42 protein-coding genes and 1 pseudogene (1 of these 43 running past the window's edge) are annotated in these 57,671 nt (G+C 72.2%); 35 read left to right on the top strand and 8 right to left on the bottom strand.

The window, feature by feature from the left end; all coding sequences use genetic code 11:
• The 7 genes from M1O15_RS21620 to M1O15_RS21590 all read left to right on the top strand — a co-directional run.
• Positions 1–201, top strand: the 3' portion of a protein-coding gene (locus M1O15_RS21620) for a GNAT family N-acetyltransferase (protein WP_248635762.1). It extends 369 nt beyond the left edge of the window; only the last 201 of its 570 coding nucleotides appear in the window; its start codon lies off the left edge, out of view; its stop codon occupies positions 199–201.
• Positions 202–206: 5 nt separating this feature from the next.
• Entirely contained in the window at positions 207–1,385 is a 1,179-nt protein-coding gene (locus M1O15_RS21615; protein WP_248635761.1) for an MFS transporter, read from the top strand.
• Between the two features lie 140 nt (positions 1,386–1,525).
• On the top strand, positions 1,526–3,595 hold the full coding sequence (locus M1O15_RS21610) for a thioredoxin domain-containing protein (RefSeq protein WP_248635760.1): 2,070 nt from the start codon (positions 1,526–1,528) through the stop codon (positions 3,593–3,595).
• Positions 3,596–4,004: 409 nt separating this feature from the next.
• Positions 4,005–5,261, top strand: a complete 1,257-nt coding sequence (locus tag M1O15_RS21605) for a glycosyltransferase (protein ID WP_248635759.1) — start codon at positions 4,005–4,007, stop codon at positions 5,259–5,261.
• Complete coding sequence (locus M1O15_RS21600) at positions 5,258–6,958, top strand: phospholipid carrier-dependent glycosyltransferase (protein WP_248635758.1); 1,701 nt, start codon at positions 5,258–5,260, stop codon at positions 6,956–6,958. The genes M1O15_RS21605 and M1O15_RS21600 overlap by 4 nt, the downstream gene beginning before the upstream one ends.
• A gap of 29 nt (positions 6,959–6,987) precedes the next feature.
• Entirely contained in the window at positions 6,988–8,181 is a 1,194-nt protein-coding gene (locus tag M1O15_RS21595) for a glycosyltransferase (RefSeq protein WP_248635812.1), read from the top strand.
• 59 nt (positions 8,182–8,240) lie between these two features.
• A complete protein-coding gene (locus M1O15_RS21590) occupies positions 8,241–10,652 on the top strand; it encodes a galactose oxidase early set domain-containing protein (RefSeq protein ID WP_248635811.1) in 2,412 nt (803 codons plus the stop codon).
• Between the two features lie 58 nt (positions 10,653–10,710).
• Here the strand turns inward: M1O15_RS21590 and trhA are convergent, their stop codons facing one another.
• Positions 10,711–11,406, bottom strand: a complete 696-nt coding sequence (trhA, locus tag M1O15_RS21585; protein WP_248635757.1) for a PAQR family membrane homeostasis protein TrhA — start codon at positions 11,404–11,406, stop codon at positions 10,711–10,713.
• Between the two features lie 337 nt (positions 11,407–11,743).
• On the opposite strand from trhA, the gene M1O15_RS21580 reads away from it, so the two are divergent.
• Positions 11,744–13,567 carry a phosphoenolpyruvate carboxykinase (GTP) gene (locus M1O15_RS21580; RefSeq protein WP_248635756.1) on the top strand — a complete coding sequence of 608 codons (1,824 nt, stop codon included), beginning with the start codon at positions 11,744–11,746 and terminating at the stop codon, positions 13,565–13,567.
• A gap of 196 nt (positions 13,568–13,763) precedes the next feature.
• Here the strand turns inward: M1O15_RS21580 and M1O15_RS21575 are convergent, their stop codons facing one another.
• Both M1O15_RS21575 and M1O15_RS21570 read right to left on the bottom strand, forming a co-directional pair.
• The gene (locus M1O15_RS21575; RefSeq protein WP_248635755.1) at positions 13,764–14,168 is read right to left on the bottom strand and encodes an SCO4983 family protein; all 405 of its coding nucleotides are present in this window, start codon (positions 14,166–14,168) and stop codon (positions 13,764–13,766) included.
• Positions 14,169–14,287: 119 nt separating this feature from the next.
• Positions 14,288–15,499, bottom strand: a complete 1,212-nt coding sequence (locus tag M1O15_RS21570) for a pyridoxal phosphate-dependent aminotransferase (protein ID WP_248635754.1) — start codon at positions 15,497–15,499, stop codon at positions 14,288–14,290.
• A 176-nt stretch (positions 15,500–15,675) separates the two neighbouring features.
• Here M1O15_RS21570 and M1O15_RS21565 point away from each other — a divergent pair, with 176 nt between their 5' ends.
• From M1O15_RS21565 to M1O15_RS21555, 3 genes are all read left to right on the top strand, one after another.
• Positions 15,676–16,518: an SDR family NAD(P)-dependent oxidoreductase gene (locus M1O15_RS21565; protein ID WP_248635753.1), complete on the top strand. Its 843-nt coding sequence runs from the start codon at positions 15,676–15,678 to the stop codon at positions 16,516–16,518.
• A gap of 46 nt (positions 16,519–16,564) precedes the next feature.
• Complete coding sequence (gene mptB, locus M1O15_RS21560) at positions 16,565–18,070, top strand: polyprenol phosphomannose-dependent alpha 1,6 mannosyltransferase MptB (protein ID WP_248635752.1); 1,506 nt, start codon at positions 16,565–16,567, stop codon at positions 18,068–18,070.
• Positions 18,071–18,176: 106 nt separating this feature from the next.
• Complete coding sequence (locus tag M1O15_RS21555) at positions 18,177–19,946, top strand: WG repeat-containing protein (protein WP_248635751.1); 1,770 nt, start codon at positions 18,177–18,179, stop codon at positions 19,944–19,946.
• Positions 19,947–20,044: 98 nt separating this feature from the next.
• On the opposite strand, the gene M1O15_RS21550 is transcribed toward M1O15_RS21555, so the two are convergent.
• Both M1O15_RS21550 and M1O15_RS21545 read right to left on the bottom strand, forming a co-directional pair.
• Positions 20,045–21,655 carry an N-acyl-D-amino-acid deacylase family protein gene (locus tag M1O15_RS21550; RefSeq protein ID WP_248635750.1) on the bottom strand — a complete coding sequence of 537 codons (1,611 nt, stop codon included), beginning with the start codon at positions 21,653–21,655 and terminating at the stop codon, positions 20,045–20,047.
• Positions 21,656–21,677: 22 nt separating this feature from the next.
• On the bottom strand, positions 21,678–23,000 hold the full coding sequence (locus M1O15_RS21545; protein ID WP_282577061.1) for an alanine racemase: 1,323 nt from the start codon (positions 22,998–23,000) through the stop codon (positions 21,678–21,680).
• Positions 23,001–23,161: 161 nt separating this feature from the next.
• Here M1O15_RS21545 and M1O15_RS21540 point away from each other — a divergent pair, with 161 nt between their 5' ends.
• The 7 genes from M1O15_RS21540 (at position 23,162) to M1O15_RS31905 (ending at position 38,586) form a co-directional block, all read left to right on the top strand.
• Positions 23,162–24,310 (top strand): sugar kinase, encoded by a 1,149-nt coding sequence (locus M1O15_RS21540; RefSeq protein ID WP_372499533.1) that lies wholly within the window; start codon positions 23,162–23,164, stop codon positions 24,308–24,310.
• The gene (locus M1O15_RS21535; protein WP_248635748.1) at positions 24,307–25,092 is read left to right on the top strand and encodes an IclR family transcriptional regulator; all 786 of its coding nucleotides are present in this window, start codon (positions 24,307–24,309) and stop codon (positions 25,090–25,092) included. The genes M1O15_RS21540 and M1O15_RS21535 overlap by 4 nt, the downstream gene beginning before the upstream one ends.
• Entirely contained in the window at positions 25,089–25,526 is a 438-nt protein-coding gene (locus M1O15_RS21530; protein ID WP_248635747.1) for a RidA family protein, read from the top strand. Before M1O15_RS21535 ends, M1O15_RS21530 begins: the two co-directional genes overlap by 4 nt.
• 117 nt (positions 25,527–25,643) lie before the next feature.
• Positions 25,644–27,107 carry a GntP family permease gene (locus tag M1O15_RS21525; RefSeq protein ID WP_248635746.1) on the top strand — a complete coding sequence of 488 codons (1,464 nt, stop codon included), beginning with the start codon at positions 25,644–25,646 and terminating at the stop codon, positions 27,105–27,107.
• 296 nt (positions 27,108–27,403) lie between these two features.
• Positions 27,404–31,102, top strand: coding sequence for a laminin G domain-containing protein (locus tag M1O15_RS21520; RefSeq protein WP_248635745.1), 3,699 nt, complete (start codon positions 27,404–27,406; stop codon positions 31,100–31,102).
• Between the two features lie 118 nt (positions 31,103–31,220).
• Complete coding sequence (locus M1O15_RS21515) at positions 31,221–38,195, top strand: polymorphic toxin-type HINT domain-containing protein (protein WP_248635744.1); 6,975 nt, start codon at positions 31,221–31,223, stop codon at positions 38,193–38,195.
• Positions 38,077–38,586, top strand: a complete 510-nt coding sequence (locus M1O15_RS31905) for a DUF5958 family protein (protein WP_372499530.1) — start codon at positions 38,077–38,079, stop codon at positions 38,584–38,586. Before M1O15_RS21515 ends, M1O15_RS31905 begins: the two co-directional genes overlap by 119 nt.
• A gap of 350 nt (positions 38,587–38,936) precedes the next feature.
• On the opposite strand, the gene M1O15_RS21510 is transcribed toward M1O15_RS31905, so the two are convergent.
• The gene (locus M1O15_RS21510; protein WP_248635743.1) at positions 38,937–40,340 is read right to left on the bottom strand and encodes a M14 family metallopeptidase; all 1,404 of its coding nucleotides are present in this window, start codon (positions 40,338–40,340) and stop codon (positions 38,937–38,939) included.
• 281 nt (positions 40,341–40,621) lie between these two features.
• Between M1O15_RS21510 and M1O15_RS21505 the strand changes: the two genes are divergently transcribed.
• Positions 40,622–41,881 carry an Nramp family divalent metal transporter gene (locus M1O15_RS21505; RefSeq protein WP_248635809.1) on the top strand — a complete coding sequence of 420 codons (1,260 nt, stop codon included), beginning with the start codon at positions 40,622–40,624 and terminating at the stop codon, positions 41,879–41,881.
• Positions 41,882–41,895: 14 nt separating this feature from the next.
• Here the strand turns inward: M1O15_RS21505 and M1O15_RS21500 are convergent, their stop codons facing one another.
• A complete protein-coding gene (locus tag M1O15_RS21500; RefSeq protein ID WP_372499529.1) occupies positions 41,896–43,626 on the bottom strand; it encodes a chitinase in 1,731 nt (576 codons plus the stop codon).
• 425 nt (positions 43,627–44,051) lie between these two features.
• On the opposite strand from M1O15_RS21500, the gene M1O15_RS21495 reads away from it, so the two are divergent.
• The 15 genes from M1O15_RS21495 to M1O15_RS21425 all read left to right on the top strand — a co-directional run bounded on the left by M1O15_RS21495 (position 44,052) and on the right by M1O15_RS21425 (position 56,973).
• The gene (locus tag M1O15_RS21495; RefSeq protein ID WP_248635742.1) at positions 44,052–44,987 is read left to right on the top strand and encodes a hypothetical protein; all 936 of its coding nucleotides are present in this window, start codon (positions 44,052–44,054) and stop codon (positions 44,985–44,987) included.
• A 211-nt stretch (positions 44,988–45,198) separates the two neighbouring features.
• Positions 45,199–45,921: a Flp pilus assembly protein CpaB gene (gene cpaB, locus M1O15_RS21490; RefSeq protein WP_248635741.1), complete on the top strand. Its 723-nt coding sequence runs from the start codon at positions 45,199–45,201 to the stop codon at positions 45,919–45,921.
• Between the two features lie 7 nt (positions 45,922–45,928).
• Entirely contained in the window at positions 45,929–47,179 is a 1,251-nt protein-coding gene (locus M1O15_RS21485) for a CpaE/TadZ family protein (protein ID WP_248635740.1), read from the top strand.
• A 71-nt stretch (positions 47,180–47,250) separates the two neighbouring features.
• A complete protein-coding gene (locus M1O15_RS21480; RefSeq protein ID WP_248635739.1) occupies positions 47,251–47,580 on the top strand; it encodes a pilus assembly protein in 330 nt (109 codons plus the stop codon).
• The gene (locus tag M1O15_RS21475; RefSeq protein ID WP_248635738.1) at positions 47,577–47,960 is read left to right on the top strand and encodes a TadE/TadG family type IV pilus assembly protein; all 384 of its coding nucleotides are present in this window, start codon (positions 47,577–47,579) and stop codon (positions 47,958–47,960) included. Before M1O15_RS21480 ends, M1O15_RS21475 begins: the two co-directional genes overlap by 4 nt.
• Positions 47,961–48,015: 55 nt before the next feature.
• Entirely contained in the window at positions 48,016–49,374 is a 1,359-nt protein-coding gene (locus M1O15_RS21470) for a TadA family conjugal transfer-associated ATPase (protein WP_248635737.1), read from the top strand.
• 56 nt (positions 49,375–49,430) lie between these two features.
• Entirely contained in the window at positions 49,431–50,366 is a 936-nt protein-coding gene (locus tag M1O15_RS21465; protein ID WP_248635736.1) for a type II secretion system F family protein, read from the top strand.
• Positions 50,367–50,395: 29 nt separating this feature from the next.
• Positions 50,396–51,283 carry a DUF5936 domain-containing protein gene (locus tag M1O15_RS21460; protein ID WP_248635735.1) on the top strand — a complete coding sequence of 296 codons (888 nt, stop codon included), beginning with the start codon at positions 50,396–50,398 and terminating at the stop codon, positions 51,281–51,283.
• Positions 51,284–51,330: 47 nt separating this feature from the next.
• On the top strand, positions 51,331–52,644 hold the full coding sequence (locus M1O15_RS21455; RefSeq protein ID WP_248635734.1) for a sensor histidine kinase: 1,314 nt from the start codon (positions 51,331–51,333) through the stop codon (positions 52,642–52,644).
• Complete coding sequence (locus M1O15_RS21450; RefSeq protein ID WP_248635733.1) at positions 52,617–53,366, top strand: LuxR C-terminal-related transcriptional regulator; 750 nt, start codon at positions 52,617–52,619, stop codon at positions 53,364–53,366. Before M1O15_RS21455 ends, M1O15_RS21450 begins: the two co-directional genes overlap by 28 nt.
• Before the next feature lie 134 nt (positions 53,367–53,500).
• The gene (locus M1O15_RS21445) at positions 53,501–53,731 is read left to right on the top strand and encodes a hypothetical protein (protein ID WP_248635732.1); all 231 of its coding nucleotides are present in this window, start codon (positions 53,501–53,503) and stop codon (positions 53,729–53,731) included.
• The gene (locus M1O15_RS21440; RefSeq protein WP_282577063.1) at positions 53,728–54,306 is read left to right on the top strand and encodes a pilus assembly protein TadG-related protein; all 579 of its coding nucleotides are present in this window, start codon (positions 53,728–53,730) and stop codon (positions 54,304–54,306) included. Before M1O15_RS21445 ends, M1O15_RS21440 begins: the two co-directional genes overlap by 4 nt.
• Before the next feature lie 290 nt (positions 54,307–54,596).
• Positions 54,597–54,977 carry a hypothetical protein gene (locus M1O15_RS21435; protein WP_248635730.1) on the top strand — a complete coding sequence of 127 codons (381 nt, stop codon included), beginning with the start codon at positions 54,597–54,599 and terminating at the stop codon, positions 54,975–54,977.
• Positions 54,974–55,645: an OmpA family protein gene (locus M1O15_RS21430; RefSeq protein WP_248635729.1), complete on the top strand. Its 672-nt coding sequence runs from the start codon at positions 54,974–54,976 to the stop codon at positions 55,643–55,645. The genes M1O15_RS21435 and M1O15_RS21430 overlap by 4 nt, the downstream gene beginning before the upstream one ends.
• Positions 55,646–55,803: 158 nt before the next feature.
• Positions 55,804–56,973 carry a putative hexosyltransferase gene (locus M1O15_RS21425; protein ID WP_248635728.1) on the top strand — a complete coding sequence of 390 codons (1,170 nt, stop codon included), beginning with the start codon at positions 55,804–55,806 and terminating at the stop codon, positions 56,971–56,973.
• Here the strand turns inward: M1O15_RS21425 and M1O15_RS21420 are convergent.
• On the bottom strand, positions 56,945–57,349 hold the full coding sequence (locus M1O15_RS21420) for a DUF192 domain-containing protein (RefSeq protein WP_248635727.1): 405 nt from the start codon (positions 57,347–57,349) through the stop codon (positions 56,945–56,947). The genes M1O15_RS21425 and M1O15_RS21420 overlap by 29 nt on opposite strands.
• An 89-nt stretch (positions 57,350–57,438) precedes the next feature.
• Between M1O15_RS21420 and M1O15_RS21415 the strand changes: the two are divergent.
• Positions 57,439–57,671: pseudogene (locus M1O15_RS21415) on the top strand (prepilin peptidase); the annotation flags it as partial.

The raw sequence follows: 57,671 nt of genomic DNA, 5'->3' as shown, positions 1-57,671 counted from the left end.
ATATCCCTTGTCGCGGTCGGCGGAAGCGAACGCTTCTGGTCGGCCCGCGGGTTCACCCCTCACGCGGACGCGGCGGCTGTGGACGCGTACCACGAAGGCGCCCGCTACATGTCCCGGTCACTGACCGACGAAGCCCCACCCTCCCGGCCGGCCGCCACCCCGGCACCGGCCGGCCCGCCCCTACCACCTGAAGTGAGCTGACTTTGGTGCTCCGTGTCCACGACCCCTTCCTGCGCGGGCAACTGGCTACAGCCGCCCTCTTCACCGCGCTCGGCTTCCAGTACGCGACCTGGGCGTCCCGCGTGCCGGCCCTCAAGGCCGCACTCGGCCTCACCGCGGCCGAAGTCGGCATGCTGCTGATGTCGGCCGGCATCGGCGCCGCCGCGTCCTTCCCCCTGGTGGCGTTTCTGATGCGGCGGATGGGCTCACGGCGGCTCGCCCTGGCCTCCACCCTCGGTCTCACCCTGGTGCTGCCGGCCCTCGCGGTGGCACCGAACTACCCGACCGCGCTCCTTGTGCTGTGCGCGGACGGCGTCCTCGTGGGGTGCCTCAACACCGCGATGAACGCGCAGGGTTCCGCCCTTGAGACCACCTACGGGCGCAACACCATGGCGAAGCTGCACGCCACGTTCAGCGGTGGCTCGTTCGCAGCGGCCCTGCTCGCTTCCGGCATGAACGCGTTCACCGCCTCCGTTCTCACGCACTTCGGCGTCGCGGCGCTCCTCCTCGTACTCCTCGCCGCCTGCGCGCACGGCGGGCTGCTCTCCGACGCGGCCCCCGCCGCACCTCAAGCGAGGAAGACTCGGCCCCGCTGGTCGATACCCGCCGGTGCGACGCTCTGGATGTGCTGCGCGATGGCCTTCGGCACCGTCGCCGAAGGCGCCATGAACGACTGGTCCACGCTCTACATGGAGGAGGTCGCGCTGGCTTCCGAGCAGGTCGCTCCGCTGGGCATAGCGGTCGTCTCCGGAATGATGGTGGTGGCCCGCCTGTTCGCCGACGGTTGGCGCAGCCGCCTGGGCGACGGCAAGGTCGTCGTGCTGGGCAGCGCTCTGGCAGGAGCCGGCCTCGGCGCGGCTCTGCTGTCCGGCGGGGTGATCCCGGCTCTGCTCGGGTTCGCGATCATGGGCCTCGGCATCGCCGCGGTGACCCCGTGTGTGTACGCGGCCGCGGCCCGGCGCAGTTCGGACACTCTGACGCTGGTGGCGACCATGGGCACCGTGGGACTGCTGGCCGGCCCCCCGGTCATCGGCTTCGTCGCACACGCCACCAACCTGGCCTGGGGGCTGGGCCTGGTATGCCTCTGCGCGTTCGTCGTCACCCTGTGCGGCAGTCGCATCACCTGGGAGGCGGCCGCTCCCCGCGAGCAGCTGACCGGCTCCTGAGGATTCCGGCCGAGCAGCGGGGGAAGCGCACCCCGGCCCTTCACCGAGCCGTGCCGTGCCGTGCCCACTGATCTTCCTCACTCGTGGGTCCGCCCCTCCGGTTCGGGGCCTCACGCTCCAGGTCGTGCGACGATGCCGGTATGAACCGGCTGGCTGGTGTGACCTCTCCTTATCTGCTTCAGCACGCGGACAACCCGGTCGACTGGTGGCCGTGGTCACCGGAGGCGTTCGAGGAGGCGCGGCGGCGGGATGTGCCCGTGCTGCTGTCGGTCGGCTACTCGGCGTGCCACTGGTGCCATGTGATGGCGCACGAGTCCTTCGAGGACGCCACCACCGCCGCGTACATGAACGAGCACTTCGTCAACGTCAAGGTGGACCGCGAGGAGCGGCCCGACGTGGACGCGGTGTACATGGAGGCGGTGCAGGCGGCGACCGGGCAGGGCGGGTGGCCGATGACGGTGTTCCTGACGCCGGACGCGGAGCCGTTCTACTTCGGTACGTACTTCCCGCCCGAGCCCCGGCACGGGATGGCCTCCTTCGGGCAGGTGCTGGAGGGGGTGGGCGCGGCCTGGCGGGGGCGGCGCGAGGAGGTGGCCGAGGTCGCCGGGAACATCGTGCGGGAGCTGGCCGGGCGGTCGCTGGCGGTGGGCGGTGCCGGGACGCCCGGGGAGGCGGAGCTCGCGCAGGCGCTGCTGGGGCTGACCCGGGAGTACGACGCCAACCACGGCGGCTTCGGCGGGGCGCCCAAGTTCCCGCCGTCCATGGTGCTGGAGTTCCTGCTGCGCCACCACGCCCGGACCGGGGCGGAGGGCGCGCTGCAGATGGCCGCCGACACCTGTGAGCGGATGGCCCGGGGCGGGATCTACGACCAGCTGGGGGGCGGGTTCGCCCGGTACTCGGTGGATCGTGAATGGGTCGTGCCGCATTTCGAGAAGATGCTGTATGACAATGCGCTGCTGTGCCGGGTGTATGCGCATCTGTGGCGGGCCACCGGGAGTGAGCTGGCGCGGCGGGTGGCGCTGGAGACCGCGGACTTCATGGTGCGGGAGCTGCGGACCCCCGAGGGCGGGTTCGCGTCGGCGCTGGACGCGGACAGCGAGGACCCGGCGAGCGGGCGGCATGTGGAGGGGGCGTACTACGTCTGGACGCCCGCGCAGCTGGTGGAGGTGCTGGGCGAACAGGACGCCGAGTACGCCGCCCGGCACTTCGGGGTGACGGCGGAGGGCACCTTCGAGGAGGGCGCCTCGGTGCTGCAACTGCCGCAGGGGGAAGGGGTGGCGGAGGCCGGGCGGATCGCGGACATCCGGGGGCGGCTGCTGGCCGCCCGCGATGAGCGGCCCCGCCCCAGCCGGGACGACAAGATCGTGGCCGGCTGGAACGGGCTGGCGATCGCGGCCCTGGCCGAGACGGGCGCCCTGTTCGACCGCCCCGACCTGGTCGACCGGGCGACGGAGGCCGCCGATCTGCTCGTACGGGTGCATATGAACGAATCGGCGCGGCTGACCCGTACCTCCCGGGACGGGCGGGCCGGGGCCAACGCCGGAGTGCTGGAGGACTATGCGGACGTGGCCGAGGGCTTCCTCGCGCTGGCGGCCGTCACCGGCGAGGGCGTCTGGCTGGAGTTCGCCGGCTTCCTGCTGGACCTGGTGCTGGACCGGTTCAGCGGGGAGGGGGGCGCGCTGTTCGACACCGCGGACGACGCCGAGCGGCTCATCCGCCGGCCGCAGGATCCGACCGACAACGCGGCCCCGTCCGGCTGGACCGCGGCCGCCGGCGCACTGCTGTCGTACGCCGCGCACACCGGCTCCGAGGCCCATCGCACCGCCGCCGAGGGCGCCCTCGGCGTGGTCAGCGCGCTCGGACCGCGCGCCCCGCGCTTCATCGGCTGGGGGCTCGCCGTCGCCGAGGCGCTGCTCGACGGGCCGCGCGAGGTCGCCATCGTGTCCGGGGGCGGGGCAGGGGAAGGACAAGGGGCAGGGGAGGTGGCGGGAAGGGAGCTGTTGCGGGCCGCGCTGCTGTCCACGGCGCCCGGCGCGGTGATCGCCCACGGCCGCCCGGACGGCGGACGGGACGGGGACGAGGCGGAGTTCCCGCTGCTCAGGGACCGGCCACTGGTCGAGGGCCGCCCGGCTGCCTATGTCTGCCGCCACTTCGTCTGCGACGCACCTACCACGGACCCCGCCGAACTGACACGGAAACTGGCCAACTAACGCGGAATATACGGTTTTTCCGCCAGACAGCCTCACACGGCCGCTTCTGGCCTCTATTCTCAGGCGGCATAAGGAGGGGGCTTTCGCGCTCGTTCTGGGGAGGGCGCGCGCGAAGGCCGGACGAAGGCGACCACGGCCAGGGGGGTCCTGCCGCGTTCCGCCGCTGATCGGACGGTCCACTGATCGGACGGTCGGCTGATCGGTCGATCCATCCGCTGATCCGCCGCTCCGTCTGCCTGTCGATCCGTGGATCCGCCCGGTCTCAGATCTGCCGAACGGTCGACCTGCCGATCTGCCGATCTGGCGTTTCGCCGAACTGTCTTTCCTGGGAGCACGACCGGCCCCGGAGGCGGCCCGCCGCCACCGGGTGCGTCCGCGATGGCGCGGCCGGTCGAGGGGGGAATTCCGCATGCTTGTCTCCGTGTTCGTGGCCGCCGTCTCACTGGCGTTGTTCTGGATGGCGGCCTTCACCCTGTGGTGGCAGATGCACGCCTGGCGCACGCCGGAGACGCTCGCCGCCACCCGTTTCGAGAGCCCGGCCGGCGCCGAGGGCTTGTCCTTCTCGCTGCTGGTGCCCGCCCGGCATGAGCAGGCCGTGCTGGAGCACACCATCGACCGGCTGCTGGAGTCCGGTCACCGGGACTTCGAGATCCTCGTCATCGTCGGCCATGACGATCCGGAGACCGCCGAGGTGGCCGAACGGGCCGCCGCCCGCGAACCGGAGCGGGTCCGGGTCATCACGGACACCCATGAGACCAAGAACAAGCCCAAGGCGCTCAACACGGCGCTGCCGCACTGCCGGGGCGAGGTCGTCGGGGTGTTCGACGCGGAGGACCAGGTGCATCCGGCGCTGCTGGCGCATGTGGACCACGCCTTCACCGCCACCGGCGCCGATGTGGTCCAGGGCGGCGTACAGCTGATCAACTTCCACTCCAGCTGGTACGCGCTGCGCAACTGCCTGGAGTACTTCTTCTGGTTCCGCAGCCGGCTCCATCTGCACGCCGCCAAGGGCTTCATCCCGCTCGGCGGCAACACCGTCTTCGTCCGCACCGAGGTGCTGCGCGAGGTCGGCGGCTGGGACCCGGACTGCCTGGCCGAGGACTGCGACCTGGGCGTACGGCTCTCCAGCGCCGGCAAGAAGGTGGTCGTCGCCTACGACGCCGACATGGTCACCCGCGAGGAGACCCCCGGCACCCTGGTCAGCCTGCTGAAGCAGCGCACCCGCTGGAACCAGGGCTTCCTCCAGGTGTACCGGAAGCGGGACTGGCGCCGGCTGCCCACCGTCGGGCAGCGGATGCTCGCCCGGCACACCCTCACCACCCCGTTCATGCAGGCCTTCACCGGGGTGATCATCCCGCTGAACGTCGCCGTGGCGCTCTTCCTGGACGTGCCGGTGGGCGTCGCCTTCATCACCTTCCTGCCGATGATCACCGCCATGGTGACCTTCGTCTTCGAGATCGTCGGGCTGCATGACTTCGGCCGCCAGTACGGCCTGCGCGTACGGCTCGCGCACTACCTCAAGCTCATCGCCGGAGGCCCCTTCTACCAGCTGCTGCTGGCCGGCGCCGCGGTGCGCGCGGTCTGGCGGGAGCAGCGCGGCCGCAGCGAGTGGGAGCTGACCAGCCATGTCGGAGCCCATCTCGTACGGGAGGAAGCCACCCGATGACCGCGACCCTGCCTCCGCCCGCCACCCCGCCGCCCGGTGGGACCGCGACCCTGCCCCCGGCGACCCCCACCCCCGCCTCCGTACCGGTCGCCGCACCCGCGCCGGCCGCTCAGCGTCCCGACAAGCGGCGGGTCACCGTCCGGCCCACCGTGCGCTTCCGCTCCTCCCGCCCCGACCTGCTGCTGTGCGGGGCCGTGCTGGTGGCGATCATGGTCGTCCAGGGCTGGAACATCGGCGACTACCCGGCCCTCAGCGACGACGAGGGCACCTATCTCGCCCAGGCCTGGGCCGTCCAGCAGGGCGAGGGGCTGGCCCACTACACGTACTGGTACGACCATCCCCCGCTCGGCTGGATGCAGATCGCCGCGCTCACCTGGATACCGTCGCTGATCGCTCCCGACACCATGGTGGTCGCCACCATGCGGATCGCGATGCTGCTGGTCAGCGCGGTCAGCGCGGTGCTGGTGTACGTGCTGGCGCGGCGGCTGTGGCTGCCGCGCTGGGCGGCCGGAGTGGCCATGGCGCTGTTCGGGCTCTCGCCGCTGGCCGTCGTCCTCCAGCGGGAGATCTTCCTCGACAACCTGGCCGTGCTGTGGATGCTCCTGGCGTTCTGCCTGGCCGCCTCACCCAGCCGCCACCTCTGGCACCACTTCGGCGCCGGGCTCGCCGCCGCCACGGCGGTGCTCACCAAGGAGACCATGCTGGTCGTGCTGCCCGCGCTGCTGGTGACCATGTGGCGCCACAGCCACCATGACACCCGCAAGTTCGCGGTCACCGGCGCCATCACCGGCTGCGCCCTGATCGGCTTCTCCTACCCGCTGTTCGCCCTGCTCAAGGGCGAGTTGTGGCCGGGCGCCGGGCATGTGTCGCTGTGGGACGGCATCACGTACCAGATGAGCCGCCCGGGCTCCGGCTTCCTGCTGACCGAGGGCACCGGCTCCCACGGAGCGCTGGACTCCTGGCTCTACTACGACCGGGTGCTGCCGCTCGGCGGCCTGGCCGGCGCCGCGCTGCTGCTGCTCACCCTGCGCTGGTCGGTCACCGCCCGGGCGCTGGCCGGCCCGGCGCTGGCGCTGGCGGTGCTCACCGCCGTCGCCCTGCGCCCCTCCGGCTATCTGCCCGCGATGTACGTCATCCAGGCGCTGCCCTTCCTCGCCCTGGTCCTCGCCGGCGGCGCGGCCAGCGTGGCCCACGCGGTGCTGCGCAAGGGACGGCAGCGGCCCCGGCTGGTGCCGCTGCGCCGGACCGCCGCCGCGCTGCTCGCCGCCACCGCCCTGGTGTACGTGGCACCCCGCTGGTACGAGGGCGACCGCACCGCCATGACGGCCGATGCCAACGCCCCCTACCGGGCGGCCGCCCGGTGGCTGGACACCCGGGTGCCCGACCCGGCGAACACCCGGGTGCTCACCGACGACGCCCTCTGGCTCGACCTGGTGCACTCCGGGTACGAGCCTGGGCTCGGCGCCATCTGGTTCTACAAGGCCGACCTGGACCCGGCCGTGGCCCGGACCCTGCCCGGCGGCTGGCGCGACGTGGACTACGTCGTCGCCTCGCCGACCGTACGGCGGGACGCCCGCGACCTGCCCACCGTGCGGGACGCCCTGGCGAACTCCGAGCCGGTCGCCGTCTTCGGCGAGGGCGAGGACCGCATCGAGATCCGCCGTACCCGCGGCACCGACGGAGCGGAGGCCCGTTGACCACCCATCCCGCCGAGCCCGGGCCCACCCTGCCCGAGACCGCCCCCATCCCCATCACCGTCCCCCTCCCCGAGCCGGGCGCCGTCACCCTGGTCATCCCGACCTTCGACGAGTCGGCCAACATCCGCGAACTGCTGCGCCGCGTCGCAGAGTCGGTCCCGGGCCACCTGCCCTGCGAAGTCCTCTTCGTCGACGACTCCACCGACGACACCCCGGCCGTGATCGCCGAGGCCGCCACGAGCTGCCCCTTCCCGGTCACCGTGCTGCACCGCGAGCGTCCCGAGGGCGGCCTCGGCGGCGCGGTGGTGGCCGGACTGGCCGCCGCCACCGCCGACTGGGTGGTCGTCATGGACGGCGACCTCCAGCACCCGCCGCACCTGGTCCCCGAACTGGTCGCCACCGGCGAACGGCGGGGCGCCGACCTGGTGGTGGCCAGCCGCTACCTGCCCGGCGGCAGCCGCGCGGGGCTGGCCGGCGGCTACCGGGTCGCCGTCTCCCGCTGCGCCACCTGGCTCGCCAGGGGCCTCTTCCCCCGGGCGCTGGCCGCCATCAGCGACCCGATGAGCGGCTTCTTCGCCATCCGGCGCTCGGCCGTCACCGACGCCGTCACCGGCGACGAGCTCAAGCCGCTCGGCTACAAGATCCTGCTCGAACTGGCCGTCCGCTGCCGCCCGGAGCGGGTCGCCGAGGCCCCGTTCGTCTTCCAGGACCGGTACGCGGGCGAATCCAAGTCCACCGCCCGGGAGGGCCTGCGCTTCCTGCGCCACCTGGTGGAGCTGCGCACCGCCGCGCCGCTGGCCCGGATGGCCGCCTTCGGGCTGATCGGCCTCACCGGCTTCGTACCCAATCTGCTCGCGCTCTGGGCGCTGACCGCCGCCGGGCTGCACTACCTGCCCGCCGAGATCGCCGCCAACCAGTTCGGGGTGGCCTGGAACTTCCTGCTCATCGAGGCCCTGCTCTTCCGGGACCGGCGCCACCACCGCCACTGGGCCGACCGGGCCGGCCGGTTCGCCCTGCTCGCCAACGCCGACCTGGTGGTCCGCATCCCGCTGATCGCCCTGTTCGTCGGGCAGCTCCAGCTGGCGGTGCTGCCCGCCACCGCGCTCGCGCTGCTGACCACCTTCGTGCTCCGGTTCGCCGGCACCGAGGCCCTGGTCTATCTGCCCCGCCGCCGGGACCGGATACGGGGCCGTGCCCGCCGTACAGAGAGGACACCCGGGTGAGGAATCCGAACGCCGTACGCCGGAGGCGCCGCGCGGGCGCGCTGCTGGCCACCGCCGCCATGACCGGCGCCCTGCTGCTGGCCGGACAGCAGCAGGCCACCGCCGGGGTCAACCTGGTCAAGAACCCCGGCTTCGAGACCGCCGGAACCGATCACACCGGTATGCCCTCGTGCTGGTCCCGCTCCGGCTGGGGCGACAACGACGTCGCCTTCACCACCACCGACGACGCCCGCACCGGCGCCAAGGCGATGAAGGTGGAGCTGACCCGGCGGGTGGACGGCGACCGCAAGGCGCTGGTCACCGAGTCCGCCGCCTGCGCGCCCGCGGTGGCCGCCGACCGCCAGTACGACCTGTCCCTCTGGTACAAGTCGACCACCCCGGACACCGCGCTCACCCTGTTCCGGCACGACACCACGGCCGGCTGGCAGTACTGGACCGACCTGAAGACCCTGGACCTCGCCCCCGCCTACAGCCGGGTGAAGGTGCGCACCCCGGCCGTGCCGCCCGGCACCGACCGGATCGCCTGGGGCGTCTCGGTCTTCGGCACCGGCAGCGTCACCACCGACGACTACGCCATGGAGGAGGTGGCCGCACCCCCGCCGCAGCCGCGGTGCACCGGCACCGCCGAGCAGTGCGCCAAGGGCTCCTGGCAGGTGCTGGCGACGAAGAACCCGGTCCGCTCCATGCACTCGGTGGTGCTGCATGGGGGCACCTCCCAGGCCGCAGGGCCTGGGGGAGGCAAAGTGCTGTTGATCGCGGGCTCCGGCAACGACCCGGCGCGGTTCGCCGCGGGCACCTTCACCTCGGCGGTCTACGACCCGGCGGACGGTAGCTTCCGGACCATTCCCACCCCGGCGGACATGTTCTGCTCCGGCCATGTCCAGCTCGCCGACGGGCGGGTGCTGGTGATGAGCGGCACCAAGGGCTACCCCTCGGCCGACGGCTCGCTCGGCTACCAGGGGCTGAAGGACTCGTACACCTTCGACCCGGCGACCGAGACCTACACCCGGACCAACGACATGGCCGACGGGCACTGGTACCCCTCGGCGACCATCCTCGGCAACGGGGACGTGATCTCCTTCGGCGGGCTGAAGCAGGACTCCACCGGCAATGTGACGGCGGAGAGGTTCTCGGCCGCCGAGAACCGCTGGCTGCCCATCCACCAGGTCAACCAGACCTGGTCGTACTGGGGGCTGTACCCGTCGATGATCCTGATGCAGGACGGCCGGCTCTTCTACAGCGGCAGCCACACCTTCGGCAACGGCACCCCCGGCACCGGCGCCTCGATCTACGACTACCAGGCCAACACCGTCACCGACGTGCCCGGGCTGCGGAAGAAGGACGAACGCGACGAGTCGGCCAGCGTGCTGCTGCCGCCCGCCCAGGACCAGCGGGTGCTGACCATCGGCGGCGGCAACAACGAGTCCAACCCGGTGGCCAACCGGCTCACCGACATCATCGACCTCAAGCAGCCCAGCCCCGCCTACACCGCGGGCCCGCCGATCCCGCAGGGCCAGGTGGACCAGGGGCAGGGCAGGCGCCCGCAGACCGGGGACGAGGGCAAGATGTACGCCTCGGCGGTGCTGCTGCCGGACGGCAAGGTGCTGGAGACCGGCGGCGCGCTGCACGACCGGGCCGACCCGGTGTTCGAGGCCTCGATGTTCGACCCGGCCACCGACACCTACCAGCCGGGCATGGCCGCCGACCCGGTGCCGCGCGGCTACCACTCCTCGGCGTTCCTGCTGCCCGACGGGCGGGTGATGGCCGTCGGCGACAACCCGGGCAACGGCTCGTACAACCACGATGTCTCCGTCTACACCCCGCCGTACCTCTACAGGGGCCCGCGGCCGGAGATCACCTCGCTGATCGACAGCCGGTGGACCTACGGCGACACCCAGCGGATCACCGTGGACCGGCCGATCGCCAAGGCGGAGCTGATCCGCCCGGCGGCGGTCACCCACTCCTCCGACTCCAACCAGCGCTTCGTGGACCTGCCGCTGAGCGTGGTGGACGGCAGCACGGTGGACCTCAACGTCACCCAGAACCCCCACCTCGCCCCGCCCGGCTGGTACATGCTCTTCGCGGTGGACGCCCACGGGGTGCCCTCGGTGGCCGAGTGGGTGCACCTGGGCGGCCCGGCGGCGATGGCGGCCGAGGCGGAGGAGTCGGCGCATGTCCACGACTTCGCCGGGAAGCTCGCGGCCAAGCCGAAGAAGGCACTCAAGAAGCGGGACTCGGCGCCGGTCAGCCCCACCGTCGCGGGCTGCGACCGGCACTACGGGACCGCCGGGGTGTGCGTGCCGACGGCCTTCCCGATGCAGGTGAGGCCCACCACCGCGGCCCGCTGCGAGTGGCTGGCCGACCATGACTACGGGCGGCTGAGGGTCAACGGCGGCGACGACCCGCTGCGGCTCGACCCGGACCGCGACGGCACCGCCTGCGGGAAGGGGGACCTGCGGGCGAGCCGGTAGGACGCTCACCCCGGGCCCGCGCTCCTTCGGGGGCGGGCCCGGGGCAGGCGCGGTCGGCTCAGGCGTGCTGGTAGGCCACCAGCGAGATGCCGACGTAGTGGACGACGAAGGCGGCCAGGGTGAGGGAGTGGAACACCTCGTGGAAGCCGAACCAGCGGGGTGACGGGTTGGGCCGCTTGAAGCCGTAGACCACTCCGCCCGCGCTGTAGAGCAGGCCGCCGACGACCACCAGCACCAGCACGGCGATGCCGCCCTTGCGCATGAAGTCCGGCAGGAAGAACACCGCGGCCCAGCCCATCGCGATGTAGCACGGGGTGTAGAGCCAGCGCGGGGCGCCGACCCAGAACACCCGGAAGGCGATCCCCGCCGCCGCGGCCGCCCACACCGCCCACAGCAGGTACCGCCCGGTGCTGTCCGGCAGGAGCAGCAGGGTGAGGGGGGTGTAGGTGCCGGCGATGATCAGGAAGATGTTGGCGTGGTCCAGCCGGCGCAGTACGGCGGTGGCGCGCGGCCCCCAGGTGCCCCGGTGGTACAGCGCGCTGACGCCGAACAGCAGGCACGCCGTCAGGACGTAGACACCGCAGGCGATCCGGCCGCGGGTGGAGTCGGCGAAGGCGGTCAGCACGATGCCGGCGACCAGCACGGCCGGGAACATCCCGGCGTGCAGCCAGCCCCGGAGGCGGGGCTTCACCGGCGGTGGGTCTATCTCGGTCACCTGGGACACGGCGGGCACCTCGGACGCGGCGGCAGTCATGGGGAAATGCTACCTACGGGGCCGTAGGTCGGACACGTCCAGGTGGTCAGGGTCACGCCGGTCGGGTTACCCGCAGGGGCCCGGGCGGCGGATCGCCGGTGGATCATGTGCGCCGCCGCCGGTGAGCCCGCAAGAACGAAGGGAAACACGGCGGGCCGCAGCAATATGAGTGGCGATGCTCACGTGAGAGGCCCCCTGGACAGATGGGCGTTCCCATCGGATGATCAGATGAGAGCGGTCGGCACCGGATGAGCGCCAACGGGAACCTGACGTATCTGCATCCGGGTCGCAGCCCCCACGGGGCAGACAACCTCACACCCCTCATCAAGGAGCAATCGTGGCGCGCGATAACGCGGCTCCCACCTCTGTCCCCACTCGTCACCGGGAGCTGGCCTCCTGGGTGGACGAGATCGCGGCGCTGACCCAGCCGGACCGGGTCGTCTGGTGCGACGGGTCCGAGGCCGAGTACGAGCGCCTGGCCGAGGAGCTCGTGGCCAAGGGCACCTTCCGCAAGCTGGACCCGACGCTCCGGCCCAACTCGTACTACGCCGCCTCCGACCCGTCGGACGTGGCGCGCGTGGAGGACCGCACCTTCATCTGCTCCGAGAAGGAAGAGGACGCCGGCCCCACCAACCACTGGAAGGCCCCCGCCGAGATGCGCGAGGTCTTCCAGGGCGAACAGGGCATCTTCCGCGGCTCGATGAAGGGCCGCACCATGTACGTGGTGCCCTTCTGTATGGGCCCGCTCGGCTCGCCGCTCTCCGCGATCGGGGTGGAGATCACCGACTCCGCCTACGTCGCCGTGTCCATGCGCACCATGACCCGGATGGGACAGCCGGTCCTGGACGAGCTCGGCGAGGACGGCTTCTTCGTCAAGGCCGTGCACACCCTCGGCGCCCCGCTGGAGGCCGGCGAGCAGGACGTGCCCTGGCCGTGCAACTCCACCAAGTACATCTCGCACTTCCCGGAGAGCCGGGAGATCTGGTCCTACGGCTCCGGCTACGGCGGCAACGCGCTGCTCGGCAAGAAGTGCTACGCCCTGCGCATCGCCTCCGTGATGGCCCGCGACGAGGGCTGGCTGGCCGAGCACATGCTCATCCTGAAGCTCACGCCCCCGCGTGGTGAGTCGAAGTACGTGGCCGCCGCCTTCCCCTCCGCCTGCGGCAAGACCAACCTCGCCATGCTGGAGCCCACCGTCTCCGGCTGGACGGTGGAGACCATCGGCGACGACATCGCCTGGATGCGGTTCGGCGAGGACGGCCGGCTGTACGCGATCAACCCGGAGGCGGGCTTCTTCGGCGTCGCGCCCGGCACCGGCGAGCACACCAACGCCAACGCCATGAAGACCCTCTGGGGCAACGCGGTCTTCACCAACGTCGCGCTCACCGACGACGGCGACGTCTGGTGGGAGGGCATGACCGAGCAGGAGCCCGCGCACCTGACGGACTGGAAGGGCAACGACTGGACCCCGGAGTCCGGGACCCCGGCCGCCCACCCCAACGCCCGCTTCACCGTCCCGGCGTCCCAGTGCCCGATCATCGCGCCGGAGTGGGAGGACCCCAAGGGCGTGCCGATCTCGGCCATCCTCTTCGGCGGCCGCCGCGCCACCGCCGTCCCGCTGGTCACCGAGTCCTTCGACTGGCAGCACGGTGTCTTCCTCGGTGCCAACGTGGCCTCCGAGAAGACCGCCGCCGCCGAGGGCAAGGTCGGCGAGCTGCGCCGCGACCCGTTCGCCATGCTGCCGTTCTGCGGCTACAACATGGGCGACTACATGAAGCACTGGGTCGACGTGGCCAAGGACAAGGACCAGTCCAAGCTGCCGAAGATCTACTACGTCAACTGGTTCCGCAAGAACGAGGCCGGGAAGTTCGTCTGGCCGGGCTTCGGTGAGAACAGCCGGGTGCTCAAGTGGATCGTGGAGCGGCTGGACGGCAGCGCCGAGGGCGTGGAGACCGCGATCGGCATCCTGCCCGCCAAGGGCTCGCTGGACACCGAGGGCTTGGACCTGCCCGAGGAGGACCTCGACTACCTGCTGAAGGTGGACACGGAGGTCTGGCGCGAGGAGGCGGCGCTGGTGCCCGAGCACCTCAACACCTTCGGTGACCACACCCCCAAGGAGATGTGGGACGAGTACCGCGCGCTGGTGGCCCGACTGGGCTGACCCGCCACCGGGCGGCCCCGCGCCGCCCCCCCATACCCCGCGTGCCGAGACGGCCACAACCGCCCTGACCTGTGGATCACGGACGGCTCGGCACGCGGAACGGCCCCCGAAGCCCCCTCAGGCTCCGGGGGCCGCAATGCGTTCCCCTGGTAGTTGGCACCCGGTCCGCGGCCTCCCCGGTCGCGAACCGGGGCCGTCAGTGGGCGCCGACCGCTCGGCGCTGGTCCAGGGGTGCCGCCTCCAGCGCGGCGGTGTGCGCGTCCATCCGCTCGGCGGCGAGGATCGCGGCGGCGGTGTCGGCCCGGGAGGCGGCGACCACCAGGGCGCGGCCGGCCAGCGTGTGCGCCCGGCGGTGCAGCTCGGTCCGGCCGGCGCCGGAGAGCCCGGCATGCCGGGCCGGCGGGGCGCCGCGCAGCCGCGCCACCTGTTCGGCGATGCGCTCGGCGGCGGTCTCGTCGCCCAGCTCGTCGGTCACCGCGAGCAGCGCCGAGAGATGGCCGGCGAGCTGGATGCGCAGCTCCTCGTCGCGGGTGCGGTGCGGGAACTGGTCATCGTCGTCGGCCATCCGATGGACCGACTTGGTGCGGATCGGCTCGTACATGGGGATGGCCTCCTGCCCTTCAACAGGAGTCCATCCTACATTGGAATCTGTCTAAAGTTGAGCCCGTTCGCTGTACGTCTACCGGTGGCATACGGGCGGTTCGCGGGCTTACGGGGTGGTTACGGCTGCCCGTACCCGTCCAGGAAGTTCCCGATCCTGGTCACCGCGTCGGTGAGGTCGGCCGCGGTCGGCAGGGTGACGATCCGGAAGTGGTCCGGCTCGTGCCAGTTGAACCCGGTGCCGTGCACCACCATGATCTTCTCGGCCCGCAGCAGGTCCAGCACCATCTGCCGGTCGTCCTTGATCTTGTAGACGGCCGGGTCCAGGCGCGGGAACAGATACAGCGCGCCCTTGGGCTTCACACAGCTGACGCCCGGGATCTGCACCAGCAGGTCGTACGCCGCGTCCCGCTGCTCCAGCAGCCGCCCGCCGGGCTTCACCAGCGCCTCTATGGACTGCCGCCCCTGAAGCGCGGCGGCGATGGCGTGCTGGGCCGGCATGTTGGCGCACAGCCGCATGTTGGCGAGGATCGTCAGCCCCTCGATATACGAGGAGGCGTGCGCCTTCGGCCCGCAGACCGCCATCCAGCCGCTGCGGTAGCCGGCCACCCGGTAGTTCTTCGACATCCCGTTGAAGGTCAGCACCATCAGGTCGGGCGCGATGGCGGCCGTCGGCGTGTGCGTGGCCCCGTCGAAGAGAATCTTGTCGTAGATCTCGTCCGAGCAGACCACCAGGTTGTGCCGGCGGGCGATCTCGGTCAGCTCGCGCAGCATCGCGTCGTCGTACACCGCACCCGTCGGGTTGTTCGGGTTGATGATGACGATCGCCTTGGTGCGGTCGGTGACCTTGCGCTCGATGTCGGCGAGGTCCGGCATCCAGTCCGCCTGCTCGTCGCACCGGTAGTGCACCGCCGTACCGCCGGACAGTGACACCGCCGCCGTCCACAGCGGGTAGTCCGGCGCCGGTACGAGCACCTCGTCGCCGTCGTCCAGCAGCGCCTGCATGGCCATCTGGATCAGCTCGGAGACGCCGTTGCCCAGGTACACGTCCTCGACCGAGAGCGGGATGCCCCTGGTCTCGTAGTGGCTCATCACGGCCCGCCGTGCCGCCAGCAGCCCCTTGGCGTCCCCGTAGCCATGCGAGCCGCTGAGGTTGCGGAGCATGTCCTCCAGGATCGCCGGCGGGCACTCGAAGCCGAAGGCGGCCGGGTTGCCGGTGTTGAGTTTGAGGATGCGATGTCCGGCTGCTTCCAGCCGCATCGCCTCATCGAGAACCGGTCCCCGGATCTCGTAACAGACGTTCGCGAGCTTCGTCGACTGGGTCACCTGCATGCACGCGAGCTTACGACCGCCCCACCCGAGCCGCCCGACCTTTGTGACCCAGGTCACTCCGCCCCACCCCGGCTCTGTCAGGTCCCCCCACCGGCCGGGGACGAACCAGGCCATACCCCCGTACGGGTGAGGCCTCCCCCTGGCCCCGTGCCCTCTCTCCGGGTGATCATCGCCGGATGGACGCAGACGCGAGGGCAGACCGGCAGGGGCAGGCGGACGGGTACGGGCTGGGGCGGTTTCGGGGGTACGGGGCGCTGGTGACCGGGGGCGGGCGGGGGATCGGGGCGGCCACCGTGCGGCGGCTGGCGGCCGAGGGGGCGCGGGTGCTGGTGGCGGACGTGGACGAGGACGCCGCCCGGGAGACGGCGGACGCGGTGCAGGGGGCTGTGGCGCTGCGGTGCGACGTGGCCGACACGGACAGCGTGGAGGCCGCCGTGGCGTACGCCGCCGAGACCTTCGGCGGGCTGGACGTGCTGGTCGGCAACGCCCTCGGCCCCACCGCGGACGTCCCCTCCGTCACCGCCCTCACCGACGAGCTCTGGCACCGCGCCCTGGACGTCACCCTCACCGGGGCGCTGCGCTGCGCCCGGGCCGCGCTGCCGCACCTGGCCGCCTCCGGGCGCGGCGCCATCGTGCACATCGGCTCGATCAACGCCGACCAGTCCTTCGGCGGCCACGCCTACAGCGCCGCCAAGGGGGCGCTGGCCTCGCTGACCCGCACCCTCGCCGACGAGGCCGCCGCCCATGGCGTACGCGTCAACCAGATCAACCCCGGCACCATCCGCACCCGGGCCTGGGCGGGCCGCGAGGACGCCCTGAAGGAGCTGGCCGAGCACGCCTACCCGCTGGGCCGGGTCGGCGAGCCGGAGGACATCGCGGCCGCCGTCGCCTTCCTGGCCTCCGCCGACGCCGCCTGGATCACCGGCACCACCCTCCGGGTCGACGGCGGGATCACGGCCGTCAACACCTCCTTCACCCGGGCCGGCGGCCGCACCGCCTCCCCGGACGTCTCCGGATAGCCCCTGCTCCCGGGCGGCCCCGGCGCCCGGGATAGGTTGGCCGGTCATGTGGGCACGGGCACGGAGCGCCACCGGATCGCGGTGGCTGGGATTCGCGGGGGCGGTCGCGATGGCGGCCGGCGGCTGGACCGCCGGCACCCTGCCGGCGCGCGACCCCTGGGGCCTGTGGACGCCGCACGGCACCGGGGCCGAGACGGCCGGCGCCCTCCTCGCCTACGCCGGGCTCACCCTGCTGCTCGCCGCCTGGTGGGCGTACGGCCGGTCCGGCGCCACGGTCCGGCACACCCTGGCCACCCTGGGCTGCTGGGCCGCCCCGCTCGCGCTCACCCCGCCGCTGTACAGCGCGGACGTCTACAGCTACATCGCCCAGGGCGCCATGGTGCTGGAGGGCCACGACGTGTACCAGGCCGGGCCCTCGGTGCTGGACCCGGCCGGGCCCGGCGGGGACGCCGCCGCGAGCGTCGGCGGCAACTGGCGGGACACCCCGGCCCCGTACGGCCCCTTCTTCCTGCTGCTCGCCAGGGCGGTGGCCGGGGCGACCGGCGGCACCCTCGTCCCGGCGGTGCTCGCCCTGCGGCTGCTCGCCCTCGCCGCGCTGCTGCTGATCGTGTGGGCGGTGCGGCGCCTGGCGACCTCCGGCACGGGCGCCCCGGGGGGCGAGCGCCGGGAGGCGGAGGGCCGGGAGGCCGGGGCGCTCTGGCTCGGGGTGCTGAACCCGCTGCTGCTGATGCATGTGGTCGGCGGTATCCACAACGACGGGCTGATGATCGCACTGATGCTGACCGGGGTGGTGCTGGCCCGGCGCGGCCGCTGGGTGCTGGGCAGCGCGGCCGTGGGGCTGGCGATGATGGTCAAGTCGCCGGCCGCGCTGGCGCTGCTCTTCATCGGCGTCCTGGTCGGCCGCGCCGCCACCGGCCGCCCGGCCGCCGCCCGGGTCGCCAAGGGCCTCCTCGCCCCCGGGCTGGTCGCCGCCGCCGTAGTGGCGGGCGCCTCGCTGGCGGCCGGCACCGGCTTCGGCTGGCTGCGCACCCAGAGCGTCGCCGGCTCCATCCACACCGCCCTGTCGGTCACCAGCGACCTCGGACTGGCCCTGGGGGAGGGGCTGCGCCTCCTCGCCGGGCTCGGCCCCGGCGCGGCCGGCTCGGTGAAGTCCGTCGTCCAGACCGCCGGACTGCTGGCCGCGCTCGTCCTGGTCGCCCTGCTCGCGCTGCGCTCGGCGCGCGGTCGGCTGGACCCGGTGTACAGCCTGGGGCTCGCGCTCACCGCGCTGGTGGTGCTCTCCCCGATGGTGCAGCCCTGGTATCTGCTCTGGGGGCTGGGCGCGGTCGCCGCCGCCGGGTGGGACGGCCGCGCCGGCCGGGCGCTCGCCGTGCTCACGGCGGCCCTCACCTACGAGACCCACCCCTCGGGCGCCACCCCCTGGTACGGCTTCGTCCTCGCGGCGCTCGCCGCCCTCGCCGGATGGTGGCTGCTGCGCGCCGAGGCGGGTCGGGCGGGCGGCCTCCGGGCGCTCCCCGAACAGCGGCGTAAGGCAGAGGACGCGTCCATCTGACCCTCTCTCACCTGCCCTCCCTGGTACGGACGGGGCGTTGTCAGTGGCGGCGGTTACGGTCTGTGATGACGACAGCCGGGTCGTCCCGCCCCTCAGGAGTGGTGCCATGCAGCCCCCTTCTTCCTCCTCCGCCGCCACGTTGGCGGGGCGTCCGCCGTGGCCGGTGGAGGTCACCGGCGCCGCCCCGTTCGGTCGGCGGTTCGCGCTGGTCGACGCGGCCGGGCGGCTGGTCCGGGAGCCGGATCTGACGGCGGTCGGCGCCTTCGCCGGGGACGGGCCACACGGCCCGATAGCCCCGGCCGCCGACACCGGGGGCCGATGGGGGTACGTGGACCGGGCCGGACGCTGGGTGGCCCCGCCGATATGGCGGTACGCGCACCCGCTGGACGGCCACGGGTTCGGCCGCTTCCAGCACGGCGAGGGCGACGAGGACGGGCGCTGGGGTTATGTGGACGGGTCCGGTACGCCGGTGGTCGCGCCCCGGTTCACAGCGGCGGCCGAGTTCCGGCACGGGCTGGCGGTGGTCCGCACCGAGGACGGCCCCGGCTGGATCGACCCCACAGGTGCGCTGGTGCTCTCCGGGCCGTACGAGGCGGTGGGCCCGTTCAGCGCCTGCGGGCTCGCCGGGGCCCGGCTGGCCGAGGGCGGCCGGTGCGGCTATGTCGACCGGTCCGGCGAGTTGGTGATCCCCGACCGCTTCGACGGCGCCCGGCCGTTCGGCCCGGACGGGCTGGCCGGGGTGCGGGTCGGCGAGAAGTGGGGACTGATCGACCGGACCGGAAAGTGGGCGGTGGAGCCCCGCTACCAGCGGCTGGAGTCCTACAACACCTACGGGCTGGCCTACTTCATCGCGTTCGACGAGGAGCGGCGGTACCGGGAGGGCTATCTGGACGGCCGGGGCCGCCCGGTGCTGGAGGCCGAGCGCCGGGACGTGGGCGAGGTGACGGCCCAGGGACTGGTCCGGATGCGCAACGACCTGCTCTACGGCTTCGCCGACACCACCGGCGCCATGGTGATCGCCCCTCAGTACACTTACGCCGACCACTTCGACCCCTGCGGCGCGGCCGTGGTGCGCCGGGAGTGGCAGGGGCAGTGGGGAGTGCTCCGCCCGGACGGCGCCTTCCTGGCGATGCCCTACCGGGAGCCGGTCACCGACGACGACGGCTGGCCGGTGGGCTTCGACCACGGGCTGGGCACCGCCCCCTTCCTGGACCACGACGGGTCCGTGGTGCGGGTCGACCCGGACGGCCGGGAGGTGTGCCGGCTGGAGGCCGCGGCGCCGGACGGCGGTTCGGTGCTCCGGATACGGGCCGCCTCGGGCGCCGTCGTCTGGGAGGGCACGGCCGCGCCGGGCACCTTCGCGGCACCGATGCCGTTCCTGGCGCCCGGGCGGGAGGAGCTGATCGACCACCCGGAGGCCTTCGACGGTGAGGTGGGCGAGGTGGCCGCCCGGCTGCTCACCCAGGAGCCCCGGCTCTTCCTGGCCCGCTCGCTGGTCTTCGACAGCGAGGACGACCCCTGTGAGCTGTCCGAGGACGACGACTACGACCTACGGGAGCACGGCTGGTACGGCGGCATGCTGACGCTCGCCGGCTGGTATGTGTCCGAAGAGCACTGGGGCGCCTACGACTTCCTCTCGGAGGTGGTCTCGGACGGCATCCACGAGCTGGCCGACGAGCTGAGGGAGCGGCTCACCGCCCGGTTCGGCACCCCGGAGGAGGACCGGCGGTATCTGCGATACGGCGATGGAAGCCGCTCCTGGGAGTGGCGGGTGGACGGCCGGATACTGCTGCTCCAGTGCCACTGGCAGTGCGGCGACGGCGACTTCGAGTACCGGATATGGCTGGCGGTGCTGGACCTGCCGGAGGACGTGTGAGCGACCCGCCCGCCGGCCGGGCACAGCCGGGGTGCCGGACCGCCGCAAGCGGCAGCGGGCGCCGGGGGAGCGGGGGCCCGGGCGTGACGGGTCGGCCCTCACACCGGTGTGCGCCGAACCGCGCGGCCCGCCAGCACATCGGTGCGGCGGCCGTCCTCGATGGTGAACCGGCCGTCGATCAGCACGTACGGGATGCCGGTCGGCAGGGTGCGGGGCCGCTCGAAGGTGGAGCCGGCGGCGACCGTCTCCGGGTCGAAGAGCGCCAGGTCGGCCCGGTAGCCCTCGCGGACCAGGCCCCGGTCGGGCAGCCGGAGCCGGGCGGCGGGCCGGGAGGTGAGGTGGGCGACCGCCTCCGGAAGGGACAGCACGCCCAGCTCGCGGGCGTAGTGGCCCAGATAGTGCGGGAAGGTGCCATAGGCGCGCGGATGCGGCTTGGCGCCCTTGAGGATGCCGTCCGAACCGCCGGTGTGCACCCGGTGGCGCATGATCGCCCGGACGTTCTCCTCATGGCCGACATGCTGGAGGATCGTCGTGCCCAGCCGGTCGCCGATCAGCAGCCGGCGGGCCGTGGTCCACGGCGCCTCGCCGCGCGCCTCGGCCGCCGCCCGCACGGTGGTGCCCACGTACGCGGCGAACGCCGGATCGGACACCCCGGAGATCTCGATCGTCTCCCACTCGATCGGCACCCCGTGGCAGCCGTCCGAGCCCAGCTCCTCCAGATGGCGGCGGATCTCCTCGGCCAGGGTCTCGTCCGCCAACCGGGCCAGCACCGCCTCCGGGCCGCCCTCGCCCGCCCAACTGGGCAGCATCGCCACCAGGGTGGTGCAGCCCGGGGTGTACGGATAGCTGTCCAGGGTGATGTCGGCGCCCTCGGCGAGCGCCCCGTCCAGCAGGGTCAGCAGCTCCCCGGCCCGCCCCCGGTTGACGCCGAAGTTCATGGTGGCGTGGGCCAGATGCAGGGCGCAGCCCGCACGCCGGGTCAGGGCCACCATCTCCGCGTACGCCTCCAGCGCCCCGGCGCCGTAGCTGCGGTGGTGCGGGCAGTAGTAGCCACCGTAGGAGGCCACCACCCGGCAGAGCTCGGTCAGTTCGGCGTCGTCCGCGTACATCCCGGGGGTGTAGGTCAGCCCGGAGGACAGCCCGACCGCGCCCTGCTCCAGCCCCTCGGCGACCAGCCGCCGCATGGCGGCCAGCTCGCCCGGGGTCGGCGGGCGGTCCTCCCAGCCCATGGCGTGCATCCGGACCGTGCCCTGGGGGACGAGATAGGCGGCGTTGACGGCGATGCCCTGCCCGTCGAAGCCCCGGTCCAGCCGGTCCAGATAGCCGCCGACCGTGCGCCAGTCGAAGTCGATGTCGGAGCCGTCGCCGTTCCAGCCGGTGATGGCGGAGCGGACCTGGGCCAGGGTGCGGTCGTCCACCGGGGCGTAGGACAGCCCGTCCTGGCCGAGGACTTCCAGGGTGACGCCCTGGGCGGCCTTGGCGCTGTGGTCGGGGTCGCGCAGCAGCGCCAGATCGCTGTGGGCGTGCATGTCGATGAAGCCGGGGGCGAGCGCCAGCCCGTCCGCGTCCAGCACCCGCCGCCCGCTCAGCGCGGGCTCGCCCTCCCGTCGCAGGGCGGCGATCCTGCCGCCGCTGATGCCCGCGTCGGCGCGGTAGGGGGCCCCGCCGCCGCCGTCGACCACCGTCACATCCCGTATCACCAGGTCCATGGCCTGCCCTCGCTCGCGTGAATCAGAAGAAGGTGCGGATGTAGTCGGCGACGGTGCCGTCGGCCTCGACCAGCGGGATGAGCTGCCACTTGTCGAAGGCCGTGCAGGGGTGGGACAGCCCCAGGCCGACCCAGTCGCCGACCTCCAACTCCACGCCCTCCGCCGTGGTCAGCCAGCCGTGCTGGTCGGACAGTCCGGTGACGGTGATCCCCTCGGCCGGGCGGAGGGAGCCGTCCCGCGCCGAGCGGACCACCTGGGCCTCGGGCAGATGCAGATCGTGGGCGGCGTCCCGCTTGCCCGCGTTGACGAAGGCCTGCCCGGGCGCGGGCCGGGAGACCACCTGGGCCCAGAGCCGGAAGGCCGGCTGGAGCGCGCCCTCCTCGGGCACCCGGTTGAACGGGGTGAGCCGGCGGTAGTGGCCGTCGTCGTGCGAGACATACGCCCCGGAGCGCAGCAGCTTCAGCGCCGGCCGGGAGAGCTCGGGCAGCTCGGCGAAGACCTCGGCCACCGTGTCGAACCAGGCGCTGCCGCCCGCGCTCACCACGACCCGCTCCACCTCCGGGCCGAACCGCCCGGCCCGGTCGAAGTCGGCGGCCAGCCCGGTGAGCCGGTGCAGCCAGGCGCGTACCCGCTCCTCGGTGGCGTCCGGGACCTCGCCCTCGTACCCGGCGACCCCCACCAGCCGCAGCGTGGGCGCGGCGGCGACCGCGTCCGCGACGGCGGCGCAGTCGGCCTCGGTACGCGCCCCGGTACGGGCGCCCGTACCGGCGCCGAGCTCCACCACCACCTCCACCGGCCGCACCGCCCCGGCCGCCGTGAGGGCCTGGTCCATCAGCTCCACCCCGCGTACCGAGTCCACATACGCGATGAAGGCGAACTCCGGGTCGGCGTCCAGCTCACCGGCCAGCCAGCGCAGCGCGGCGGGGTCCACCAGCTCGTTGGCGAGGAAGATCCGCCGCACCCCGAACGCCCGGTACACCCGGGCCTGGTGCGGTACGGCGGCGGTGATCCCCCACGCCCCGTACGCCAGCTGGCGGTCGAACAGCTGCGGGGCCATCGAGGTCTTGCCGTGCGGGGCGAAGGCCAGCCCGTGCCGCTCGGCGTAGGTCTCCAGGAGCCGCAGATTGTGCTCCACCGACTCGGCGGAGAGGGCGAGCACCGGGGTGGTGAACCCGCCGCTGAACAGGTTGCGGCGCTCGGCGGCCAGCTCGCCGACGGTCAGCCCCTCGGCGTCCGGCGGAAGCGCCTTGAAACGGTGGTCGACGCGCTCGGTGTGCGGATGATCGGCGGCCACGGTGCCCTCCGGTGCGGTACGGGGTGGTGTTGCACTCACTGCAACGGTCATTGCGTAGAACGCTTACCGCTGTCTAGCATCCGGCTCAGCACCCGGTCAACGGACCCCGGCCACCCCCCCCCCCCCCAAGCCCGCCCCCCCCCCGACCGAAGCCCGCCGCACTCCCACCGAAGCCCGCCGCACTCCCGCCCTACCCATCGCCCCCGACCAGCATCCGCCGTGAGGAGCCCCCCGACGTGACCGCACCCGGCACCGGAGCAGCAGCCGCCGAGCCGACGACCGGCACCGCCGCGCCGGCCTCCGCCGCTGCCCCGACGACCGGCACCGGAGCGGCAGCCGCGGGCTCCCCGCCTCCGTACGTCACCGACGTCGTCTGCCTCGGCGAGTCCATGGTCACCTTCCTGCCCTCCCGCCCCGGCCGCCTCGCCGAGGTGCCCTCCTTCACCCGCACCATCGGCGGCGCCGAGTCCAATGTCGCCTGCGCCCTGGCCGCCGCCGGGCACCGCACCCGCTGGGTCAGCCGGGTCGGCGCGGACGGCTTCGGCGACCATCTGGTGGCCACGATCGCCGCGTACGGAGTGGACACCTCCGCCGTACGGCGCGACCCGCTGCGCCCCACCGGCATCTACTTCCGCACCGCCACCGACCGGGCCAGCGGCACCCATGAGGTGCTGTACTACCGCACCGGATCGGCCGCCTCCGCCATGTCCCCCGACACCCTGCGCCCCGCCGACCTCACCGGCACGCGCGTCCTCCATCTCTCCGGGATCACCGCCGCCCTCTCGCCCGGCTGCCTCGACCTCACCCGGGCCCTCACCGCCCGCCGCCCCGGCCGCCCCCTGGTCTCCTTCGACATCAACCACCGCCCCGGACTGTGGCCCGAGCCCGCCCGCGCCCGGGTCCTGCTCGACCTGGCGCGCGGCGCCGACCTGGTGTTCACCGGGGAGGACGAGGCCGCCGACGCCTTCGGCCTGCACGGCCCCGGCGCGATTCGCGCCGCCCTCCCGGAACCGGAGGTGCTGGTCGTCAAGCGCGGTGCGGACGGGGCCGTGGTGTACGCGGGCGGCGCCGACCCGGTGGAGGTGCCCGCGCCCCGGGTGGACGTGGTCGCGCCGGTGGGCGCCGGGGACGCCTTCGCCGCCGGGTTCCTCTCCGCCACCCTGCGCGGACTGCCGCTGCGGGCCCGGGCCCGGCACGGCCATCTGGCGGCCGCCGCCGCCCTCACCGTCCCCGGCGACCTCGCCCCGCCGCCGCCCCGCGACCGCGCCGACCGGCTGGCCGACCTGGACGACGCCGCCTGGGGGAGACTGCACCTCGGCCCCGGCTGGACGGGGGAGGACCAGGAGGTAGCCACACCATGAGCCAGACCGTCGACCGGGCGCTGAGCATCCTGCCGCTGCTCGCCCGCGGCCCCGCCGACCTCGGGCAGGTCGCCGCCGCCCTCGGCGTGCACAAGTCCACCGCCCTGCGGCTGCTGCGCACCCTGCACGAGCACGGCCTGGTCTACCGGCAGGACGACCAGCGCTACCGCCTCGGCGCCCGCCTCTTCGCCCTCGCCCAGGAGGCCGTGGAGAACCTCGACGTCCGCGAGGTCGCCCACCCCCACCTCGTACGCCTCGGCGAGCAGACCGGGCACACCGTGCACCTCGCGGTGTACGAGGAGGGCGAGGTGCTCTACATCGACAAGGTCGACAGCCGCTACCCGGTACGGATGTACTCCCGCATCGGCAAGCCGGTCGCCATCACCGTCGCCGCCGTCGCCAAGCTGCTCCTCGCCGACCTCCCCGAGCCCGAGCGCCGCGCCCTCGCCGCCAAGCTCGACTACCCCATGTACACGGCCCGTTCGATCCCGCACGCCGCCGCCTTCCTCAAGGAGCTGGCGACCGTACGCGAACAGGGCTGGGCCACCGACCTCGGCGGCCACGAGGAGTCCATCAACTGCGTTGCGGCCCCCGTGCGCGGCGCCGACGGCCGGGTCGCCGCCGCCATGTCGGTGTCCGCGCCCAATGTGGTCGTCACCGCCGAGGAACTCCTCACCCTGCTCCCGCTGGTGCGCCGCACCGCCGACGCCATCAGCCGGGACTACTCCGGCAGCACCCCCGCCACAGCCGGCCAGGAGCCCGGCAGGAAAGAGGCACCATGACCACCCCTCAGCACCCCACCCCCCAGCAGTCCCCCGCCAAGACCGCCCTCACCCCGCCCACCCACACCACCCCGCCGGCGAAGTTCTCGCACGGCGTGCGCAAGGGCAACATCCTCCAGGTCGCCGGCCAGGTCGGCTTCCTCCCCGCCACCCCGGGCCAGGCCCCGACCCCCGCCGGGCCCACCCTGCGCGAGCAGACCCTGCAGACCTTCGCCAACGTCGAGGCGATCCTGAAGGAGGGCGGCGCGAGCTGGGAGGACGCGGTGATGATCCGCGTCTACCTCACCGACACCGCGCACTTCGCCGAGATGAACGAGATCTACAACGAGTTCTTCAAGGACCTCGCCGGCCCGCCGGCCGCCCGCACCACCGTCTACGTGGGCCTCCCGGCCGGCCTCCTCATCGAGATCGACGCCCTCGCCGTCCTCGGCTGACCACCCGCCACACCTCCAAGGAAGCGCATCCCGGTACGGCGCCGCATGCCACGGCGCCGTGCCGCGCCCCACCCATGCCGAAAACGCCCCGCCGCCCCACCGCAAGGACCGGTAACCGTGGACCTCCTCGCCGCTGACGCACCCCCACCGCCCACCCCGCACACCGGCGGGCTGCTCACCCTGATCGACGGCACCGCCGGGCTGCTCACCGTAGCCGCCCTCGGCATCGCCCTCCTCCTCTTCCTCATCATCAGAGTCCGGCTCCAACCGTTCGTCGCCCTGCTCGCCGTCTCCATAGCCGTCGGCCTCGCCGCCGGGCTCTCGGTCACCGAACTCTTCGGCACCGTCCAGAAGTCGGCCGCCACCTCGGTCATCGAGACCGGCATGGGCGGCATCCTCGGCCATGTGGCCATCATCATCGGCCTGGGCACCATGCTCGGCGCGATCCTGGAGGTCTCCGGCGGCGCCGAGGTGCTCTCCCACCGGCTGCTGCACCTCTTCGGCGAGCGGCGCGCCCCGCTCGCCATGGGGCTGACCGGACTGATCTTCGGCATACCCGTCTTCTTCGACGTGGGCATCTTCGTCCTCGCGCCCCTCGTCTACGCCGCCGCCAAGCGGTCCGGCAAGTCGATCCTCCTCTACGCGATGCCGCTGCTCGCCGGGCTGTCCATGACCCACGCCTTCCTGCCCCCGCACCCCGGCCCGGTGGCCGCCGCCGGACTGCTGAAGGTCTCCCTCGGCTGGGTGATCGTGATGGGCGTGGCCGTCGGCCTCCCCGCCGTGCTGGCCGCCTGGGTCTACGCGGCCTGGATCGGCAAGCGGGTCTTCGTCCCCGTACCGCAGGACATGCTGGAGGCCGCCGAGGACGCCAAGGCCGCCGTAGCCGCCGACCGCAGGGGCACCGACGAGGCCCCCGTCTCCCTCGTCACCGTCCTCACCATCATCGGCACCCCGCTGGTCCTCATCCTGGCCGCCACCTTCTCCTCCATCACCCTCGATCCCTCCCCCCTCCGCTCGGTGATCGAGTTCTTCGGCAACCCTTTCACCGCCCTCACCATCGCCCTGCTCCTCGCCTACTACCTCCTCGGCATCCGCCGCGGCTGGACCCGCAAGTCCCTGGAGTCGGTCTCCACCGCCTCCCTCAAGCCGGTCGGCAACATCCTGCTGGTGGTCGGTGCGGGCGGCGTCTTCGGCGCGGTGCTCAAGGCCAGCGGCGTGGCCCAGGCCCTCTCCGACACCTTCCACGGCATCGGCCTGCCGGTCATCGTCCTCGCCTACCTCATCTCCCTCGTCCTGCGCGTCGCCCAGGGCTCGGCCACCGTCGCCATCGTCACCACCGCCGGCATCGTCCTCCCCCTGCTGGACGGCGCCGGCCACTCCCAGCCCTTCCTGGCCCTGGTCATCATGGCCATCTCGGCCGGCTCGATCTTCGCCTCGCACGTCAACGACGGCGGCTTCTGGATGGTCGCCAAGTACTTCGGCATCTCCGAACGCGACACCCTCAAGTCCTGGACGGTCCTGGAATCCGTCCTCTCCCTCGCCGGCTTCGCCGTCGCGGCAGGACTCAGCCTGGCGGTGTGAGCCCCGGGCACACGCGGAGCGGCCCCGCCGGAAGCAGGCTCCGGCGGGGCCGTTCGCTGTCCTGGCTGCGGAACGTCGAGCTCCCAATCTCCCGCGCAAGCGTCACCCCGCCATGAAGTGCTCATCTCCGGCCACACCGAGAGCATTCGCACTGCGTCCCTTGACAGCTACGGACTGTTGTCGTTCTTATTCGTTCGTCTGTGTGATCGCTGTGAACATGGGGTGGGGCAATGGTGTGGGAGGCGTGCGGACTTCGAAGACGCCGGGAAGCCGGACGGCGCGGACTCGCGTCCGCGATGGCGTTCGCGGTGCTGGCGACCCTGCCGGTCGGGCTTGCCCCCACTCCGGCCGTCGCCGTCGAAGCCGCGGTCACGGAGGCCGGTCAGGCCCAACGCGAGGCCGCGGCCGCCGGCGAGCGTGTCGAGGTGGTGGGCGAACGGACAGAGCGCGACACGGTGTTCGCCAACCCGGACGGGCAGACCTTCACCCTGGAGAGGTCGATCGTCCCCGTCCGTGTCGCGTCGCCCGACGGCGGGTGGGCCGCACCCGACCCCACCCTGCACAGGAGGAGCGACGGAACGATCGGGCCGAAGGGCGCCGCCGTCGACCTCTCCTTCTCGTCCGGTGGCGACGGCGAGAAGCTGGTGACCATCGGGGATGACGGCCGTTCCGTGTCCCTCGGCTGGCCGGGCCGGCTGCCGGAGCCGAAGCTGGACGGCCCACGGGTCGTCTACGAGGACGTGCGTCCCGACGTCAACCTGATCCTCACGGCCACCGTCGAAGGCTTCCGCCAGGTTCTGGAGGTCGAGTCGCTGGAGGCCGCCTCGGACCTCTCCGGGTCCTCCCTGACGTACACCCTGGCAACCGACGGACTGCGGATGCGCGATGGCGCGGCCGGGAGCATGGAGGCGGTCGACGGCAACGGCCAGGTCGTCTTCCGCTCGCCGTCTGCCCGGATGTGGAACTCCGCGGGAGACGCGGTCGACTCCGGTGCACAGCCGCGGAAGGCGGCTGCTCCAGCGGCGGGGAAGCGTTCCGCCGTCCGCTCCGGCCCGGAGCCCGCGTCGGAGGACCCCCCGGCACGACCGGCCGGACCGGAAGGAGAGGGCGACCCGCTCGCCGGCCCCGGGACGGGGGACGAGGCCGCCGTGATGGAGGTCGACGTGACGGCCGAGACGGTCGCCGTCAGCCCCGACCCCGCACTCATCGCGCGTACGACCCCCGCCGAACTCCCTCTGTACATCGACCCCTCGGTGGAGCTCAACGAGTCCGAGCGGACCGTGCTCTCCTCCGACGGCGACGTCTTCTACAACTTCTCCGGCGGCGAGAACGGCATGAGCGTCGGCCGGTGCGGGTCCGCGGTGATCGGCGGATACCTCTACGCCTGCACGACCGGCACCCCGTACACCAACCGCATGTACTTCGAGTTCACACCGGGCAGCCTCAAGGGCAAGCACGTGCTGGACGCGGAGTTCCGGGTCACGGAGACCTGGTCCTTCTCGTGTGACGCGCGCTGGGTGGACCTGGAGAGGACCAACGAGATCTCCAAGTCCACGTCATGGCCGGGGCCGAAGGGGCCCGCCTCGGGTCAGGCATGGGACCAGATGGGTGACCGGAACGTGTCCGCCGGCCGGGGAAGCGCGTGCAGCCCCAGCCAGCCCCGGGCGGCCATCGAGTTCCACGACAACGCCGACGAGCCGGACGAGAACCTCACCCCGACGGTCAGGTCCTTCGCCAACGGATCCTTCTCCAAACTGACGCTGATGCTCAGGGCGAAGGACGAGTCCGACCCGATCGCCTGGAAGAGGTTCGACGACGACGCCGTCCTCGTGGTGACCTACGCCGGCAAGCCGGCCACCCCCACCGAGTACGGCTTCGAGACGGGCACCGGTCAGGTCTGCTCCACCTCCGCCTCCAGCCCCACGGTGTGGTCGGACCCCACGCCCAACCTCGCGGCCACCCCGCAGACGGCCAGTGGAGGAGAGAGCGGGGCCTCGCTCAGGGTCCACTTCGACGTGGACGCCAAGAACAGTGACGGCACATGGTCGAACGTCCCGGAGCCGGCCACCGGCGCCCTCAGTCCGCGCAGCGGCTATGTCGGGGACGGGACCGATCAGAACAAGGATTGGGACACCGCCCTGGCGGAGAACCGCCAGTACCGCTACCGCGCCGTCACCCGCTCCTACTACAACAGCGGCAAGAGCTTTCTGAGCAGCGGTGGCACCCCCTACTGCTACTTCACCGTGGACGCGTCGGCTCCCAAGCCACCGAAGATCACGTTCAGCAGCGTGTACGGCGCCTGCCTGCCCGGTGCCTGTGCACCACGTGGCGCGCCGGGGACGCCCGGAACCGTCTCGTTCGGACCGGCCGACGGAAGCAAGGACGTCAACACGGCCTACTCCTACAGACTCTCCACGGACTCCGCCTGGCGGCCGTGGAAGACGGGGGCCACGGTCTCGGAGACCATCACCCCGGTCGACTCCGGCACGATCACCCTCGACGTCCGGGCCAAGGACGCCGTGGGCCGCACCGGACAGAACACCGTGCGGTTCCTGGTGGCCGAGGGGGCGGGCCCGGTCGGGCGGTGGACGTTCAACGAGTCCTCCGGCGCCGCGATCGACGTGTCGGCGGCACAACCCGCGCAGCGGGACGACGCGGCGCTCTCCGCTGCCACACGGGTGAGCACGGGCCGCCGGGGCGTCGTCACGGAGAGCGGAAAGACGGCCGAGGACAAGGCACTGAGAATGTCCGGCCAGGCCTATGCCGCCACCGCCGGCCGAGTCCTGGAAACCCAGGCCTCCTACAGTGTGGCCGCCTGGGTACGGCTCGACAGCACCGGTCGGGCCGCCACCGTCCTCGGCCAGGACGGCGCCCACCAGAGCGCCTTCTTCCTCGGCTACTGCGAGGGCGCGAAGACCTGGTGCCTGCGGCTGCCCGACGCCGACGCCGTGTCGACCGCACTGGACAACCAGCGGGTCGAGGCACGGGAACGGGCCGCCCTCGGGGTGTGGACCCACCTCGCCGCCGTGGTCGACACCGGCAGGAAGACACTGACCCTGTATGTCAACGGCGTGCCGCAGGGCAGTGACACCCTCACCACCGGCGCCTGGTCCTCCACCGGCCCCCTGCAGATCGGCCGGGTGAAGTACCGCGACGCGTACGTCGACCACTTCCCCGGGGAAGTGGACGAGGTGGCCGTGTGGCAGAGCGCCCAACTCGCCGAGTTCATCGCCCGTGAGGCGAGCCCCGTCGACGCGGCCGGCAAGGCCTACGCCGAACTGGTAGCCCACTACGCGCCTGCCGGTGCCGGCGGCTCGTCCCTGCCGGACCTCTCCGGCTACGGCCGTGACCTCGCCCTGGCGCCCGGCGCCGGACTGGACGGAGAGGGGCTTGCGTTCGACGGCGTGTCCGGCTCGGCCGAGTCCGTGCGCCCGATCGTCGACGGCTCCGGATCGTTCACCGTGTCCACCGAGGTCGCGGTGGCCTCGAAGGCGCTGCTCGCGAAGCCCGACGGGCACCGTGCGCAGGTCGTGGGCCAGCGTACGGAGACGGGCTCGTCGTGGAGTCTGTGGCTGGAGAAGACGGGGACCGCAGAGGAACCGGTGCTGGACGAGGAGGGCAACCCGGTCCTGGACGACCAGGGTGTACCGCGCATGGAGACCGTACCGGTCGGCCGCTGGCACTTCGGCCGTCTGACCGGGAACGGCACGGGCGCGTCCGTGGTCAGCGACGAGGTCGCCGTCCTCGACGCGGAAGTGGGCCTGGTGGGCGCCTATGACGCCCGCAAGCGGACCCTCACGCTCTACGTCGGCAGCTCCCCGCAGGCCGAACCGCTGAGCTTCACGGCGTCCACGGGCACAGGCCAGTTCTCAACCGGCCGGGCCTGGGTCGACAGCGCCTGGGGCAACCATCTGACCGGACGGATCACCGACGTCCGACTGTGGGCCGGCGCGATGACCGATGCCGCCCAGGTGGAGTCCCTCGTGGGCTACTGACCTGCCGCTCCGCCCCGGCGACCGGCCACCGGCCGCCGTCAGGGCGGAGCCGGGCCCCCTCACGCCTTCAGTCTCACGGCCGCCGAGCCGATCCCTCCCCTGTTCCCGGAGAGCCCCTGTGTCGCTTCGCCAGTCCCGTCGGCGCCCAGCCGCCCGGCGGATCACCCTCACCCTGCTCCTGACGACCGCGTTGTCCGTACCGGCGCTCCCGGCGCCCCCGGTGTCCGTGGCCGTGGCCGCGGAGCGGCCCGGACGCCCGGACGTGCCCGGCCTCCAGCCCACCCGCGTCCACCCCGTCACCTCTCCTCAGGCGACCGCCGCACGCGCCAAGGTCGCGAAGGAGAAGGCGGTCAACCGGAGACTGGTGGAGTCCGCGCGTGCCGAGCGACAGGCGGCGGCCTGGCCCAAGGCGTCCTCCCGTACGGTCGACGTGACCGCGGCACCCGAAGGCGGCGCGCTCGTGCGGGTCCGGGCCGCCAAGCGGGCCGCGTCCTCGCGCCAGTCGCGGCCCGTGGCCGGAGGCACGGCCGACATCCGCGTCCTGGACCAGAAGACGGCCCGCCGGGCGGGGGTGACCGGCGTGCTCTTCACGGTGGCCGCCGACCGACCGGGGCCCGCCGACATCACCGTCGACTACAGCTCGTTCGCCTCGGCGATCGGTGGCAACTGGTCCACCCGGCTCGGCCTGGTGACCCTGCCGGCCTGTGCGCTCACCACGCCTCAAGCCGCCCGCTGCCGAACCACCACCCCGCAGGTCTCCGACAACGACGTCCACGCGCAGAAGGTCACCACCCGCACCGGTGTCTCCGGATCCTCCGCCGCGCCCACCGTGATGGCCGTCATGGCCGCCCCGGGCGGCTCCTCGGGGGCGGGGGCCGGCGACTTCAAGGCGACGCCGCTCGCGGCGTCCGCCGCATGGGAGGCGGGCAGCTCCTCCGGTGGCTTCTCCTGGTCGTATCCGCTCACCACACCTCCGGCCGCGGCGGGCCCCCAGCCGTCGCTCGCCCTCTCCTACGACTCGGGCAGCATCGACGGGCGGACCGCCAACACCAACAACCAGGGTTCGCAGGTCGGCGAGGGCTTCGACCTCACGTCGTCGTACATCGAGCGCAAGTACGGCGCGTGCGAGGACGACGGGCAGAACGACTCCTTCGACCTGTGCTGGAAGTACGACAACGCCTCACTCGTCCTGAACGGCAAGGCCTCCGAGCTCGTCAAGGACGACAAGACCGGCGTCTGGCACCTCAAGGGCGACGATGCCTCCAAGGTCACCCGCTCCACCGGGGCCGCCAACGGTGATGCCGACGGCGAGCACTGGAAGCTGGTCACGGGGGACGGCACGACCTACAGCTTCGGACTGAACAAGCTTCCCGGTGCCGGGGACGAGCGCACCGACTCCGTCTGGACCGTGCCGGTGTACGGCGACGACAAGGACGAGCCGGGGTACGACGGCGGCAGCGCTTTCACGGACCGCCACGAGAAGCAGGCCTGGCGCTGGAACCTCGACTTGGTCCAGGACGTCCACGGCAACGCCTCCACGTACTGGTACAAGGCGGAGACCAACCACTACGCCCAGAACGGGGCCAAGGCCGACCCGAAGCCCTACACCCGCGGCGGCTACCTTGAGGAGATCCGCTACGGGCAGCGCGCGGACACCCTCTTCACCGCTTCCGCCTCGAACAAGGTCACCTTCTCCTACGCCGAGCGCTGCTTCGCCGACAACTGCTCCGGGCTCACCGCGGACACCGCGGACGACTGGCCGGATGTGCCCTTCGACAGCATCTGCTCGGCCGGCACGAACGACTGCGAGGCCACCGGCCCGTCCTTCTTCACCCGCAAGAGGCTGACCGGCGTCAACACCTTCCACTGGTCGCGCACCGCTCCCGAGAGCTACCAGCCGGTCGACTCCTACGCGCTGGGCCAGAAGTTCTTCGACGGCCAGGACATCGGCAACACCTCCGACCAGGTCCTCACCCTCACCTCGGTGAGCCGCACCGGCCGCAACGGCGGTGAGGTCACCGTCCCGCCGATCGAGTTCACCTACCAGCAGCGGCCCAACCGGGTGGACGCGAGCGGCGACGACATCCTTCCGCTGACCCGGCCCCGCATGGCCTCGCTGATCTCCGAGACCGGCGCCATCACCTCCGTCACGTTCTCCACCCCTGAGTGCGTCAGGGGCACCGCCATGCCGGCCGCCGAGGACGACAACAACCGCTCGTGCTATCCGGTGTACTGGCCCGTCAACGGCGGTGACCCCAAGCTGGACTGGTTCCACAAGTACCGCGTCACCTCGGTCACCACCAACGACCCGGGCGCCGGCAACCCCGGCACCCAGGTGACCTACGAGTACTCCGGGCCCGGCTGGCACTACGACGACGACCCCTTCACCAAGGAGAAGCACCGGACCTGGTCCGCCTGGCGCGGCTACCAGAAGGTCACCTCGTACACGGGTGACGAGGGCGCCACGCGTACCAAGAGCGTCAAGCTCTTCATGCAGGGCATGCACGGCGACAAGCGCAAGGACGGCACCACCCGGTCCGCCGTGGTCAGGGGCATCGACCTGGACAACGCGTCCGGCACCGCCACCGACGACCTGGACGTGCCGGACCTGCAGGATGGCGACCAGCTCGCGGGCCGATTGCGCCAGGAGATCGGCTACGACGGGGCCACCGCCACCTCGGCCGTCGTCAACGAGTTCTGGAGCAAGGAGACCGCCAGCCAGCAGCGGTCGTACGCCAACAGCCGCGCGTACTTCGTCAAACCGTCCCGTATCCACAGCCACACCTACCTGACCACCGCCCGCACCTGGCGGACCACCGCGATCTCCCACACCTACGACCCCGCCTACGCGTCGACCACCACCACCGAGGACCACGGCGTCTGGTCGGCCAGCGGTGACGAGACCTGCACCCGCAACTGGTACGCCCGCAACCAGGAGAAGGGCCTGACCGGCCTGGTCTCCCGGACACGTACGGTCGCCAAGCCCTGCGCCACCGGCGAGGGATCACTCAACCTGCCGGCCAACGCCCTCACCCGAGGGGACGTGCTGGCGGACATCGCGACCGTCTACGACAACCCCTCCGCGACCGGTTGGTCCCCGGGCCAGGTGCCCACTCTCGGCCTCAGCACCTGGAGCGGCCGCCCGAAGAGCTACCCGGCGGCATCCGGAACAGCCGACCGCGATCCGTCGGCCGCCACGGGCTGGCAGACGGTCGGTACCACCGTCTACGACACGGACACCGCCAAACTGGGCCGCTCCCTGAAGGCCACCGACGCCAAGGGCCGTACCACCACGACCGCGTACTACCCGGCCGCCGCCGGGCCGCTCACCACGAAGGTCGTCACGGCGCCCCGGCTCTCGTCCAACAACCAGGCCCACCAGACCACCACCACCTACGACCCGGCGCGCGGCACCGAGCGCACCGTCCTCGACGCCAACGCCAAACGGACCGAGCACACCTACGACGCGCTGGGCCGTATCACCGCCACCTGGCTCCCGCCCCGGTCGAAGTCGGCCGGTGACAACCCGGACGCCCGGTTCGGCTACGGAATGGAGCGCGACAAGGCCCCCTGGAGCTCCGTCGCCACGCTCAAGGCGGACGGCACCAGCTACGACACCACCTACTCGCTCTTCGACTCGCAACTGCGCCCGATCCAGACGCAGTCGGCCTCTCCGCAGGGCGGGCGCATCCTCACCGACACCCGGTACAACAGCCGCGGCCTCGCCTACGAGACGTACAAGGACGTCTGGGACGACCAGAAGGCCCCGGAAGGCGTCTACCAGCGGGTGCCCTACGGCGGTGCCACCCAGACCCTGACCGAGTTCGACGGTGCCGCGCGGCCCATCACCTCCACCCTGCTCGTCGACGGTGTGACCAAGTGGTCCACGAGGACCACGTACACCGGCGACTCCACCGCCACCACGGCCCCCACCGGAGGCACGGCCAGCCGCACCATCACCGACGCCCTCGGCCGCACCACGGAGACCCGTACCTACGCCGGTACCCAGCCGGACGACACCGAGTACGGAGCGGCCACCGGCAAGGCCTACACCCGGGTCCGGTACACCCACACCCGCGACGGCCAGCAGAGCAGCGTCACCGGACCGGACGGTGCCGTCTGGACCTACGAGTACGACCTCTACGGCCGGCTGGTGAAGACGGGCGACCCCGACAAGGGCACCGGGCTGACCACCTACGACGAGCTGGACCAGGTCGACACCACCAAGGACGCCCACGGTCGTCTCCTGCTCCTCGGCTACGACGAGCTGGGTCGCAAGACCGGCCTGTGGAAGAGCACCCGCACCGACGCGAGCAAGCTCGCCGCCTGGACCTACGACAGCGTCTCCAAGGGACTGCCCACCGCCTCCATCCGCTACGAGAACGGCCTGACCGGCAAGGCCTACACCAAGCAGGTCACCGGCTACGACGAGCTCGGCCGGCCGACCGGCAGCAGCCTCACCCTGCCGGCCACCGACCCCCTGGTGACCTCCGGCGCCGTCGCCGCCACCACGGCCTTCGCCACCACCTACCGCCAGGACGGCACGGTGAACACCGCGAAGGAGCCGGCCGCGGCGGGACTGCCCGCCGAGACACTCACGCACCGGTACACCGCCACCGGTCTGCCCACCGAACTGTCCGGCACCTCCGGCTACCTCCTCGGGGCCACCTACACCGCCCTGGGCCAGGTCGGCCAGCTCCAGCTCGGCCCCTCCAGCGCCGCCGGCACCAAGCGGGTCTTCCTCACCCAGACCTACGAGAAGGGCACGGGCCGTCTGACCCAGGCCGCGGTGGACGACCAGACCCGCGGCCCGGTCCAGGACCTCGCCTACAGCTACGACCAGGCCGGAAACGTCACCGCCATCGCCGACAGCGCCAACACCGGCACCGGCAGCGACAACCAGTGCTTCACCTACGACGCGTACCGGCGCCTCAGCGAGGCGTGGACACCGAAGACCGCGGACTGCGCCACCAGCGGCCGCACGGCGGCCAACCTCGGCGGCCCGGCGCCGTACTGGACCGGCTACACCTACACCGCCTCCGGCCAGCGCAAGACGGAGAAGCAGAACACCGGCACGCCCGTCACCAGGACCTACTGCTACGACACCGCCCGCCCGCACGCCCTGACGGCCACCACCACGACGGGCAACTGCACCGGGGGCGCGGCCCAGTACCGGTACGACGCCACCGGCAACACCGTCAAGCGCGTCAAGCAGGCCGGGGCGAGCGCCACCCAGACCCTCGACTGGAACGAGGAAGGCGGCCTCGCCCGTCTCGCCGACGACGCCGCGGCCACCGCCACCAACTACCTCTACGACGCCGACGGCCAGCTCCTCATCCGGCGTGACAACGCCACCGACGGCGAGACCGTGCTCTACCTCGGTGCGACCGAGGTCCACCTCAAGACCGGCAAGAAGTGGGCCAACCGCTACTACTCGGCGGCCGGCGCCACCATCGCCCTGCGCAGCAACGAGTCCGGCACCGAGAAGCTGAGCTTCCTCGCCGCCGACCACCACGCCACCAGCTCCGTCGCGGTCTCGGGTGACGCGACCCAGAGCCTCAGCAAGCGCTACACCACCCCCTTCGGCGCGAGCCGCGGCACCCCCTCCGGGACGTGGCCCGACGACAAGGGCTTCCTCGGCAAGCCCACCGACACCCGCACCGGCCTGACGCACGTCGAGGCCCGCGAGTACGACCCCAGCACCGGCCAGTTCATCAGCGTCGACCCGGTGCTCCAGCTCGAACTCGACCAGACGCTCAACGGCTACAGCTACGGCATGCAGAACCCGGCGACCTTCGCCGACCCGGACGGCCGGCGGCTCGCCTGCGGCCAGGGCTTCGACGTCCCCTGCCCGTCCAACGACTCCAACGGCGACGGCGTCATCAACCACTCGCCCACCCGGCCCGCCGCGGTGTTCCACCCGAGACCTTCGAAGCCGGTCACCTGGAGGGAGGAGGGTTGGGCCGCGGCTGATATCGACGGTGACGGGGTCATCCAGATTCTTCCTGGCGTCCACATCAAGCCGGGCTGGCATGGAACGTCGGAATTTATCGATGCCTTCTACGCCAGAATCAAAGAGACTGTAGGCTATGGTAGTGATGAGCTGAGAGTGGAATTTGCTGCGAATCACCGAGATGAAGTTAGCGTCCAAATTCCTGTGAACAAAGCTCTGGTGAACGCCTGCCAAGTTACCGGATGCCCATCCAAGAAGCGCTACATCTACAACTTTTTCGCTGTTGCAGTGGTGGGCGGTGCTCTTCAGCAAGGGGTAGGGGGAAGAGGCAGAGTCGGTGGCAGGAAGTCGACCAACTGTGGAAACTGCTTCCTCGCCGGTACTGATGTTCTGATGGGCGACGGCACCACCAAGGACATCGAAGACATCAAGGTCGGTGACAAGGTGCTGGCTACGGACCCGGAGACGGGCCAGGTCGCCCCGCGCAAGGTCACCCGCCTGATCCGTACCGAAGACGACAAGCACTTCAACGAGTTGTCGATCGCGACGCCCGACGGCGTCGAGCAGCTCACCGCGACCCACGAACACCCCTTCTGGTCGCCATCACACCGGCGCTGGATTGAAGCCAGCGACCTCAAGCCCGGCGACACCCTGCGTACGGACGAAGATGCCACCGTCATCGTCACCGGCAACCGTCCCTTCACCAAGCACGCCCGCACCTACAATTTCACTGTGAACGGCCTGCACACGTACTATGTGCTGGCGGGACAGACTGCGCTCCTGGTTCATAACTCCAACGGATGGTGTGGGCCTGGCCTGAGAACGGCATCGGAAGCCGGTTTCAGCCCGACTGATTCCAAGCGAATTCAGAATGCCGCCGACAAGGCGGGGCAGCCAATCATCGTGGTCGGAAGCCGCGCAAACGGAACCCCTAACCCGACGTCAGACTGGGACTACATCTTGTCTGGCCCTTCCAGAACTCGTCACAGCGTCAAGAATTCGCTGCCAAGAGGAACGGGTGATGGTGAAGGGAGCGGACGCGGTCGAGACTTCTGGCAAAGCTACAATCCGAACCGCCCCGACTATGCAGAGCTGGATCGGGACAAGCCGTACGTGGTATTCGAGCCCCGGAGCAGGTGAGGACTTGAAGTCATCCGAGCGCATCATCAATGAGGTCGCTCAGGGGGGCCGCGCCCTCGATGATGCTGTGGCCTGGTTCTCCTCATTGGAACAGGACCAGCAGAGGGCGGTACTGCACGAGGTTGTTCGATTTGCCATGCAGGCCCATGCATCGGTGGAAGACGCGCGTGAGGGGCTACTGCGGTCGGGCGTCAAGCCGACCATGACCCCGGCAGTGTTGATTATTCGGGAACCGACTGTCGAACAAATGGGGAAAATTATAAATCTTCCTCCTGGCGAGTATGTGAAGTCATTTCGTGTCCTCGTGTCCGTGTTCGCAGTGGCTGACGCGCGACGAAGGGAAACAGATTGTCGAGGATCTTGCAGCCATGCCTGGCACAATCTGTCGTAGTGGTTGACACTCCTGGCGTTCAGTAGAGGTATTCCGGGGATTCAGAGTTCGAAGGTCCACAATGAGCACCCTCGTCGAAATATAATCGGCGAGGGTGCTTGGGTACTTGACGGCAGCGACGACGGCTGCGGTGTCGGGACTGACCGCGTGGGCGTTGATTGTTTGGTGATGGTTTCCAGCATGGTCAACTCAGGCTTAGGGGTGTCCCGGGCGACAATTTTGTGGCGATCGGAGGCGTACGTGGGCGTGGATGCCGGCGGTGCCTGGCGGTGTGAGCCCCGGGCACACGCGGAGCGGCCCCGCCGGAGTCGGTGCTCCGGGCGGGGCCGCTCGTCATGCTCAGATGACCGTCAGCGGGTGGGGGAGCAGTACTGCTGCTCCTTGCCGATGGAGCGGTACATGCAGTCGGCGTTCTCGACCAGTTGCAGGACGGCGTCGCGGTTGCGGGAGGTCTCGCGCTCGATGACCTCGTCGGGCGGGTAGAAGCCGCCGCCGGAGGCGGAGCGGGGGTACATCTCGAAGGTGTAGGCGAAGATCTTCTGGGCCCCCCAGAGGTAGTCGTCGATCGACCCGTCGGTGACATAGAGGTCGCTGGACTGCTGGGGGGTGTAGCCGTTGCTGGCGGCCATCTTGCGGCCGACGGTGGCGAAGGCGTCGCGGTCGTCCTGGGTCAGGCCCGGGGCGGTGTCGTTGTAGGTGTAGCCGTAGGGCCAGAGCACCAGTTCGCTGTAGGTGTGGAAGTCGATGGCGGCCTTGATCTGCTGCTTGCCGCCCACGGTGCGGGAGCGGACGAAGTCGGCGACGACCTTCACCTCGGGGGCCGACTCGGCGGCGCGGCCGCGGTAGGTCTCGGAGGAGGTGGAGCCGGAGGAGCCGTTGCAGCAGCCCCACTTGAAGTTCCAGTTGCGGTTCATGTCGGTGCCGACGTACGAGGAACCGGAGTTGGGCTGCCGGTTCTTGCGCCAGCTGCGGTAGGAGCCGGTGGCGATGTCGTACTCGCCGCCGTCCGGGTTGAGGTCGGGGACGATCCAGATCTCGCGGTTGTTGACGGCGTTGGTGATCCGGGAGTCGCTGCCGTAGCCCGCGCCGAACTCGCGGAGCAGATAGAGGGCCATCTCCACGGTCAGGTGCTCGCGGGCGTGCTGGTGGTGGGTGAAGAGGATCTCCGGCTCGTTCTCGTCGGTGGCCACGTTGTCGCTGATCTTGATGGCGACGATGTCCCGGCCCTCGTAGGACTTGCCGATCACCCGGCGGCTCATGATGTTCGGGTACTGCTGGAGCCGCTGGTTGATCTCGGCGTTCATCTCCGCGTAGTTGTGGTAGCGGGAGTCGGCCGAGGGGAAGTCGAAGGGCTGGGCGGCGGCGGTGGCGTCCCGGCGGGCGGGCGGCGCGGGCAGTGCCTCCAGCCGGTGGCCACGGGCGCGTAGCCGGGCGGCCTGCTCGGCGTTGGCGCTGACCACGACGGCATGGCCGCTCGCCTCGTCGATCGAGACGCCGGTGGCGGCGATGGCGGTGCGCTCGGCGGGGGTGGAGGGGCCGTGGATCTCGTACTGCCGGATCACCTCCTCGCCGGCGGAGGCGGGGGCCACCGGTATCGAGGACGATCCGGTGTCGCCGGTGGTGGCGGTCGCGGTGAGGGGGGCGGCGAGGGCGAGGGTGAGCAGCGCGGTGAGGGCGAGGGGTCGTCTGCCGCGCCGGCCGCCCGGGAGGGCCGAGGTGCCGGCCGCGCGCCTGCCGCGGATGCGAAGTCGCATGGATGTCTCCTGCGGTGGGGGGTACGGGGCGGGTGACCCCGTGGCAGGCATGGTCCGCGCATGGCATGGACCCGTCAAGATGGCATCTCGGCCGGGATGGCCCGGGAGCGTCCGTGCGAGAGGGCCGGTCGCTGGGTACGGACCGGGTACCTGGCAGAGCGATCACCCGGGTCATCGGTCCGGTGGGAAGGCGGCGCGAGATGGACGGCGGCAGCGGCAGCGGCGGCGGGGGTGCGGTGGGGCGGGCGGACGCGGAGGCTTCCAGCGCGCGGGACCCGCGGATGCGCAAGGCGAGTTGGCGGTCGATCGGGCCCGGCATCGTGGTCGCGGCGACCGGGGTCGGCGCCGGGGACCTGGTCGCCACCCTGATCGCGGGCAGCAAGTTCGGCTACACCCTGCTGTGGGCCGCCGTGATCGGCTGCCTGGTGAAGATCTCGCTCGCCGAGGCGGCCGGCCGCTGGCATCTGGCCACCGGGCGCACCCTGTTCGACGGCTGGCGCAGCCTCGGCGCCTGGACCACCGGCTATTTTGCGGTCTACGTGGCGGTGTGGGGCTTCGTCTACGGGGCGGCCGCGATGTCCTCCAGCGCACTGCCGCTCCAGGCGCTGTTCCCGGAGGTGATGGACCTGAAGTGGTGGGCCGTGCTCTGCGGGGTCGGCGGACTGGTCTTCGTCTGGTTCAACCGGTACGCGGTCTTCGAGAAGGTCATGACGGTGCTGGTGGGCGTGATGTTCGTGGTCACCGTCTATCTGGCCATCCGGGTGACCCCGCACCTCGGGGAGGCCTTCGCCGGGCTGGCCCCGGTCCTCCCGGACGGCTCGCTGATCTACACCCTGGGCCTGATCGGCGGCGTCGGCGGCACCATCACGCTCGCCGCCTACGGCTACTGGGTCAACGCCAAGGGCTGGACCGACACCTCCTGGATGAGGGTGATGCGGCTGGACAACCGGGTCGCCTATGTCACCACCGGTATTTTCGTGATCGCCATGCTGTTCGTGGGCGCGGAGCTGCTGCACTCCTCCGGGGTCGCGCTGGCCACCGGCGACAAGGGGCTGCTGGACCTGGGGGACGTGCTCGCCGACCGGTACGGCACCGCCACCGCCAAGCTGTTCCTGATCGGCTTCTTCGCCACCTCCATCACCTCGCTGATCGGGGTGTGGCACGGCGTCTCGCTGATGTTCGCGGACTTCACCGCGCAGCTGAAGGCCCGGAAGGCGGCGGCCGGGCCGGACGGCGCCACCAAGGAGGTGGCGAGCGGGGCGCGGGAGAAGTCGGTGGCCTTCCGCGGGTACCTGCTCTGGCTGACCTTCCCGCCGATGGCGCTGCTCTTCCTGGACCAGCCGTTCGGGCTGGTGATCGTCTACGGGGTGATCGGCGCCTTCTTCATGCCGTTCCTGGCGCTCACCCTGGTCTGGCTGCTCAACTCCTCCCGCACGCCCGCCGAGTGGCGCAACGGCTGGCTGAGCAACGGGATGCTGACGGCCGCGGGCCTGCTGTTCGTGGTGCTCTGCGTCCAGCAGGTCCGCGACCTTCCCTGGTGACTCCCCAGGGATCGTTACGGCAGGTTGTGCACGTGCGGGCCCACCGCGTTCGACCAGGCGTTGCCCGCGGTGGCGTCCCAGTTGGTGGACCAGGTCATCGCGCCGCGCAGACCCGGGTAGGTCTTCGACGGCTTGAACTGGCCGCAGCCCGTGCCCCGGGTCAGGCAGTCCAGGGCGTTGTTGACGACGGCGGGGGAGACATAGCCGCTGCCCGCGCCGCGGGTGGAGGCGGGCACGCCGAGGCCCACCTGCGAGGGGGCGAGGCCGCCCTCCAGCTGGATGCAGGCCAGCGCGGTGAGGAAGTCCACCGAGCCCTGCGAGTACACCTTGCCGTCGCAGCCCAGCATGGAACCGCTGTTGTAGTACTGCATGTTGACCACGGTCAGGATGTCCTTCACGGCCAGGGCGGTCTTGAAGTACTCGGTGCCGGTGCTCTGCATGTCGATGGTCTGCGGGGCCATCGTCAGCACCATCCCCGGGCCCGCCTTCGCCGAGAGCTGGCGCAGCGCCTTGGTGAGGTAGGTGGAGTTGATGCCGTGCTCCAGGTCGATGTCCACCCCGCTGAAGCCGTACTCCTGCATGAGGGCATAGGCACTGTTGGCGAACGCCGTCGCGGAGGCGTCGCTGTTGATGGTGACGTTGCCCTTCTCGCCGCCCACCGAGATGATCACCGACTTGCCGGCCTGCTTCTTGGCGGCGATGTCGGCCTTGAACTCGGCGACGGAGGAGTAGCGCAGCGCCGGGTCCAGGTTGAAGACGATCTGCCCGGGCGTGGTGGTGGAGTCGGCGAAGGAGACCGCGATGATGTCGTACTGCGCCTGCACGTCCCGCAGCTTCTGCACGGTGGCGCCGTTGTCGAAGTTCTGCCAGTAGCCGGTCAGCGCGTGCTTGGGCACCGAGGGGTTGGGGTCCGGGTCCTGGCCGCCCGGCTTGGCGGTACGCGCGGTCACGGTGGCCGAACGCGCCGACTCGCCGGCCGTGTTGGCGGCGGTCACCTGGAAGCCGTACGAGGTGTCGGCGGCCAGCCCGGTCACGGTGGCCGAGGTCCCGCTCACCGACTGGACCGTCGTACCGTCCCGGTAGACGTGGTAACCGGTGGCGCCGGAGACGGCGTTCCAGCTCAGGGCGACGGAGCTGGTGGTGGTGGCCCCGGCGGTCAGTCCGGCGGGGGTGGCCGGGACGCCGGGCTCCGGGTCGGTGCCCCCGCCGCCGTCTGGGCCGAACACGGAGACGTCGTCCACCAGATAGGCGGACTGGCCGTACCAGCCGTGGGTGTAGACGGTCACCGTGGTCGTGTTGGCGCCGGTGGTGAAGCGGGTGGACAGCTGTTTCCAGCCGGTGGAGTCGGGCGTCCAGGTGGAGACGTCGGTCGTGCCGGTGCCACTCGCGCCCAGATACGCGTACCCGCCCTGGACCCAGGCGCTCAGGGTGTAGGTGGAGCCCGGCTTGACCTTCACCTGCTGGGCGCAGCGGGCGTTGTCCTGCCCGCCGGGGGCCGCGCGCAGGGCGGAGGTGCCGGAGCGCACCGGTGAGGAGACGGCGGACCCGCTCCCGGCCGAGCAGCTCCAGTCGGCGAGACCGGACTCGAAGCCGGGGTTCTTGGCGACGTTGATGTCGGCGGCCTGGGCGGTGCCGGCGATCGGGCCGACCAGGGCGAACCCGGCGCCGACGGCGAGGGCCAGCCCGCTGCCGAGCAGCCGTCGGCGGCGTGGGGGGATGGGAGTGTGATCGGTGCGGTCGTCCACGGGGGAGCCTTTCGTGGGGGAGGGGCCCCTGGGTGCGGGAAGGAGCCCGTCGGGACCTACGGCGAAGGGTGGGGATGGCGGAGAGGGAGAAGGTGGGGATGGCGTTAAGTTGGTCCAGACCAATGTGATTGTCAAGACCTCCGGCAGGGACGGAAGTTGGTACAGGAGTGAACTCCTGACGGCTTCGTCCGCATTGGTCACCGACCGGATCGCCCGCTCCTCCTCAGCCGGCGATCGAAAGCTGTTCTCCGGCCACGGAGACGTGGTTAGAGTGCATGACGTGTATGACCCGCAGTGAGCAGGAAGAAGCAGGGAGAGACAGGCCGCCATGGCCCGCCACGGGCCGCAACAGGCCCAGAGCTCGGGTGCAGTTGTCTGCGGGGCCGCCGGCATGCCGGTGGACCGGAGCTGAACGGGGAACCACCGTGCCGACCGCCATCGCCGTCACCAGCGCCGATCTGGTGCTGCCGCCGACCGACCACCAGACGCCGACCGCCGCCCTGCTCCCGCCGCCGGACGCCCAGCCGCTGGACGCCGCCGTGGCCGACGCGCAGGTGCTGGTCGAGCAGCACGGCCATCTCCTGGTGCTCTACCCGTCCTCCCTGCCGGCCGCCCACGAACGCCGGCTGCACACCGTCCGCTCCCTGATGGAGAGCGACCGCATCGCCCTGCTGAAGAGCGACCTGCCACCGCTCGGCCTGGCCGTACTGGTGCGCCAGCTGCGGCAGTTGTCGGTCTGCGATGTCAGCCCCGGGGTGCTGGCCTCCGCCGCCCGCTTACTCTCCCACTATGTGTACGCGGGTGCCCTGCTGCACTCGGTGGCCCGGCTGGACCGGCTGCCGGTGGACCTCGGCTCGCATGCCCGCTCCTGGATGCCCGGCGCCCAGTTCGCCGTGCTGGCCAACCCCACGCCCCGGCTGGTGCGCATCGGCGGCGCCGAGGCGGAGCTGCCGGGGCCGCAGTTCGCCACCTCGCTGCTGGTGGCCCGCGGGCAGTCCACCGCGACCTGGGTCACCGACGCCCTCGCCCCGGCCTGGCGGGTCGGCGAGCTGGCCGAGGCCGGGCCGCCGGAGAGCTCGCCCGGCTGGTGGGGGACGCCGAAGCTGGTCGAGTTCGCCGCGTATCTGCCCGATCTGTCGATGCTCTACCGGCTGGTCGCCTCGGTACGCCGGGAGGTCTGCTCCTGGTGCGGAGCGGACCTGATAGGGGACCGCTGCGGCTTCTGCGCGGCCCCGGTGCCGGGCGCCGCCGAGGAGGACCCCCGGCGCACCCCGGCCCCGGCCGCCGCCTCCGGGGCCCGGCTGGTGCCCGCGCCCGGGCGGCGGGCGCTCACCCGCGGCGTACGGCAGGGCCCCGGATGACCCCGACGAGCGCGCCCGCCCGCGGCGTTCCGGCTGCCCGCCCCCGTACCGGGCGTCGCCGGACGGCCCCGGCACACCCGGCCGCCGGGGACCGCGGACCCGCGGCCAGCCCCCGTACCGGATCACCGTCCGCCCTACCCGGTCACGGACCCGGTTCCGCCCGCGCCACCCGCCGTGCCGCCGACCCACTCCACCCGAGGTTGCCCCGCCCATGAACTCACGTCAGCGCCGTGGCGTCGTCCTGCTGGTCCTCTCGGTGGTGTGCGCGCTGGCCGCGTTCGCCGGGGTGGTCTGGGTCATCGGCGACGTCAACTCCAAGGTGGGGCCGGAGGTCCGCGCGTACCGGGTGAAGGCCGACATCCCGGCGTACACCCCGCTGACCGCCGACCGGTTCGAGCGGATCAGCATGCCCGAGCGGTGGCTCTCCGACAGCGCGGTGACCGATCTGCGCTCACTGAACGGCAAGATCGCCGTCTCGGACCTCAAGAAGGGCTCGCTGCTCCAGCGGGACATGGCCGCCGACCGCCCCGCGCTGGAGTCCGGCCAGCAGGAGATCGCCATCATGATCGACGCCGCCACCGGTGTCGCCGGGAAGATCACCGCCGGCGCCTCGGTGAACATCTTCGCCACCTTCGGCGACGAGGGGCGCGGCGACAAGGCGGTGGCCGAGTCCCGGCTGATCGTGGCCGGCGCCCGGGTCATCGACGTCGGCAAGCTCACCCCGATCGACGCCCGCCGGGACGGCAACCGCACCGTCGGGCAGGGCGAGGCCGTCCCCATCACCTTCGCCCTCAGCACCGCCGACGCCCAGCGCGTCGCCTACGCCGAGTCCTTCGCCGAACACGTCCGCCTCGCCCTGCTGCCCCAGGACGGCCCACCCGCCGTGGCCGCCGGGGAACGCACCTACACCCTCGACGAAGACAAGAACAAGTGAGGGCCGGATGACCACACGCATCCTCCCGGCCGTCGGGGACGCCGACGCCGCCCGCTCCGTCACCACCCTGCTCAGCCAGCTCCCGGACGCCGAACCCGTCGGCCCGGTCGGCGACTCCACCTCCCTCATCGACACCCTCGCCCGGCTCGCCGCCGAGTCCCTGGACGAACTGCCCGAGGTGGTGCTGGTCCATGAGCGGATCGGCCCCGTCCCCGCCCTGGAGCTGATCCGCGAGGTCGCCCTGCGCTTCCCGGCGGTCGGCGTCGTCCTGGTCACCGGCGACACCAGCCCCGGGCTCTACTCGGCCGCCATGGACTCCGGCGCCCGCGGCCTGGTCGGGCTCCCGCTGTCGTACGAGGAGCTGGCCCAGCGCGTCCAGTCGGCGGCCGGCTGGTCCAGCGGGGTACGCCGCCACCTCGGGCACGGCGGCGACTCGCCCACCGGGCCCGGCGGCACCGTCGTCGCCGTCACCGGCGCCAAGGGCGGCGTCGGCACCACCGTCACCGCGGTCCAACTCGCCCTGGCCGCATGCGCGTCCGGGCACAGCACCGCCCTGGCCGACCTGGACCTCCAGTCCGGTGACGTGGCCTCCTACCTGGACGTGCGGTTCCGCCGCTCGGTGGTGGACCTGGCCACCATCCAGGACATCTCGCCCCGGGTCCTCCAGGACGCCATGTTCGCCCACCCCTCCGGGCTCGCCCTGCTGCTCGCCCCCGCCGACGGCGAGCGCGGCGAGGAGGTCACCGACCGCTCCGTACGGCAGATACTCAGCGCCCTGCGCACCCGCTACGAGGTCGTGGTGGTGGACTGCGGCACCCATATGGACACCGCCAACGCCGCCGCCGTCGAGATGGCCGACACCGCGCTGCTGGTCGTCACCCCCGACGTGGTCGCGGTCCGCGCCGCCAAGCGGATGGTCCGGCTCTGGGACCGGCTCCAGATCCGCAAGGCGGAGGAGACGCTCACCGTGGTCAACCGCCAGGTGCGCAGCACGGAGATCCAGCCGCCGCTGGTGCAGAAGGTCACCGGTACCCGGGTGGCCCGCACCACCGTCCCCGCCCACTTCAAGGAGCTCCAGTCGGTGGTGGACGCGGGCCGGATGCACGACCTGGAGGCCAAGTCCACGGTGAAGCAGGCGCTGTGGGCCCTCGCCGCCGAACTCGGCCTGGTCCGCGCCCCGGACGGCGAGCCCCGCGCCGGCACCCGCCTCCGCGGCGACCGCGGCTCGGTGGGGCTCCGACGGGGGCGGCACCGGTGAGGGCGCTACGAGGGGAGGGGCGCCGTTCTCGCGGGATACGGGCGCTCCGGGGCGACCGGGGCCAGGTCGCCGTGGAGTTCACCGGAATGGTGCCGATCGTCCTCGGCACCATCGCCCTGCTCTGGCAGACCGCCCTGGTCGGCTACACCTTCGCGCTGGCCGGCAACGCCGCCGACGAGGCCGCCCGGGCCGGGGCGGTGTCCGGCGCGGGCGCCTGCCAGGCGGCGGCCGCCCGTACCGTCAACGGCTCCTGGAGCGCCAGCGCCGCCTGCGGCGAGAGCGGCGACCTCTACACCGCCACCGTCACCATGAACATGCCCGTGCTGTTCCCCGGCTTCGACGTACCGGTGCCGGTCAACGGCACGGCGGCGGTGGCCTCCGAGGAGGTGGACCTCCCATGAGTCGCGCGACCGCGAAACAGCGACCGGGCCGGGACTCCGGGCAGGCCGCGCTGGAGTTCGCCGGCTGGATCGCCGTACTGCTGATCGCCGCGCTGGCCGCCGTACAGCTCGGCATCGCCGCGTACGCCATGCAGCAGGCCGGCACCGCGGCCCGGGCGGCGGCCAGGGTGGCCTCCCAGGGCGGCGACGGCCAGGCCGCCGGACAGGCCGCCGTCAGCGGCTGGCTGGACCCCCAGGTGAGCGCCCCCGGCGGCCCCGGCGCCGACCAGGTGACGGCCACCGCCACCGTACCCATCCCCGCGGTGCTGCCGCTGTTCACCCTGCCCAGCGCCGTACGCACCACCACCATGCCCGTCACCGCCCCCGACCCGGACGAGTGACGATGCCACCCACCGTCCACCGAGCCGCACCGCCGACCACCCACAGGGAGCGGACATGAGCCTGCGCGCACGTCTCGCCGCGCCGCCCGAGCCCGCCGGCGGGAGCCGGGGCGAGGAGAACCACCTGGTCGGCGTCTACCGGGTCAAGCTCCTGGAGGAGATCGACCTCGCCGAGATGTCCGCGCTCGCCGCGGCCGAACGGCGGGCCCGCCTCGAACGGGTCCTCGGGCACATCATCAGCCGCGAGGGCCCCGTCCTCTCCTCCACCGAGCGGTCCCAGCTGATCCGCCGGGTGGTGGACGAGGCCCTGGGCCTCGGCATCCTGGAACCGCTCCTCGAAGACGCCTCCATCAGCGAGATCATGGTCAACGGGCCCGAGCAGGTGTACGTGGAGCGGCGCGGGCGGCTGGAGCAGCTGCCGATGCGGTTCTCCTCCACCGAGCAGCTGATGCAGACCATCGAGCGGATCGTCTCCACCGTCAACCGCCGGGTGGACGAGTCCAACCCGATGGTGGACGCCCGGCTGCCGTCGGGGGAGCGGGTCAACGTCATCATCCCGCCGCTCTCCCTCAGCGGGCCGATCCTCACCATCCGCCGTTTCCCGCGCGCCTTCTCGCTCCAGGAGCTGGTCCGACTCGGCACCCTGGACGAGCACATGGTGATGCTGCTCGCCGGGCTGGTCCGCGCCAAGTTCAACGTGATCGTCTCCGGGGCCACCGGCACCGGCAAGACCACCCTGCTCAACTCGCTCTCCGGGCTGATCCCCGAGGGCGAGCGGATCGTCACCATCGAGGACTCCGCCGAACTCCAGCTCCAGCAGTCCCATGTGATCACCCTGGAGGCCCGCCCGCCCAACGTGGAGGGCAAGGGCCGGGTCACCATCCGCGACCTGGTCCGCAACTCGCTGCGGATGCGGCCCGACCGGATCATCGTCGGTGAGGTCCGCGGCGGGGAGACCCTGGACATGCTCCAGGCCATGTCCACCGGCCATGACGGCTCCCTCGCCACCGTGCACGCCAACAGCGCCGAGGACGCGCTGATGCGGTTGCAGACCCTCGGCTCGATGTCGGAGGTGGAGGTGCCGTTCGCCGCGATCAAGGACCAGATCAACAGCGCGGTGGACGTCATCGTCCAGCTCACCCGGCACGCCGACGGCGCCCGCAAGATCACCGAGGTGGCGATCGTGGACTCGCACGGTCGCGAGGAGTACCGCATCGCCACCGTCTGCCACTTCGCGGCCGAGCCGATGACCGCCGACGGCCGGGTGCACGGCCGGTTCACCTACCACCCGCTGCCCCGCCGGATCGCCGAACGCCTCCACCTCAAGGGCGAGGCCATCCCCGCGGCCTTCGGCGTCGCCCACACCGACGCCCAACTCGCCCTGCGCCGCCCCCCGCCCCCGTCCCTCCTCTGAGCCCGCCGTCCCGGGAATCTCCGCCTCTGACCCCACCGCTTCGGGAACCCTCCGCCATGAACCTTCCGCTGCTGACCCTCGGCGTCACCGTCCTCGCCTGCCTGCTGGGCGTGGTCGGCGTGCACGTCTACGCCTCCGGCGCCGCCCAGCGCCAGGCCCTGGTCGACCGGATGTCCCAGACCGCCCTGCCCGGTCCGCCGGGCCGCCGCCGGCGCTTCACCCGGCTGGACCGCCGGCTGCGCACCACCCGCTACGGGCGCCGCCTGGAACGGCGGATCGCCGCCACCGGACTCGACCTCACCCCCGGCGAGTACACCGCCTACGCGCTCATCGCGCTGCTCGGCGTCTACCTCGCGATGAGCGCCGTGTTCGCCCCGTTCTTCGGTGTGCTGGCCGCCCTCGCGGGCATTTGGGGCGCCACCGCCTTCCTCGCCTGGCAGCGCCGCAAGCGCACCGAGGCGTTCATCAACCAGCTGCCCGAGCTGACCCGCGTCCTGGCCAACGCCACCCAGGCCGGACTGGCGTTGCGCACCGCCATCGCCATGGCCGCCGACGAGCTGGACGACCCGGCCGGCGAGGAGCTGCGCAAGGTCGCCGACCAACTGGCCCTCGGCCACAGCCTGGACGACGCCCTCGGCGACCTCGCCGACCGGCTGCCCTCCCGTGAGCTCATGGTCCTGGTCTCCACCCTGGTGCTCTCCAACCGGGCCGGCGGCCAGGTCGTCTCCTCGCTGCGCAACCTCACCACCACCCTGGAGGAACGCAAGGAGACCCGGCGCGAGGTCACCACCCTGCTCTCCCAGGTCCGGGTCTCCGCCGTCGCGCTGCCGCTGCTGGGCCTGGGCTTCCTGCTGCTGATCAACCGGATGCAGCCCGGCGCCCTGGAGAAGATGACCGGCTCGGCCGCCGGGCAGATCGGCTGCGTCCTCGCCTTCGGCCTCTACGCGCTCGGCTACGCCGTCATCGCCCGCCTCTCCCGCGTCCGCGTCTGACCCGCCCCCCGCCTGGAAAGGAGTCCGTCGTGGGACTGCTGCTCGCCGCCGTCGCCGCCCTGTCCGTGTACGGGGCGTTCGCGGGCGTCCGGATGTACCGGGCCGAGGCCAAGCTCCCCGGAGACCTGGTCCTCGCCCTGGAGGTCGGCGCCACCCGCACCACCGCCGTCGGCTCCGGCGTGGACCGGCTCGGTATGCGCGGGGCGCCGGCCGTGCTCGGGCTGATGGGGCCCAAGCGGGTCGACGCGCTGCGCCGCCGGATCGACATGGCGGGCAACCCCGGCGGGATGACCGTGGACCGCTACGCCGCCCGCCGCGCCGTCTACGGCACCCTCGGCGTGCTGGCCTGCCTGGCGCTCCTGCTGCGCGGCCAGTGGGCCACCGCCGTCCTCGTCCTCCTCTACGGCCTCACCTGGACCGACGTACTGCTCCGGATCGCCATCCGGCGCCGCCGGGACGACATCGAACGCACCCTGCCCGACTTCCTGGACGTCCTCGCCGTCGTGGTCTCCGCCGGACTCGGCTTCCGCCAGGCGCTGGACCGGGTCGCCGAGAAGTACGCCGGGCCGTGGGCCGACGAGATCCGCATCACCCTGCGCCAGATGGACATGGGCGTCAGCCGCCGGGAGGCCTTCGACCAGCTGCGCCGGCGCAACTCCTCCGACCAGGTCTCGATGTTCGTCACCGCGCTCCAGCAGGGGGAGGAGCTCGGCGCGCCGATCGTGGACACCCTCATCCAGATCGCCAACGACATGCGCCGCACCGACGCCCAGAACGCCCGCCGCACCGCGGCCAAGGCGGTACCGAAGACCACACTCGTGGTGACGCTGGTGATGCTGCCCGCCACAATGATCCTGATCGCGCTCAGCTTCTACTACGGCTCCGGTGTCGACTTCACCGAGCTGCTCGGCGGCTGAGCACCGTGCGGAGCAGCCCGCCGGCCGAGGACGGAGGTGACCCCCCGATGCTCCCCCTGGGCTCCGGGTCGCGCCCCGCCCCTCAGCCCTCCGTCGAACTCTCCCTCCAACTGAACGCCCTTCAGGCGCTCTGCCGCCAGGTGTTCGGCTTCCGGCTGGCGATGATCGTGCTGGCCGTCCCGTTCGCCCTGGACGGCGCCGCGCCCGGGCTGGGCCAGTGGCTGGTGGGCGCCGCGGTGCTGGTCACCTTCATGGTGTCCTATGTGGTGCTGCGGGACTGGGAGCGGTTCGGCCGGATACTGCTGCGCCACCCGGCGGTGCTCGCCGCCGACGCCCTGTTCGGGGCGCTGCTGCTGGCCACCGCCTCCCCGGAGTCGGTGCTCGCCTATGTCACCCTCTGCACCCCGTTCCTGGCCGGACTGCTCTACGGCTGGCGGGGCGCCGCCTTCTTCGCCGTCCTCCAGTCGCTGCTGCTCCTGCTCGCCTACGGGGTGAGCCGCGAGGTCGCCCTCGAACCCTCCTCCCTCCTCTTCCCCGGGCTGTGCGTGATCGCGGGCGCGGGCGGCTCCACCCTGCGCGGCCTCATCCTGGACTTCGGCGCGGCGGGCCAGGCGCTCACCGAGGCCCGGGCCCGGCTGGCCGCCCATGGCGCGGTCGAGGCCGAACGGGCCCGGCTGGCACGGGAGATGCACGACTCGGTCGCCAAGACCCTGCACGGCCTGGCGCTGGCGGCGGACGGCCTCGCGGCCACCGCCGACCGGGGCGAGCCGCCGGCGCTGCGCCGGCAGGCCGAACTGGTCGCCCGCTCGGCCCGCCGCGCCGCCGCCGAGTCCCGGGAACTCCTGGACGACCTGCGGCGCGAAGCCGGACTGGACGGGCGGGTCGACCTGGCCGCCGAACTCTCCGCCCGGGCGGCCGACTTCGGCACCCGGCACACGGTCACCGCCGCCTACCGCCCACCCGCCCCACCGCTCACCGGCCCGCCCCGGGTGCCTCCGTCCGTCGCCCGCCATCTGGTGGCCGTCGCCGCCGAGGCCATGGAGAACGCCCACCGCCACGCCCGCCCCAGCTATATCGCCGTCACGGCCGGCGTCGACGGCGGCATCCTCCGGATGAGCGTCTACGACGACGGCACCGGGCTGCCCGCCGGCACCACCCTGGACGGCCTGCGCCGCTCGGGGCACTTCGGGGTGGTCGGCATGGTGGAACGCGCCGCGTCCATCGGCGCCCGTATCCGCATCGGCCGCGGCCAGGCGGCCAAGGGCACCGAGGTGCGCCTCGAACTCCCCGTCCACACCCTCACCGCCGCTTCTCCCCCCCAGGAGGCCGCACCATGTCTGACGACCCCCTGCGTGTGGTGATCGCCGACGACAACCCGGTCGTCCGGGCCGGGCTGACCGCGCTGCTCTCGGCCCACCCCGACTTCCTGGTGGCCGGGCAGGCGGCCGACGGCCGCGAGGCCCACGAGGAGGCCCGGCGCCACCGCCCCGACGTCATCCTGCTGGACGTCCGGATGCCCCGCGTCGACGGCCTCACCGCGCTGCCCCACCTCGTCCCGCTGGCCCCGGTCCTGATGACCACCTACAGCGGGGAGACCGGCATCGTGCACGAGGCCCTGCGGCTCGGCGCGAGCGGCTACCTGGTGCACGGCGAGTTCACCGCGGAGCAACTCCTCGCCGCCGTACGGGACGCCACCGTCGGCCGCGCCCATCTCACCCCTACCGCCTCCACCGCCCTGCTGACCGCCGTCCGCGCCACCCCCGCCTGCACGTCCACCTGTGCTTCTGCAACGAATCCCACCCCAACTCCTGGCGAACTCCCCTCCTCCGCCCACCACTTCCCCCAAACCCCTTCGCAAGCGCAAGCAGTTGTGGCACATTCATTACTGAGCCAACGGGAGGTGGAGGTGATGGAGTTGATCGCGTCGGGCATGACCAACCAGCAGATCGCCACCACCTGCTTCATCAGCCAGAAGACGGTCAAGAACCACATCAACCGCATCTTCGCCAAGCTGAACGCCGACAACCGCGGCCAGGCCATCGCCCTCTGGCACGCCCTCGGGAAGGCCGCCGCCCATGGCTGACCTCCGCTCCTTCCCCGCTTGGGCCCACCCTTGGGCCCCCGGACCCATGCCCACCCCCCGCCCCCGGCCATACGGTGCTCCCGCCGCCGGCCCGCCCGGCGCCGACGACCGGCACCGACCCGGAGGCGACCACCATGCCGAACCCCGTCCTGAGGGCCACCACCCGCGCCCGGCTCCACCTGTCCACCTGGACCGACACCACGACCACCGCCCTGCGCCGCAGGGGGGACCGGGGGCAGGGGGCGGTGGAGTACGTGGGGATCATCATCCTGGTGGGGATCATCATCGCGGCGTTGGTGGGGTCGGGGGTGGGGCAGACCATCGCCACCGCACTGCTGACCAAGGTCGGTTCGATCCTCGCCTGAGGCGTGCGGCCGGACCCGCCCGATCCCGCGAGTCCGGACAGGCGTCGCCCCTCTACATCTTCGTCGTGGGGAGCCTGCTCTTCCTCGCGCTGGCCCTCTTCGCGGTCGGCCAGGCCGGGGCCACCCGCAACAACGCCCAGTCGGCGGCGGACGCCGCCGCGCTGGCAGCGGCCAGGGAATCCCGTGACTCCGTCGTCCTGACGGAGGACATGCTGGTCGACCTCCTCGACGGCGTCCTCGTCCCCCCTGGCACCGGCTGCGGCGAGGCCTCCGCCTTCGCCCAGCAGAACGGGGCCGGGGTGACCGGGTGCGGTGCCGCGACCGACGGGCGGTGGGGCAGCCAGGTCTCGGTGCGCTCTCTGGATCCGGTCGGGCAGACCATTCTTCCCGGCACCGAGACCCGACACGCCACGGCGACGGCGACCGCTGTCGTCGTACCCCGCTGCACAGCGGGCGACGCCTCGGAGGAGGACTCCGAGGTGCCCGACTCCCTCGACTGCGACGGCGAGACCGTAGAGGTCGTACCGCTGCCCTCGATGTCCGACCTCTTCGATATCCGGCTTGCCGAGAACTGACCGCACCGACCGCAACGACCCCGACCGCGATGCCACTCACCGCGACGGCACTGAAGGAACACTGACTGATGGAACTTTGGCAAGGCGTGAGACCGGGTCGAGCAGCGGTCGGCGTCGCGGCAGTCGCGCTCGGTCTGCTTCTCACCGGATGCGGTGGCGACGACGGAAAATCGGAGGCCGGGCCACGCCAGAACACCTCCCACGCGTCCACCCCCTCCGCCGGGCAGCCGGAGTCCACGACGTCCGGTAACGAGCCGGCGCAGCCGGACACCGGCAAGGTGCTGGCGACGGTGGACGGAGCCAATGGCTTCCAGTTCGTGATCCACTCCGCCCAGCGCGACGCCGGCGGGTTCCTCACGGTCACCGCGACGGTGCGGAACACCACGTCGAAGCCGCTGATCGGAGGCCCGGTGTGGAGCGGGCAGGAAGTCGGCGTGCAGAAGACGGGGCCCTCCTTCGCCGGAATCACCCTCGTCGACAAGACGGAGAAGAAGCGCTACTACGTCCTCCGGGACACCGAGGGCTACCCGTTGACGACGACCGGTGTCACCTCCGTACAGCCGGGGCAGAGCATCTCCGTCTTCGCGCAGTTCCCCGCGCCCCCGGCCTCGACCACCCAGGTCGACATCCAGATCCCGCAGATGCCCCCCGCCACCATCGAGCTCTCATGACCCCCAGACCCGCCGCCCCCCTCCTCGCGGCCCTCCTCCTCGTCGCCGCCGCCCAACTCGCCACCGCCCCCGCAGCCTCCGCCGACGACCCCGTCCCCCCGATCGGAGCCCAGGCCACCGGCACGCCACCACCGGGCGCGGACCCCATGGGGCCGCCGCCCGGGACGGAGTCCAGCGTGGCGCCGCCCGAGGTGGACGGCAACTCACCCGGGCTCAAGATGCGCGACGGCGCCACCCTCGCCACGGCCAAGGTGCTGCCGCTCATCTCCATCGTGGAGTCCGAGGGCGGCGAGGAGCGCCGCGAGGAGACCAGCACCAACCTCACGTTCGCCCTCCAGGCCGAGGTGCTCTTCGGCAAGAACAGCGCCAACCTGAACCGCGAGGCCAACGCCCGTATCTCCGCCATCGCTCAGGAGATCAGAAAGCAGGGCGCCACCAAGGTCCGCGTCTTCGGCTTCACCGACAACCTGGGCTCGTCCACCTCCGGCGACGTGCTCTCCAAGAAGCGGGCCGACGCCGTGCACGGGGTGCTCGCCCCGCAGCTCGCCTCCGAGCAGGTCTCCTACGAGATCCGGGGCTACGGCGAGCAGTACCCGATCGCCGACAACAGCACCGAGGAGGGCCGCAAGAAGAACCGCCGGGTCGAGGTCTCCTTCCCCCGCGACTGAGCCGCCCCGCCGCGACTGAGCCGCCCTCGCGACAGCCGCACCGCAGCGAAGGCACGAGCAGTGGCCGTGAGGGCGTGGGCGCGGGCCACGGCCCCGACCCCGGCGGCCCCACCCGCGCAATTTCGAACGCCCGCCCGCCGGTGCCCATAATCGACCGCATGCCCCCGCCCGCCGTCACCGACTCTCCCGCCCCCGTCACCACCACCGGGCCCTGTACCCCCGGCGCCCTCCGCGCCGCCGCCCCCGCGCTGCTCGGCTACGCCGCGGTCCGGGTGGTCGGGCTCGTGGTGCTGGCGGTGGCCGCGGCGGTGACCGGGAAGGACGGGCTGCACCGGCTCAGCGGCCGCTGGGACTCGATCTGGTACGCGAGGATCGCCGAGCACGGCTACGGCTACCAGGCGGTGCTGCCGGACGGCACCGTCCACCCCGACCTGGCCTTCTTCCCCCTGCTGCCGGCCCTGGAGCGCGCCCTCACCACCGTGCTGCCGATCGACGCCGGCACCGCCGGGCTCGCCGTCGCCTGGACGGCCTCACTCCTCGCTGCCTGGGGGATCTACATGGCCGGCGCCGAGGTGGCCGGGCGGCGGGCCGGGGTGCTGCTGGCCGTGCTGTGGGGGGTGTACCCCACCGCGTTCGTCCAGTCCATGGCGTACACCGAGACCCTGTTCACCGCGGCCGCCGCCTGGTCGCTGTACGCGGTGCTGCGCGGCCACTGGATTCGGGCGGGCCTGCTCTGCGCCCTGGCCGGGCTGACCCGCCCCTCCGCCGCCGCGCTCATCGCCGCCATCAGCATCACCGCCCTCGTCACCGTGGTCCGGGAACGCCGACTGCCGCCGCGTCTGGCCGTCGGCGTGGTCATCGCACCGCTGGGCTGGCTCGGCTACGTCCTCTATGTCGCCGTCCGCGAGGGCCGGCCGACCGCCTACTTCGACGTCCAGGCGGCCTGGGGCAACAGCATCGACGGGGGCAGGGCACTGGCCCGCTTCGTCTGGACCCACCTCACCGGCCCCACCCCCCTCGCCGGTGTCGGACTGCTCGCCGCGCTCGCCCTGCTGGGCTGGGTGGTCCGGCTCTGCCTGCAGGTGCGCCCACGGCTCCCGCTCCCGGTCCTGGCGTACACGCTCGGCATCGTCGCCGTCTCACTGGTCGGCGCCGCCTACTTCGGCTCCCGCCCCCGGCTGATCATGCCCGCCTTCCCGCTGCTCCTGCCCGCCGCCCTCGCGCTCGCCCGGCTCCGGGACCGCACCACCACCCTCGTGCTGACCGGGCTGGCGCTGGCCTCCGCGGCGTACGGGGCCTTCACCCTGCTCGGCCCGGGCCCTCCGTGACGGAGAGCCGCACCCCCGGACCGACCCCCCACCCCGCCAGCGCCCCCGCCTCCGCCTCCAGCACATGCCGGGCCCTCAGCCGGGGCCTGCCCAGCCGCCCGGGCGCCATGGTCACCACGTCCAGCACCCGCAGCCCGCGATCCAGATAGGCGACATCGATCGCGAACCGCATCCCGAAGGTGTGCACACTCCCGCACGGGGTGAGCAGCATCGCCGCACCCTCGATCCCGTCCCGGCCGAGCAGCCCGCGCCGCCGGCTCCGGTACGAGGCGGCGATCACCGTCCGCACCGGCTCCTCCCGCCCCGGGACCGCGAGCAGCCCGGTACCGTCCCGCCACTTCCGCCGCCCACCACCGGTGCCACCGCCGCCCGCCATGGGCGTGACCGTAGCGCGGGTCCGGGCGGCGGGGGAGTGGGCCCCCGGGCCCAAGACCGCCCGCCCGCATCGGAACTAGGGTCGGCCGGGTGTACGCCACGCTGATCGCCGCCGCCCTCCTCTGGGGCGCCGCCACCGGCCTGCTGGTCCCCCGCGCCGCGTACCGCCTCTCCGTACCGCCCGACGCACCCTGGCGCACCACCTGCCCCACCGGGCACCCCCTCACCGGCCCGGCCCGCGGCTGGCTCTCACCCACCGGCTGCCCGACCTGCCGAACCCCCAGCCCCCGCCGGCCCCACCGGACCCACAGCCCCCGCCGGAC

The organism is Streptomyces lichenis (assembly GCF_023218175.1).
Classification (GTDB): Bacteria; Actinomycetota; Actinomycetes; order Streptomycetales; family Streptomycetaceae; genus Streptomyces; species Streptomyces lichenis.
The sequence above is the reverse complement of the archived record's forward strand: the minus strand, read 5'-3'. Positions and strand labels throughout refer to the sequence as shown.

Bases quoted from the DNA above. Each gene is read 5' to 3' on its own strand.
- mptB (WP_248635752.1), top strand. From the start codon at position 16,565: ATGTGGGCACGGGCACGGAGCGCCACCGGATCGCGGTGGCTGGGATTC.
- M1O15_RS21455 (WP_248635734.1), top strand. From the start codon at position 51,331: ATGCTCCCCCTGGGCTCCGGGTCGCGCCCCGCCCCTCAGCCCTCCGTC.
- M1O15_RS21425 (WP_248635728.1), top strand. From the start codon at position 55,804: ATGCCCCCGCCCGCCGTCACCGACTCTCCCGCCCCCGTCACCACCACC.
- M1O15_RS21420 (WP_248635727.1), bottom strand. From the start codon at position 57,349: ATGGCGGGCGGCGGTGGCACCGGTGGTGGGCGGCGGAAGTGGCGGGAC.
- M1O15_RS21430 (WP_248635729.1), top strand. From the start codon at position 54,974: ATGACCCCCAGACCCGCCGCCCCCCTCCTCGCGGCCCTCCTCCTCGTC.
- M1O15_RS21475 (WP_248635738.1), top strand. From the start codon at position 47,577: ATGAGTCGCGCGACCGCGAAACAGCGACCGGGCCGGGACTCCGGGCAG.
- M1O15_RS21555 (WP_248635751.1), top strand. From the start codon at position 18,177: ATGCAGCCCCCTTCTTCCTCCTCCGCCGCCACGTTGGCGGGGCGTCCG.
- M1O15_RS21565 (WP_248635753.1), top strand. From the start codon at position 15,676: ATGGACGCAGACGCGAGGGCAGACCGGCAGGGGCAGGCGGACGGGTAC.
- M1O15_RS21470 (WP_248635737.1), top strand. From the start codon at position 48,016: ATGAGCCTGCGCGCACGTCTCGCCGCGCCGCCCGAGCCCGCCGGCGGG.
- M1O15_RS21510 (WP_248635743.1), bottom strand. From the start codon at position 40,340: ATGCGACTTCGCATCCGCGGCAGGCGCGCGGCCGGCACCTCGGCCCTC.
- M1O15_RS21610 (WP_248635760.1), top strand. From the start codon at position 1,526: ATGAACCGGCTGGCTGGTGTGACCTCTCCTTATCTGCTTCAGCACGCG.
- cpaB (WP_248635741.1), top strand. From the start codon at position 45,199: ATGAACTCACGTCAGCGCCGTGGCGTCGTCCTGCTGGTCCTCTCGGTG.
- M1O15_RS21450 (WP_248635733.1), top strand. From the start codon at position 52,617: ATGTCTGACGACCCCCTGCGTGTGGTGATCGCCGACGACAACCCGGTC.
- M1O15_RS21575 (WP_248635755.1), bottom strand. From the start codon at position 14,168: ATGTACGAGCCGATCCGCACCAAGTCGGTCCATCGGATGGCCGACGAC.
- M1O15_RS21535 (WP_248635748.1), top strand. From the start codon at position 24,307: ATGAGCCAGACCGTCGACCGGGCGCTGAGCATCCTGCCGCTGCTCGCC.
- M1O15_RS21550 (WP_248635750.1), bottom strand. From the start codon at position 21,655: ATGGACCTGGTGATACGGGATGTGACGGTGGTCGACGGCGGCGGCGGG.
- trhA (WP_248635757.1), bottom strand. From the start codon at position 11,406: ATGACTGCCGCCGCGTCCGAGGTGCCCGCCGTGTCCCAGGTGACCGAG.
- M1O15_RS21465 (WP_248635736.1), top strand. From the start codon at position 49,431: ATGAACCTTCCGCTGCTGACCCTCGGCGTCACCGTCCTCGCCTGCCTG.
- M1O15_RS21520 (WP_248635745.1), top strand. From the start codon at position 27,404: ATGGCGTTCGCGGTGCTGGCGACCCTGCCGGTCGGGCTTGCCCCCACT.
- M1O15_RS31905 (WP_372499530.1), top strand. From the start codon at position 38,077: ATGGTGAAGGGAGCGGACGCGGTCGAGACTTCTGGCAAAGCTACAATC.
- M1O15_RS21545 (WP_282577061.1), bottom strand. From the start codon at position 23,000: ATGACCGTTGCAGTGAGTGCAACACCACCCCGTACCGCACCGGAGGGC.
- M1O15_RS21445 (WP_248635732.1), top strand. From the start codon at position 53,501: ATGCCGAACCCCGTCCTGAGGGCCACCACCCGCGCCCGGCTCCACCTG.
- M1O15_RS21605 (WP_248635759.1), top strand. From the start codon at position 4,005: ATGCTTGTCTCCGTGTTCGTGGCCGCCGTCTCACTGGCGTTGTTCTGG.
- M1O15_RS21505 (WP_248635809.1), top strand. From the start codon at position 40,622: ATGCGCAAGGCGAGTTGGCGGTCGATCGGGCCCGGCATCGTGGTCGCG.
- M1O15_RS21530 (WP_248635747.1), top strand. From the start codon at position 25,089: ATGACCACCCCTCAGCACCCCACCCCCCAGCAGTCCCCCGCCAAGACC.
- M1O15_RS21570 (WP_248635754.1), bottom strand. From the start codon at position 15,499: ATGCAGGTGACCCAGTCGACGAAGCTCGCGAACGTCTGTTACGAGATC.
- M1O15_RS21590 (WP_248635811.1), top strand. From the start codon at position 8,241: ATGACCGGCGCCCTGCTGCTGGCCGGACAGCAGCAGGCCACCGCCGGG.
- M1O15_RS21485 (WP_248635740.1), top strand. From the start codon at position 45,929: ATGACCACACGCATCCTCCCGGCCGTCGGGGACGCCGACGCCGCCCGC.
- M1O15_RS21600 (WP_248635758.1), top strand. From the start codon at position 5,258: ATGACCGCGACCCTGCCTCCGCCCGCCACCCCGCCGCCCGGTGGGACC.